Origin of the sequence: Agrobacterium sp. AGB01, assembly GCF_014851585.1 — a bacterium.
In the GTDB taxonomy this organism is placed as follows: Bacteria; Pseudomonadota; Alphaproteobacteria; order Rhizobiales; family Rhizobiaceae; genus Agrobacterium.
Genome location: NZ_JACVAB010000003.1, coordinates 460,856 through 518,526, shown reverse-complemented (window position 1 = coordinate 518,526; position 57,671 = coordinate 460,856). Strand labels below are relative to the sequence as shown.

The following is a 57,671-nucleotide window of genomic DNA, read 5'->3' as shown; positions in this document are numbered from 1 at the left end:
GATCCGGCCTCCATTGAACGCTACGTTGAGGCATTCGCGGTGCGCCGGAAAACCGGCGAACTTGCACGTCGCGATCACGAATAAAATCTGCCAGCTGCACAAACACTGCCCAAAACAAGTTTCGTACTTTGCAGCAATTGCATAAATAACACCCTATTCTTGTGCGGCCTAAAAAATGGGCTTTTGATTTTCCGTTCAAAATAATCGTTTGAATACAGAGCTTTGTTGTCCGATTCTCGAACTGGCACACTGATTGCTTTGTATTTTGCGCAGCGGTCAATGGAGATCGCGGCAAGCTGGGTGCGGGATATGCACCCACAGAAGACACGGACGTCGCAAGGTTTTGCTGCCCGGGACATTGGATCCTGATGGCGCAATATCCGAGCGGCGTTTTTTTATTTCCGGATTTTTTTCGCAAGAAACAAACCACCGTTCTGGTGGTCACCAAAAGGGGAACATGCGAATGAAAAATATACTCACGGGGTCTGTTAGTCGCCGCGGTCTTTTGAAAACCACAGCAACCGCTGCCCTGATTACGGCGATCCGGTCAGCATTTCCATCCGGTGCCTTTGCTGCCGCTGCCACTCCGGAAGTGACAGGAGCAAAGCTTGGTTATATCGCCCTGACGGATGCCGCTCCTTTGGTGGTGGCAGCGGAAAAAGGTCTGTTTGCCAAACATGGCATGCCGGATGTTGAGGTTATCAAGCAGGCGTCCTGGGGTGCGACACGCGATAATCTGGTGCTGGGTGGTGCCTCTAACGGCATTGATGGCGCGCATATTCTGACGCCAATGCCTTATCTCATGCATACCGGTAAGGTAACGCAAAACAATGTGCCGGTGCCGATGGCAATTCTTGCTCGCCTCAACCTTGATAGTCAGGGCATTTCGGTCGCCAAGGAATATGCCGAGACAGGCGTTCAGCTTGATGCGTCGAAATTGAAGGCAGCGTTTGAAAAAAAGAAAGCTGAAGGCAAGGAAATCAAGGCCGCCATGACGTTCCCTGGTGGAACACACGATCTGTGGATCCGCTATTGGCTGGCTGCGGGGGGGATCGATCCCGACAAGGACGTGTCCACCATTGTCGTTCCTCCTCCGCAGATGGTCGCCAATATGAAGGTTGGCAACATGGATGTTTTCTGTGTTGGTGAACCGTGGAATGAGCAACTCGTCAATCAGGGTATCGGCTTCACAGCCTGTACCACCGGCGAGCTGTGGATGGGACATCCCGAAAAGGCGCTCGGCATGCGTGCCGATTGGGTCGAGAAAAATCCAAATGCTGCAAAGGCCCTGCTCATGGCCGTGATGGAGGCGCAGCAGTGGTGCGACAGCATGGACAACAAGGATGAGATGTCCACGATCCTTGGCAAGCGTCAATGGTTTAACGTGCCCCCGAAAGATGTTTTGGGCCGCCTAAAAGGCGACATCAACTACGGCAATGAACGTATCGTTCACGGCAGTGATCTCTATATGAAGTTCTGGAAAGACGGTGCGTCTTATCCATACAAGAGCCACGACACGTGGTTCATTGCTGAAAATGCCCGCTGGGGCAAGTTTGCACCAGACACTGATATCAAGGCGCTGGTCGATCAGGTCAACCGCGAGGACCTGTGGCGGGAAGCAGCGCAAGCGCTTGGCGTCGCTGCTGCCGATATTCCTGCCTCACCTTCGCGTGGCAAGGAAACATTCTTCGACGGCAAGGTCTTCGATCCGGAAAACCCATCATCCTATCTCGAAAGTCTCAGCATCAAAGTTGCCTCCTGAGGAGGAGAGCGGGGATATGTCATGCTTGAGCGTCGCACCCTTTCGTTCCCCTCTTGGGTGCGGTCCGAACGGCGGGCATATCCCCACGGCATACAATTGATTTTAAAGGAATAATTCATGTCTGCATTGGCCCGTGAATTGCAACCGCAACCGGAAAAGCCGAAGATTTCCAAGGCGACGGTCGTGACACTGAAGACGAAGCCCGCTTCGCGTTTTCGGTTTGACCAAATTGGTGTAGCTGCTGCACGCAATACGCTGCCTCCTCTGGTGGTCTTGGTGATGATGCTGGGGATCTGGCAGTTTCTCTGTTCTGCCCCCGGTGCGACCTTGCCGCCTCCCAGCCAGGTTTTTCAGGAAAGCTATGACCTGATTGCCTATCCGTTCTTCAACTACGGTTCGCAGGATATTGGCCTCGGCTGGCGTGTGCTGGTGTCGCTGGAACGCGTCGCCTTCGGATTTGGTCTTGCTGCGATTGTCGGCGTCGTGGTTGGCGCTGTGATCGGACAGTCCATATGGGCCATGCGGGGCCTCGACCCAATCTTTCAGGTGCTGCGGACAGTACCGCCGCTTGCTTGGCTTCCGCTTTCGCTTGCTGCGTTTCAAGACAGTAATCCATCGGCAATTTTTGTGATTTTCATCACGTCGATCTGGCCGGTCATCATCAATACGGCCGTGGGTGTGCGTAACATTCCGCAGGACTATCGCAACGTCGCCAAGGTGTTGCGGCTCAATCAGCTCGAATTCTTCTTCAAGATTATGTTGCCGTCCGCCGCGCCATACATTTTCACCGGGCTTCGCATTGGTGTTGGCCTGTCCTGGCTGGCTATTGTTGCAGCCGAGATGCTGACGGGTGGTGTCGGTATTGGCTTCTTCATCTGGGATGCGTGGAATTCATCCCGGCTGCCCGACATCATCGTCGCGTTGGCATATATCGGTGTGGTTGGCTTTGTCCTCGACAAGCTGGTGGCCGCACTTGGAAAATTCATCACCCGTGGCGCCGCGGCAAATTGAGGAGCCCATCATGAATGCTTATCTCAAGCTTGATCATATCGACAAATATTTCGACAAGGGTGGTTCTCGGGCCGAGGTATTGAAAGGCATCAATCTCACCATCGACAAAGGCGAGTTTGTGTCGGTCATCGGCCATTCCGGATGCGGAAAATCAACGATGCTGAACCTGATTGCCGGCCTGACGAAGGTGTCGTCCGGCGCTGTTCTGCTTGAAAACCGTGAGGTGAATGAACCGGGCCCGGAACGTGCCGTCGTATTCCAGAACCACAGCCTGCTACCCTGGCTTTCGGTCTACGAGAACGTCAATCTAGCTGTCGAGAAAGTATTCAGCTCCACCAAGAGCAAATCCGAGAGGCATGACTGGGTCATGCGCAATCTTGATCTGGTTCAGATGGGGCACGCCCGGGACAAGAAACCCTCGGAAATTTCCGGTGGCATGAAACAGCGTGTCGGCATTGCCCGAGCACTTTCTATGGAGCCAAAAATTCTGCTGCTGGATGAGCCGTTTGGCGCGCTGGATGCGCTGACGCGTGCGCATCTCCAGGATGCGGTGATGGAAATCCATGCCCGCCTCGGGAACACTATGGTGATGATTACCCATGATGTCGACGAAGCGGTCCTGCTGTCCGATCGCATAGTCATGATGACCAACGGACCAGCCGCCCATATCGGTGAAGTGCTTGACGTGCCGCTGTCTCGACCACGCAACCGGATCGAGCTTGCGGCCGACAAAACCTACCTCAAATGCCGCGAAGCCGTTTTGAAGTTCCTTTACGAACGTCACCGTTTTGTTGAAGCAGCGGAGTGAAACCATGACGCAAAAACTTGTCATTATCGGCAACGGCATGGCTCCGGGCCGCATGCTAGAAAATCTGTTTGAGACGGCTCCAGGCCTTTATGATGTTACGATTTTTAATGCCGAGCCGAGAGTTAACTACGACCGTATCATGCTGTCACCGGTGCTTTCCGGCGAGAAGGATTATGAAGATATCATCATTCATTCGGATGAATGGTATGCGGCAAATAATGTGACATTACACAAGGGAGCCAAGGTCTCCGAAATTGATCGTGATCGCAAGACGGTAACCAGCGAAAACGGGATTACAGTTTCCTATGACAAGCTGGTGATTGCGACGGGTTCTTCTCCCTTCATCATTCCAGTGCCGGGCCATCAATTGCCGGGTGTTCTGGCTTACCGCGACCTGGATGATGTCAAAAAGATGCTGGACATTGCGGCGCGAGGCGGCCGAGCAATTGTCATCGGGGCAGGTCTGCTGGGACTTGAGGCGGCCTATGGGCTGAAGCGCCAGGGAATGGACGTTACCGTCATTCACCTGATGCCGACCATCATGGAGCGCCAGCTTGATCCCGCCTCTGCCTATCTTCTGGAAAACGCTCTCACGGATCGCGGTATCGACATCATCACCAAAGCCAACACCAAGCGTATTCTCGGTGAGGACAAGGTGGAGGGTATTGAACTCGAAGATGGCCGCATCATAGCAGGTGAGATGGTGGTTATGGCGGTCGGCATTCGTCCGTCCGCCGGCCTTGCAAAAGATGCCGGCCTTGCCGTCAACCGCGGTATCGTGGTCGACGATGGTATGATGACCTCTGATGCTTCGATCTATGCGTTGGGTGAATGTGCCGAACATCGTGGCATGTGCTACGGCCTTGTCGCTCCGCTCTATGAAAGTGCAAAGGTTTTGGCAGACAGGCTGATTGGCGGCCAAGCGGAATATCATGGCTCCGTTACCAATACTAAGCTGAAGGTCACAGGCATCAATCTGTTTTCTGCAGGTGATTTTGCCGAGGGTGACGACCGTGAAGAGATCGTGCTGCGTGATGCCACGGCCGGCGTCTACAAACGCCTGATCCTTAAAGAAAACCGTATTATCGGTGCTGTGCTTTACGGTGAAACCTCGGATGGCTCGTGGTTCTTCGACCTGTTGAAGAAAGGCACGAATGTCTCCGAAATGCGGGATACACTGATTTTCGGGCAAGCCTATCAGGGTGGTTCTCCGCTCGATCCGATGGCGGCAGTGGCAGCCTTGTCAGCTGATGCGGAAATATGCGGCTGTAACGGCGTCTGCAAGGGACAGATCGTCAGTGCCATTACATCCAAGGGTCTGACGAGCCTTGACGACGTTCGTGCCCACACCAAGGCCTCTGCCTCCTGTGGCAACTGTACGGGTCTGGTTGAGCAGTTGATGACCCTGACGCTTGGCGACAGTTACAATCCGGCAGCCGTTCAACCGATGTGCAAATGTACGGATCTTGGCCATGATGATGTTCGCCGACTGATCAAAGCCAAGGGTCTGAAGTCAATTCCTGCTGTCATGCAGGAGCTGGAATGGAAGACATCATGCGGTTGCGCGAAATGTCGCCCGGCGCTGAACTATTACCTCGTCTGTGACTGGCCAGATGAATATGCCGACGATTACCAGTCCCGTTTCATCAACGAGCGCGTTCACGCAAATATTCAAAAGGATGGCACCTATTCAGTTGTGCCGCGAATGTGGGGCGGTGTGACCAATGCCAATGAATTGCGTGCAATCGCCGACGTTGTCGACAAGTTCGAAATTCCGCTTGTGAAAGTTACAGGCGGCCAGCGTATCGACCTGTTGGGGATTGAGAAAGAGGATTTGCCAGCGGTATGGGCTGATCTTGGCAAGGCCGGATTCATTTCCGGCCAGGCCTACGCCAAGGGTCTGCGGACGGTGAAAACCTGCGTTGGCCAGCAGTGGTGCCGCTTTGGAACACAGGATTCGACCGGATTTGGAGTTCGCATCGAAAAGTTCATGTGGGGTTCCTGGACACCTGCGAAATTGAAGCTGGCAGTGTCAGGTTGTCCACGTAACTGTGCTGAGGCGACCTGCAAGGATATCGGCGTCATCTGCGTGGATTCCGGTTTCGAAATCCATTTCGCCGGTGCCGCCGGTCTGGATATCAAGGGAACCGAGGTTCTTGGTCTTGTAAAGACCGAGGACGAGGCACTGGAGCACATTGTGGCTCTGACCCAGATGTACCGTGAGCAGGCGCGGTATCTTGAGCGCATCTACAAATGGGCCAAGCGTATCGGTTACGACGAGGTTCGCCGCCAGATCATGGAGGATGGAGAAAAGCGACGCGCTTATTACAACCGCTTTGTCTTTAGCCAGAAGTTTGCGCAGGTTGACCCATGGTCCGAACGTGTGTCTGGCGAACATAAACACGAGTTCAATCCGATGGCGACCATCGGTTTTAATCAGGCCGCGGAGTAAAACCATGAGCAACTGGGTCGAAATTGGTCATGTCTCGGATATTCCACTGCGAGGTGCGCGCTGCGTGAAAACACCTATGGGGAAGATTGCCGTTTTCCGCACAGCGGACGATCAGATTTTTGCGATTGAAGATCATTGCCCGCACAAGGGCGGCCCGCTTTCACAGGGCATCGTCCACGGCGCGTCCGTTACATGTCCACTGCACAACTGGGTGATCTCGCTTGAGACGGGTAAGGCCTTGGGAGCGGATGAGGGGGGGGTGAGAACCATTCCCGTTCGCAATGTAAATGGCATGCTGGCCATTACGCTTGAAGCGCTGATGATCGCGGCAGAGTAAGCGCAGTCTAGTCGCGGTCCTGGATCCGAAAACGCCTGCGCCATTTTCTCCTGGCGCAGGCGCAAACACAACAGCCACATTTTCAATGCCAACGCGACCTGCAACAGATCGGCCGCTGCGATGGAAGGGATCAGCCATGGATGTCGTGCAAACCGCGCGAAATGAAACCGTCCGCATGGAGGCGCTGGCCAAATTGCCGGTATTTTGGGATTTGGCTGGCAAGGCCGTTGTCTTGTGTGGCGGCTCAGATGCTGCGGCGTGGAAGGCGGAACTCCTGCTGGCCTGCGGTGCGCAATTGCATCTGTATTGTCCGCAACAGGCGCTTGGTGAATCGATGCTTTCGCTTATGGGGCGGGCTTTGCCAAACCCTGCCGCAGTCATCACTCATCACGATACAGATTGGCACGAAGGCTGCTTTCAGGCCGCAGTTTTGGCGATTGCAGATTGTGATGACGAACAGGATGCCAAAGTATTTTTTGAGGCAGCCACACGTGCAGGTGTTCCTGCCAATGTTATCGACAAGCCGCAGTTTTGCCAGTTTCAGTTTGGTTCGATCGTCAATCGATCACCTGTTGTGGTTGCGATTTCCACTGATGGTGCAGCGCCTATCCTGGCGCAGGCTATCCGCCGACGCATTGAGACCCTGCTACCGCTGTCGCTTCAGAAGTGGGCCGACATGGCTCAACATATTCGTGAGCATGTGAACGGCTCACTTGCGCCCGGAAATGCCCGGCGGAACTTCTGGGAGCGGTTTGTTGATCGCGCATTTACCGAGAGCGCCGACAACCAGATGCAGGACAAGTTATTGTCGGATATTGGCGGCGCCGGAAAGCTCGCTGCTGGCAGATATGGCAAGGTCACGCTGGTTGGTGCCGGGCCGGGGGATTCGGAGCTGTTAACGCTCAAGGCGGTTCGTGCGTTGCAGGCGGCAGATATTATTCTGTTTGATGACCTAGTGTCTGATGAGGTGCTTGAACTTGCCCGACGTGAGGCCAAACGCATGCTGGTTGGTAAGCGTGGTGGCCGCACAAGCTGCAAGCAGGAAGACATCAACGCCATGATGATCAATTTCGCCAAGGCAGGCAAAAGGGTTGTGCGGCTGAAATCGGGTGATCCGATGATTTTCGGCCGGGCAGGGGAAGAAATTGCAGCCCTTAAAGCCGAGAATATTCCGGTAGAAATCGTGCCGGGCATCACTGCGGCGAGCGCTATGGCGTCCCGCCTTGGCGTTTCTTTGACGCATCGAGATCATGCACAATCCGTGCGCTTTGTGACCGGACATTCCCGCAAAGGAAATTTGCCGGAAAATCTCGACTGGAACGCATTGGCAAGCCCGACCGTGACGACGGTTTTTTACATGGGCGGTCGTACAGCACCAGAAATCAAAGCACGCCTCATCGAACATGGCATGAGCGATTGCACACCCATTGTTATCATGAGTGCTATTACCCGAGCTGGAGAGCGGCGCTGGTGCGGACGTTTGCGCGATCTCGATGCCGGAATTATTGAAATTGGTGTAGATGAGCCGGTTTTGATTGGCATCGGCAACGCATTTGCACCGGCGCTCTGCCGAGTTATCGATGTAACAACTGCCGATGTTTTTGCTTCAACGGCTATGCTTTAATACCATCTATCTTTTTAGCCTGTCGGCTTTTCTGGGGGCGGGCTGTGTCGAGGGTGCTCCATAATCAGGCGCTGCTTCATCCCTAGGCCACGGCTGCATCGCAGCCATTTAGCCATGTACACATTGGGCTATGCGACTGTGCGCTGTTCCAGATGAATACCCGCGTGACGAGGATATTCAATGCTAACCAACACTCGTCCGCTGCCGCCGAGTTGTGTCGTAAAAAATATAGTTTAATCCGCAATTTCCAATCAGCTTTCGAAGGTGCTCAGCTTATTTAAAAGGTCTTGGGATATCTCGAATTGACGCGCGGTCCCCCTGCCCATGGAATTGGTACCCATGGTTTCATTCAGCATGCCCCGCTTGACGAGCAGATCAACAGTCTCCTTTGCACCGCTTCGGGTTAATCCTGAAATATCTACGATATTTGTGAGGGTTAACCTCTGGTGAGCCTGGCTCATAGTGTAAAGGATCGTCATCATTCCGATCTCCTTTAGCCGTGCTTGTGGCGTTTCGTCCTCAAGCGGATGTTCGAAAATCTCCTTCAGGATTAGTCCGGAGAAGGCAAGGTTGTGCAATTGTGTCTTGATCGCTCTTGTCATGCTATTTAACTGTGTTATATACGATAGTAAAATTGCATTGCGTACTTGTTGGCCATTGCTGCCGCAGCGCGCTGTCGTTGTACCGGAGGGGCAAGTCCATGAAAAACCTTCTGCTGAATAGTCTGCTGTCTGTCTCCTTCATGCTGCTATCCTATCTGATTTCCGGCAGCAATGCGCGTGCAGATAATTGGGGATGCGAGGTCATCTTGTGCCTTTCCAATCCCGGCGGGCCAACCCAGTATGCCGAATGCCGGCCTCCAATTCAAAAACTCTGGCGCGCGCTTGCCAAAGGCCATTCGTTCCCAGCGTGCAGCGGCGTCGGATTTCGCAGCTCCCGGCCGGGCTACGAACCATACTATTGCAATGGGGGCTATCGCCTATCAGGTAGTTACGGTCCACGTGGTCGAGAGACGACCTGCGTTTCAAGCGAGCTCCAACGGATAGACCGGTCACTTTGCTCCTTCGGACATGACCATTCAGCTGGAGATTCCGGCTCTGTCTTGTCTGCGCGGTGGCAGCGCCAGGAAGGTCGGCTTGAGTGCATGGGCTACCTTATCATGCGCCCCAATCTGCGATCACAACCGCACTATGTCGACGTCACCATCGACGGCGCCGGCAAGCAGCGCGTCTGGTATTGAGCGATGAGCGAAGCTTTCGTCGATATCGCGCAGAGCTGCGCGCCGGAAGTCCGGGTGGAAACACTAGCCGCCGTCGTGAGCCTTGAGAGCAGGTTCCTTCCCTTCAATATTCGTATCAGTAGAGGTATGCCGCTCCCTGCGCAGCCCGCCAGCAAGGCTGAAGCAATCGAGGTTGCAACCGCCTTGATAGCGGATCGCCAGGAGATCCAGATCGGACTTGGTGGTATCGGGGTTGCGGAGCTTCGCAAGCTGAACCTCTCCGTCTCTGATGCCTTTGACCCATGCGTGAATCTTAAGGCGACCGCTACGCTTCTCGACGGCTACTATCGCCTCGCTTTGCGTTTCGGATCGAGCTCCGCGCGGGCCGAAACGGTGATGCTCCAGTCCTTCTATGGGCGATATGAACCTCCCGGTAGAGACACGGTCCGGTATGACGATCAGGTGCGCGACGAGGTGATGCGCCTCTCTCCAAAGCTCACCTCGCTCGCGATTGGCGGATCGTCCAGGTCAATGACCCGCGATGACACCACCAAAGAGCGCTCAGAAAACCAGCTGACGCAGCCAGTCCCCAATCAAGTCACACAGACGGAGGAAACCGCATCATGGAACGTGTTCCGTTCCAGGCGGCACTCTTCTGTCGTCGTTTTCCACAATGATCAATCGGAGCAGAGTGAATGATCTCCAGAACCAGCCTTCGACCCTATGCAGCCTCCGCGCTGATGGCAATCGCGATTACTGCATGCCTTGTTGAGCCGGCCTTTGCCCAGTCTGCCGGTATCGAAACCGTGTTGCAGAACATCGTTACCATGCTCACCGGCAATATTGCCCGCCTGCTGGCGATCATCGCCGTGATCGTCATCTGCATTGCCTGGATGTTCGGCTATATGGATCTTAGAAAAGCCGGATACTGGATTATCGGCATCGGTGGCATTTTCGGGGCCACCGAACTCGTCAACACCATCGTCGGCAGTTGAAAAGCATGGTGAGCGTTCCTGCAGTCGAAGAAGACACGCTGTTCCTGGCCTGCACCCGACCGGCCATGGTCGCCGGTGTGACCATGGAAGCGATGGGCATCAACATCATGTTGACCACCATCCTCTACATCACCGCCGGATCGATCGCTTATGCCCTGGTCGGCATCGTCTTCCATCTCGTCTTCCGTGCGCTCGTCAAGCATGACCACAATATGTTCCGCATTCTGCTTGCCTGGATCGAAACCCGCGGACGCGCGCGCAATGCTGCTTATTGGGGCGGGGCGACACTCTCGCCGTTGATGCTTGTCCGGTGCTATGACGAAAGGGATCTCAGCCTTGCGTAATCTCGCAAAATTACGGTCCCGGGAACTTGGGCCGGAGACCTTCATTCCCTATGTCCGCCACGTCGACGAGGCCACTGTGGTGCTCGATTCCCGCGCGCTGATGACCGTGCTCATGCTTGAAGGTGTTTCATTCGAGACTGCCGATAGTCTGGATATAAACGGTCTGCACCGCAGCCTCAACACACTCTATCGTAATATCGCCGACGAGCGGTTGGCGCTCTGGACGCATGTCATCCGTCGGCGTGACAACGACTATCCAGGCGGGCGCTTCACCAATCGTTTTTCCGAGTGCCTCAATGCCAGATACCGTGAGCGGATGGTTCGCGAGGACCTGTTCCGCAACGATCTCTATCTCACCCTGGTCTGGTCTCCGAGTCGTGATCCCGTAGACAAAGCCGCGCACCTTCTTTCTCGCTTGCGTAGGGCGCGGCGACACGCGATTGAGCTGGACGAAGCGGCGCTAAAACACCTGCACGACAAGGTGGTCGATGTGGTCGCCGGGCTGAAGCGCTTCGCGCCTCGTATACTGTCCCTCCAAGAGCGCGACGGGATCCTGTTTTCCGAGCCAAGCGCGTTTCTCCATCAGCTTGTTGGTGGGCGCCGCGAACCTGTGCCTCTGACAGAAGGGCGCATCTCATCAGCAATCTATTCGGACCGGGTGATTTTCGGTCGTGAGACAGTCGAAATCCGGCATGAGGCAGAAGCACGTTATGCCGGCATGTTCGGCTTGAAGGAGTATCCGGCGATCACGCGCAGTGGTATGCTTGACGGCATCCTGTCCGCGCCGTTCGAGCTTGTCTTGACACAGTCCTTTGCGTTCACGTCGAAGGCCGACTCCCGCGCGATCATGGGCCGCAAGCAGAATCAATTCTCCATGATCGAAGACGATTGTTCGAAACCTATTGATTGCTTGGCAAGGTTTCCCATCGCTTCGAAACCGGGATCAACGTTGTCGATGAGATCACCACCATTGGTGACGGACATGATCTGCATGAGATATGCCGCCATGATGTTCTGGAACGTGGGGAGGATGACCTTCCCTTTCAGTTCATCGCGAAATAAGGCCGACCAAGAGGAAGGCGCGAATGCAAGTTTGTCTTTGCGCCACAGAAGAGAGAGATACTGAACTTCGTGGACCGCCCCGCAAGCGCCCGCGATCCTGCTGATCTCCGGACTGAGTTTTGCAATGTTTGGAACACTTTCCAGTGAGAATTTTTCGAGAAGGCCGTCCCTGCATCCGTCGAGCGACTGTGAAGCGGTCATAACGACGACATCGAAACCTGGCCGACCGCGTGTGGCCTTGATTTTAGCGTAGTCTTGCGACGCGGATCCCACCGCATCGTAAATAACCTTTGTATTGAACTCTTTTTCGAAGGGTTCGATGATCCGACTGCGGATGATATCCTCGTATGGTCCGCCATAGCTGTTGACGATCAGTTGCTCTGCAACAGCAGCACTCGCCACGCTGGTTGCTGTTATAAATGTAACAAACAAAAATCCACGTTTCATCGTTCGCCCTCTTGATTCTGCTGATTGTTCAGGATTTCTGGGAGATATTGCCGCTATTTTATTGGTGATTTCCAATATTAATTTCCGATTATTGATCGGATTTCGCGAACAATTGAATGTCGAAGGTTTTGGGAGCAGAGCAAGCAATTAAGGTCGCAGCGAATAGTCTCGTCTACTTGAGAATAGTCACCTTCAGACATCGACCGATCAATTTTCAAGATCGGGGGCGTAAGGAGAGAAAAGACAGGGGAGGCCTTGCGAAGTTCGCAAAAAAGACCGAACCAGAATTGGTATTGGTCATCGATACCATCGCGACGCGCTTCTATGGCGCACCACGCTGCTGCTGTCGCGGCATGAAGTCCATAGAGATCACGCATCACCTCAAGGGCGATAGCAGTAGGTATTCCGTCGTACACCTCAACGGGCGCGCACGGCAAAGGTGGAATTGCAGAAGATTTTTCCGACATGACGACTCTCCAGTGAGAGTCCGGCCGAGCTAATAAGTGAATTGAGGCCGGACACTGCCTTGGCGACCCTCGCCGTCCGGATGCACATCACCTGTCAAGTCTTGGTAGTATAGAGCAATTCGTGAACAGGATGAAGCTCAATATCTATTTGGACAAGACAAAGTGATCATTCGCAAGCGAATGACATGAAATTTCAGGTTTGGCCGGAAAGTTTTTGAAGGCGTGCACGACTTCGATCGATCGTTACCCAAAGGCTCTTGCAATTGAAATCCAGAAGCACGGTCGATGTTGACCGGGTGGGGTTGTTTGCGAACAGAAATAGAAAGCGCAACGATTACGGAGTGCTTAGGCGCTCGTCTCAGAAAGACCTTCTGCTGGGACGATCTTGCTCCGGCGGTCCTCGGATTTTGGATCATGACATCTTCGGTGACACATTTGAGATGCCACAAATTCGCGATCGTTGTCTCCTCCCACAACGCTTGCGCCAGAGATATTGAATATCGAATGTAGCAAAGTATGCTATGTTAACGTGCCACCGCAAGTTTGAGTGTTCATTGGAAACGTTGCCTTCACGATCAGCCGAAGCTTGTCGGGATTGCCGCTCGTAACCGCACAGGGCGTTCTCAAAACCGCTTCACTCGACCCGCGAACTGCAGTCTTCCCTAGACCGAGAAATCCACAACCATTTCCCTCTGGACGACTGATGACGGCTACACCTTTCGATGCCCTAATAGCAGCTTTCCCACTCGCTGAAGTGTTTGTTGGTACAATGGGGTATGGGTAGCGGACTTAAGAGTTACTATTCTCACGTTGTCTGATCATTACCAAGTCAACAATATCGGCGCTTGGACGATAACCTGACACCATGGTGCCCATCAGCTTACGAACTTCAACGAGATCGTTGGCATCCATCGCGGATTTCAGCTTTTCCAGCATGGATTGCAGTTGGGGCCAGGGGAAGAATTCCTCATGGGCCGTCATGATACGAGGGTGTGTCGTTTCAGCAGGATTATCGCCGATCAGCAGCTCCTCGTAAAGCTTTTCTCCCGGTCTTTGTCCGGTCATGACGAACTCGATATCGCCATCCGGATTTGTCTCATCCTTGATGGTCATGCCTGATAGCTCGACCATGCGTCGAGCAAGATCGATGATCTTTACCGGTTCGCCCATATCAAGGACGAAAACATCGCCGCCAGTCGCCATCGCACCTGCCTGAATGACCAGCTGAGATGCCTCAGGAATTGTCATGAAGTAGCGGGTCATTTCCGAATCGGTAAGCGTGATCGGGCCACCATTGGCAATTTGCTGTCGGAACAATGGAACGACCGAACCCGAGGAACCAAGCACATTACCAAATCGTACCATAGAGAATGTTATGTCAGAGTTTTTGACGGCGAGAGCCTGCAGAACCAGCTCTGCAACCCGCTTTGATGCGCCCATTATGTTGGTTGGGCGAACGGCTTTGTCCGTGCTGACCAATACGAATGATTTGACGCCTTTTTCTATCGCAACGCGGGCGGTCTCAAGCGTGCCGAGAACATTGTTGGAAATACCCTCTACCGGGTTTTGTTCGACGATTGGCACATGCTTGTATGCCGCAGCATGATAAATTGTGTGGGGTTTGAAGCTTTCCATAATGTCGGCCATGCGCTTGGCATCACGCACTGAGCCCAGAAGAGGGACAACGATATCTTCCTTGGAGGGATCGTTACGCACCAGTTCGGCGTGAATGGAATAGAGTGTGAACTCGTTCTGTTCGAACAAAATCAGTCGCTCGGGGCCGATCTGCAGGATCTGACGACACAGTTCGCTGCCGATCGAGCCGCCAGCGCCTGTCACCATGACGACCTTGTCTTTGATGTTGCGTTTGAGCAGTTCTTCGGACGGCTTGACTGGTGGGCGGCCGAGAAGGTCGTCAACAGCCAATTCCTGGAAATCCGCCATATGCACGCGGCCCTGTGCAATCTCGCTGACATTCGGCACCAGCCTAACCGCAACACCAACCCCCCGGAGGCTTTCTATAATCGCCATTCGGCGTTCAGCGCTGATATTTGGTACCGCGAGAAGAACGGTTTTGACATTCAATAAGGTCGCTGCATCTTTGAGTTCGTGCGGTGCATAAACACGCACACCGTTGATCAGTGCGCCATGAAGGTGCTTGTCATCATCAAGGTAACCACGCACCGAGAGTTGCCCTCCGTTCAGTAGTGCGCTCGCAAGCTGGCGCCCGACAGTGCCCGCACCGTAAATCAGCACACAGCGTTGAGCGTTTTTGCTGAGTTCACGCCGGTAGGGAGCGCCGAGTATCTGGCGTGTAACCAATCTCGATATGCTGATGGCCAACAGCAGCAGGAGAGGCTGCATGATGCCCACGGTTCTTGGTATGCCCGGCACGCTGATAAAGGTGAACACCAGCATGAACAGCACGCCATAGAGCGCGATGGCCCGGATGATGGCCAGGAATGCGGCCCAGCCAATGTAACGAAAAATAGCTCTGTACAAGCCGTTCACGACAAAGAGCGGTAGAGCAATGGCGAGAGAAACCGGGATCGTCAGAAGCTGGACGCCCGACAGGAAATCCCATGTATCCAGCCGCAGAGAAAAGGCCAGCCATAGCGTAATCACACACAGAGCGCTGTCGACGCACAGGGCGGTAAAGCGCTTTAGCCAGCGCGGGAGGCTCAAAACGACCGAAATAATGTTTCTAAATGCCATTCGCTGATGCCTGGTGCCAATACCGCAGATGTATTCCCGTCACGGAGCGATCGCAGCCAAAGGAGGTTGGTTGTCATGAAACTTTATCAAGCATGGATATCTTTTTATAATGCGACATCTCTCATGTCTTGAAATCTGGTGATAAGGTCAAAGAGGCGCGACTGCAACGTTTTACCGCTGTTTTGCGTGGGCGGAAATCGCCTACTCCTCTTTTGGTCAAACTTTAAGAGATTTGCCCGAAAAACCCAAAAGTTCAACAAAATGCTCGATGACAGAACTTTCGGAAAATCCACCTGCACGGAAGTGACTGACGGCTGCTTTTGAATGTGCTGCCAATATCGACGGGTTTTTGGCATACACATCAGTTGCGGACGCGATGTCGTCGGCCATTACAGAAAGCGCTCCGGGTTTAATAAGTACGCCTGTCTCACCATCTAGGACTATCTCGTTACAGCCAGGAACATCAGTCGCTATTGATGCTATACCGCAGGCCGCTGCTTCAATTAAAATACGGGGTATCCCCTCGCCGTACAAAGTAGGAAGGCAAACGACATCAACGGTTCGAAGAAGTGACGGCATATCATTTTGCTCACCCAAAAACGTGATTGCTGGATTGCGTGCCAGTTCTTCTGCAGAATAGCCATCGGGATCATCTGCTTCGATCATCCCGGCCACGACATATTGGATTGAACTACCATGGACGTTTTTTTGCGCCGCCATGAGGAATGCCTCAAGTCCCTTTGATTTCAACAGTCGGGAGGCAAATAAAATTCGTAGTGGCGCGGCTGGTTCGGTTTTTTCCTTTGGGTAGAATAGGGCGGGATTGACGCCGGCGCCCTTGATGACAGACGCATTGGTTTGACTAACAAGTTTTTTTTCAACAAAAACAGAAAAATCGTGTTGAGTTTCAAACGTGAAATGAACGTCTTTTTGCGATGAGATAAATCGGAGGGCCAATCCTATCAGTTTTCGAGCAAAATTTACCATGAACCCAGACATGGAACTCGATGGAGACATGAGCCGCCCTAGACCTGGTATGGTGATCAGAATTTTCTTCGGGCCTCGGCCTAAGGCTCGCGAAATTAGCGCGGCAATGCTGGCATAGATTGCGGGTTTTAAAGTTATCAGATGAACTGCTTCAGGTTTCGTCCGAAGAAATATTTTCAACGACCTGACAGTCAGAGCAGCATCTAAGAACGGATTGAATGAAAAACGTTCAATCGGCGTGTGCTCAAAATCAAGGTCCGGTTGATCCGAGGCGCGTGCAAATCGACCTCCTGTTACAATCGTAACCCGATGGCCTTCCTTTTTAATTTTGAGTGGCACTTCCGCCCTATGCCGGAGGAAGTAATCAAGGTCGTTACAAATTACCACCAAGCCAGACATCTTTTTTATCTCAGTTGAAGTGCAAGAATTTAGGGCGAAGACAGCGCGACACATTCCAAAAAGTAGAGTTTCCTCAAACTAATTTGACTTGGAGTTTAGTTTGCATTGCCATTGTCCGACTTATGATGTCAATGCGCGACATCCGGATTGCACCAACGACGCATTTATCAGGTGAAATTGTATGAAGGCACAGATACCACTGACGTTTGTAATTCCGTCATATGGGCGTCAGCAAAAACTTGAGCGCGCTATAAATAGCGTCTTGGAGCAAGATGTTTGGCCAGTAGAGATACTGGTTGTCGACGATGCTTCGCCGGAACCGCTTGTGCTGCCGGAAGATACTACCTCAACAGGTATAGTACGGATCGTCCGGCTAGATAAGAATGGTGGGGCGGGAAACGCACGCAATGTCGGCCTGGAGATTGCCAAAACCGAGTGGGTGAGTTTCCTGGATAGCGATGACTGGCTGCTCCCAGGCACGATGGAAGCGCGGTGGGCCTATCTTGATGACTCAGAGAAACATTGCCCAGTGCCAGGCCGAACCATTTATGGCTGTGGCTGGTTGGACGTTTTACCGAGTGGAGTTTTATGGCAGGAGAGGGTTCCTCTACCTGCTTCCACACCGGAGGAGTTTTTCCGTGGTTGTTGGTTCGCGCCGGGGTCCTGCATCATACTAAATCGCGCTGAAATCATGAATTCAGCTGGTGGTTCCGATGTCCGTCTACGGCGTTTGGAGGACTATGAATGGTTCGTACGTATTGCGTTGGCTAACTTCGAGCTCAAAATACAAGACATGATTGGTGTCGCTGTAGAGAGAGGCAATAATACGAACCTCGATGTTGTCACGAATGCCTCCGCTTACATCAGCCAGAAAATTGCATCGCTAACCACCGACAAATCCTTGCGCAAGACCGCTGATGCCTACCTGTTTTACGAACGCGCGGCATCTGCATGGCGTGAACGTCGCTTGGCAAGTTTTTTGATGTTGATAACAGCGTCGCTTTTGTCCCGGCCGAGGCTCAAGCTTTCTCCGTTACCCGGATGGCGTGTGAGGCGGTTGCGGTAGTTGTAGGGTGGTTTTACAGGTCTCGAGCGGCGGTATCGTAGAATTTTGACAGTTGTCGATAGGTAGTGCTTCGTGTAAGTGGTGGTCAATTCTGCGACGGTTTTTTACATGATCGCGAAGTTCGTATCACTAAAATATGGATTTTATCTTTGCAAAAACGCGCACTTATCACTGGTGTAACTGGACAAGATGGCGCTTACCTGGCCGAGCTACTTCTTTCCAAGGGCTATGCTGTCTGGGGTGTAAAACGGCGGTCGTCGTCCTTTAATACTGGTCGAATTGACCACCTGTTTAAAGACACACACGAAGAGGCTACGAATTTCCGTCTTGTTTACGGAGATATGACGGACTCGACGAATATCATCCGAATTATTCAAGAAATTCAGCCTGATGAGATTTATAATCTCGCGGCTCAGAGCCATGTTCAAGTGAGTTTTGAGACTCCCGAATATACTGCAAACGCCGATGCTACCGGAGCGCTGCGTATTCTTGAGGCTATTCGCCTGTTGAAGCTCGAAGGCAAGACGCGGTTCTACCAGGCGTCGACATCAGAGCTTTATGGCAAGGTACAGGAAATACCACAGAAAGAAACGACACCATTTTATCCTCGCAGCCCTTATGCGGTCGCCAAGTTGTATGCTTATTGGATTACGGTGAACTATCGTGAAGCCTATGGCATGCACGCCTCTAACGGAATTCTATTCAATCACGAAAGCCCGCTTCGCGGTGAGACGTTCGTTACTCGCAAAATTACACGAGCCGTTGCTGCTATCGAGCTTGGACAGCAGAAAGCACTCTATCTCGGTAATTTGGATGCGAAGCGAGATTGGGGACATGCGCGTGACTACGTCGAGGGCATGTGGCGAATTCTGCAGATGGATCAATCCGACGATTATGTGTTGGCGACTGGTGAAACCCATGCTGTCCGCGAATTTGTGGAGCTTGCCTTTGCTGAAGTTGGTCGCGAAATCGCGTGGAGCGGTACCGGAGTAGACGAAGTTGGTGTCGATGCGAAAACCGGCGCTGAGTTGGTGAAGATTGATCCTCGGTATTTCCGCCCAACAGAAGTTGATCTGCTGCTTGGCGATCCTTCTAAGGCGTTTGACAAGTTGGGTTGGCGCCATACGACACCTTTCCGCGACTTGGTAAAGGAAATGGTTGCAAGCGATCTGGAAGAAGCGCGCTGTCTTGACCGAAGTCATGCGGCGAAGGTCTGACCATGGCGCGAGTTCTTGTTACCGGCGGCTCAGGCATGGTTGGTCGCAATCTGCTAGAGCTTCTTAAGGCGAGCCATCACGAGGTCCTTGCGCCGAGTAGTTCAGAACTTGATCTAATGGCTCACGGTGCAACGTTTGCCTGGTTGAAAAAACATCGTCCGGACGTGATCATTCATAGTGCTGGTCACGTCGGAGGGATCCAGGCAAACATCCGCGAGCCAGTAGCTTTCTTGGCTCGAAATCTGTCCATGGGGCAGAATTTGTTACTTGGAGCTCGCGAGGCTGGTGTTGATACTGTCCTTAATTTGGGCAGTTCTTGTATGTATCCTAAGAATAGTCCAAACGCTCTGCGTGAGGAAGATGTTCTGACGGGAGCCTTGGAGCCGACCAATGAAGGCTACGCTCTTGCTAAGTGTGTTGCTGCACGGATGTGCAGTTACATGCGAAGTGAAGATCCATCATTGCAATACAAGACACTGATTCCGTGCAATCTTTACGGAAAATACGATAAGTTTGATCCCAAAGTATCTCACTTGGTTCCAGCTATCATTCGTAAGCTGCACGTCGCTCGCCTCACGGGACAACGTCATGTCGAGATTTGGGGGGACGGCAGTGCGAGGCGAGAGTTTATGTACGCCGGCGATTTGGCGGACGCGATCGTGTTCTTCCTCGAGCGAGCCTCGGAATTGCCTGGCGATATGAACGTCGGCTTGGGGTCTGATCTGTCTGTATTGGAGTACTACCAGGCTGCGGCTGATGTAATTGGATTTGATGGAAGTTTCGTCTTCGATACCACAAAGCCGGTTGGTATGATGCGGAAGTTGTTGGATGTTTCTCGCCAGAAGAATTTGGGTTGGTCTGCCCCAACTTCGTTGCGGGAGGGTATCCAGAAAGCCTATGAATATTTTTTGACATTGGATGATGCAAATGACTTATCCGCTGGCTAATTCGAGCTGGGACGAAGAAGAACACGAAGCAATTCGTAGCGTAACCGAATCGGGCATGTTCTCGATGGGGCCGCGCGTGGCTGAGTTTGAACAGGCGTTTGCTGAGTACTGTGGCAGCAAATATTGCGTCATGGTGAACTCGGGTTCATCAGCTAATTTGATTATGGTTGGCGCACTCAGATATCGCAGCGATTCTCCACTGCTGCCCGGGGACGAGGTTATCGTGCCTGCTGTGTCTTGGAGCACGACATATTATCCACTTTACCAGTATGGACTAAAGCTCCGGTTTGTGGACATCGATATCAATACCCTTAACTATGATCTGGCCAAATTGGAGCGCGCCATAACGCCTAGCACCAAGGCGATTATGGTGGTCAATCTGCTTGGTAATCCCAATGACTTCTCCAAGATCAGGCAGATCATTGGTGACCGGCAAATTGATATTATCGAGGACAATTGTGAATCGATGGGCGCAACTTTCGAGGGGCGGCAAGCCGGGTCACACGGTATCATGGGTACTTTTAGCGCCTTCTTTAGTCATCACATCTCGACCATGGAAGGTGGGATGGTGATTACTGATGATGAGGAGCTTTATCACATATTGCTTGCGCTCAGAGCGCATGGCTGGACGAGAAATCTGCCAAAAGTTAACAAGATAACAACGCCTAAAAGTGATGACGCCTTCACGGAATCGTTCAGGTTCATATTGCCTGGATATAATGTAAGGCCATTGGAGATGAGTGGCGCAATTGGCTTGGCTCAGCTGCGCAAACTTCCAACGCTTGTCAGTGAACGTAGACGCAATGCCGAGACGTTCAAGGCAATCTTGGCTGACTATCCATTTTTGCGCACTCAACGCGAGATTGGTGAAAGCAGCTGGTTTGGTTTTTCGATGATTGTCAGTGCAAATGCTCCTTTTTCCCGTGAGCAGCTGGTTGCGTCATTCAATAATCACAAAATTGATGTCCGACCAATTGTCGCTGGAAATTTCGCGAAGAACGAAGTTCTGAAATGGTTTGATTATTCAATCAGCGGCAATCTTCCAAATGCGGAGATTATCGATGGCGCGGGCCTTTTCATTGGTAATCACCACTATCCGCTTGATGAAGAATTCGGGTTACTGCGTTTGGCAATTGAAGAAGCAATTGCTGTCGGAAGCGGCACGTAACTAAGATTCGAAAAACGGAATTAGACGAATGACAGATATGCTCTCGAAACACGGCGCTGCGCGTGTTGTAATTCGTCCGCGAGCAGATCGAACAATGTGGGACGGTCTAAGGGATATCTGGTTAAATCGAGATATCGCTTGGACGCTCGCTTTGCGAGAAATTCAGATTCGATATAAACAATCTGTGATCGGTATTGCTTGGGCTGTCTTGCAGCCGCTGATAACGACGATTATTTTCTCGGTTATATTTGGTTTCCTGGCAAAGATCCCTGCCGACGGCATTCCTTACCCAGTCTTCGTCCTTTCCGGCCTTCTATTTTGGCAATATTTCAGCAAGGTCGTTGTTGAGGCGTCCGGAGCGCTTGTCAAAAACGAAGGTATCATTACGAAGGTCTTTTTCCCTCGTATTATTCTTCCTTTGGTCCCAACAATATCGGCGGGGGTGGACCTGTGCATCTCCCTTGTTATTTTGTTGGCGCTGATGCTGATTTACGGGGTGGTGCCTACGCCTTACGTGGTGCTTCTGCCGCTTCTGTTAATTTTCGGTGGATTGCTTGGATATGCGATAGGGTTGATGCTCTCGCCTCTGAACGCGATCTATCGTGATATCGGTATTGCCCTACCATTCTTTGTGCAGATTGGTATGTATGTGACACCCGTGATCTACCCTGTCAGTTTTGTTCCGGAAAAATATCAGTGGGTGTTTATTCTCAACCCAGTTGCCACGCTTTTGGATACAGCTCGGGCAGTGCTTCTCGGTACTCCGTTTCCGTCCCTCGCTGCTCTTGGAATTGTGGTGCTTTGGGCAGGGATTATCTTCAACTTCGGCTTTCGCATTTTTCGTAAGCTGGAACCGACGATCGTCGATAGGATCTAAATCATGTCTCCGATCATCAGTGTGAACGGTATTGGAAAGCGTTATCAGCTAAACGGCTCCGGGCCCGGCCACGATACTTTGCGGGATTTGCTGGCATCTGTTTTTAAAGGCAAGAAAATAGACGCAGACCAAAGTGGCCAGCCTTCTCAACCACGTGAGTTCTGGGCGCTGAACGACGTCAGTTTCGATGTGAATGAAGGTGAGGTTGTTGGTATCATTGGCCGCAACGGCGCCGGGAAGAGTACTCTCTTAAAAGTCCTTTCCCAAATTACAACACCGACATCTGGCGAAGCAATTCTGAACGGACGCGTTGGTTCATTGTTGGAGGTTGGAACAGGCTTTCATCCTGAACTTACCGGGCGCGAAAATGTTTTCTTCAACGGAACGATACTCGGGCTGAGGAAGCACGAGATCAAGGCGCGCTTCGATGAGATCGTAGCTTTTTCCGGCGTGGAAGGATTTATCGATACGCCAATAAAACGCTACTCCAGCGGCATGAAAATGCGCCTTGCTTTCTCTGTGGCTGCTCATCTGGAGCCAGAGATCATGATCATTGATGAAGTACTGGCTGTTGGTGACGTTGATTTCCAGAACAAGTGCCTCGGTAAAATGCGTGATGTTGCCAGCGCTGGTCGTACGGTGCTGTTTGTGTCGCACAACATGAATGCAGTCATGCAGCTCTGCTCGCGTATAATCTGGATGGAGCGCGGACGGTTAAAGGCGGATAGCACAGACGTGCAAGAGACGTGCGCGCGGTATCTGATGGGTGAAGACGGGAAACTGCAGGGATTTCACAGCGCTGATGTACACGGTCCACTCGACTGTGACTTTTTCTCATTGAAAACGTTCCGTCTCACCGACATGGCAGGCGAGACACTTGATCACCCAATTCCAGGTAATCGAGAATTCGGTGTGGAAATTGACCTCGATATCCATCGTCTCAGTCCCTTATTGAATTTTGGATGTGTTGTCATCGACGAGCACGGCCAGCACGTATTTTGGTCTGTGACGACCGACAAGGATGCTGAGAACTGGCCCGAGTTGAAAATCGGACACAACACTATCCGCACGACGATACCCGCTCATTTCTTGAACGAAGGGCGTTACCGAGTGGATTTTTTTGCCTCTCTCCACGGGCAGGGTTGGTTTTCAGAGCCAGGTAATACGCCAGTGAGTGTTTTCCTCCAGGTGTCCGGCGGATTGAGCCCATCGCCTTATTGGCGGGCCCGTCGACCCGGTATCGTCGCTCCGGTTTTGGATTGGGTCGCTGATTGAGTGCATACAGGATGTTAAGGATAGTTTGATGATCAAAGCGGCATTTGTTACTCAGCATTCAAATTGGCCGTGGAGGCGTCAACTTCCGTCTGGAAGCACCTCGTTTGCGGAGGTGCAGTTTTTTGCGAACATACACGATGCAGACGTGGTGTTCGTGTATGACGCGCTTCCAGAGCGCAGTCTGGATTTACGTAAGCCAGTTCCGACGGTTTTCGTCGTCTCTGAGCCATCTAACGTTAAGCGATACAACCAAAAGTTTTTGGCTCAATTTGATGCAGTTATCACTGCGGATAGAGAGACTCCACACGCTAAGCGGATACTTACCCAAGCCGGCCTTCCTTGGCATGTTGGAACTATGTCTGCCGGAGGTGAACTTCTCGCATTTCCAATGCAGTTTGAGGAATTCGAGACTCATTCCCCGCAGAAATCGAAGCTTGTGTCTGTCGTGTCGTCAAATAAGACATTCACTGCAGAGCACCGTGCAAGGCTGGAATTCGTCACGAAATTGAAAGAGGCGTTAGGTGACGAGATTGACGTATTTGGACGCGGTATCGCGGATTTTTCAGATAAACGTGATGTCCTTGATGCATATAGGTATCATATCGCTCTCGAGAACTGTGCAATTGATGACTATTGGACGGAAAAACTTGCCGATCCTTTTCTGACGTCAACTTTCCCTATCTACCACGGTTGTCCTAATGTGGCGGACTATTTCCCTGCCGGTGCATTCCGGACAATCGATATTTATGATCCGGAAAATGCAGTCGCCATCATCAAAGAAGTCATACATTCGAATATTGCAGAACAAAATCGTGAACATCTAAGCGAAGCGCGCAGGCGTGTGCTGTATGAACATAACGTTTTTGCGTTACTGGCCAAGGTTGCCAAAGATCTAATTGCCACCAATAGTGTGGGTGACAAAAAGTCCATACGGACACTTTATGCAGAGAATGAGTTTTTGCCTCTTCCGATAAGATTAAGCGCGCGAGCACGCTCGTACGTGGAACATCGCCCAGCCGTGCTGAGTATTCTTCGATCATTTAAATACAAGGCGTCTTTTGCCAAGAAGAGGGGCGTGCATTATTGGAAATACGTCACAAACGAATTCTACAGGTCTCATCAGCAATGGATTGCAAATAATCCATCCGAGGATCTCAGGTTCAGGTACGACCTTCCGCAGGGCGCAAATATCTTGGATGTTGGCGGTTATGCGGGAGACTTCGTTGCCAGGTTTCGATCGATTTGTGACGCAGATGTTACAGTTTTTGAGCCGATACCCACGTTTGCTGAAACGATAAGGAACCGTTTTGCTGGTGATGGAAAGGTGCGTTTGTACGAAGCCGGGCTTTCTGACCAGGACGAGACAGTGCGGTTTGATTTGGATGCTGATGCGTCCGGCGCTTTCGGTGCATCCGATGGAAAGAAAGTCGAAGTCAGTTTGTTAGATGCAGAACGTGTTCTGAGCGAGCGTGGTGTATCTGAGTGGCATTTGGCAAAGCTCAACATCGAAGGTGGAGAATTCGCCCTACTTAACCGGCTGATTGATACCAATCGTATCACCACAATAAAACACCTTCAGGTTCAATTTCACTTGCACGTTCCTGATGCTCGCAGGAAATATAAGAACTTGGCAAAACGCTTGCAACGTACTCATCGGCTTGAGTGGCGCTACCCGTTTGTTTGGGAGTCATGGGTAAGGCGTGATGATTTGAGTAAATAAAATGAAAAGCATCGAAATCGACGTTGTTGTACCTGTTTTTAACGGTGAGCAGTATCTTGCGGATGCACTACGTTCGATTCAAAAGCAGACGTTGCCCGCTTCACGCATAATTGTGGCAGATGACGGATCATCGGATAGAACCGCCGATGTTGCAAAGTCGTTTTTGGAATCGGATTCGCGTATAAGTTACTTAAAGTTGCCTCACAAAGGGGTTTCTGCAGCGAGAAATGCAGGAGTATTGGCTTCCAAGGCACCTTTTATAGCTTTTCTCGACGCTGATGACATCTGGTTGCCTACAAAACTCGAATGTCAGGCTGAGGTGTTTGGGCGCGCTGGATCAGATGTTGGATTTGTACACTCGTCATATTTTTGTATAAACGCTGACGGTGAACTGGCGACCAATCAATATGTTGTGCCGCCCAAAAAAAGAGGCGATATTTTTCTACCTTTGTTGATTGAAAGCTATGTGTTGTCCGGCTCTGCGTCGAGTGTATTAGTGCGGAGGGACGTATTGGATTCTGCTGGTCACTTTGATGAGCAATTGTTTCATGGTGAAGACTGGGACCTTTGGATACGCTTAGCCAAAATCAGCAAGGTGGATTTTACGCCACAAGCTGTTGTCGGAATACGCATCCATAATGAAAGTGCACAACGCCGTGTTCAAAGTGGGCGAGCTTTGAAATTTTTTCAGCAGCAAATGCGGGTATATTCGAAATGGGAGGCAGCCGTCAGAGCTGACAACCGTTTTGAGAGAAGTCTGCGGCGTGCAGCTATAGACGCTATCCTTCCGTCGATAAAAAAACCGTCAATTGTTCACGAGTTTTATCGAAGCTTCGCGACGAATGAGAATGCGTTGGTTCGCTCAATTTTCCCCAATCAACTCCATTTTTGGGCGGAGATTTGCTTTGGCATAATAAAAATTCTGGTGAAACGAATAAAAGGCAGATTTGCGTGAGCGATAGGTCAAGTGTGAATGGAGCCGTAGTAATTCGTCTTTTGGGCGGACTGGGCAACCAGATGTTCCAGTATGCTGCAGCTCTTGGGCTGTCGGAGCAATTGAACCGAAAATTGTTTTTGGATGTGTCCACTTTTGAAGCTTACAAGACTTGGCCCTATCAGCTTGATGTACTGCAAGTGCCGCAAGATATATATTCCGGCCCGCCTGTGGCAGGGCCGGTTTCCTCCTCGCTTGTGTCTCGTATAGCACGTAGACTAAATGGAGATCGGGCTTTTCGTGACGGTGTTTATCGAGAGCCAAATTTTCATTACAATCCTATAAGTGCGGATCTCTCGAGTGATGAGATATTGCTTGATGGGTATTTTCAGAGCCCGCAATATTTCCTGGGTGCGGAGGATTTGCTCCGCGCACGGTTTCAACCGAAATCTCCGTTTACGGCGACGTCAGCTGGGTGGGCAGAAAAAATTTCTGCTTCTAACTGCAGTGTTTCTTTGCATGTTCGTCGTGGAGATTATCTCAGCGCCACAGCCTCTTCAGTGCATGCTGCATTAGGTCTTGGTTATTATCATCGGGCTATCGCACTTATGCAGGATTTGGTTGGGACCGACACCGAATTTTTCCTGTTTTCTGATGACCCTGATTATGCGGCTGAAAATTTCGCAAAATCACCGCGTTTCAACGTGGTTCGGTCAGATCCGTCTGCACCTTGGGAAGACATGTTTCTCATGGCGAACTGCAAACATAATATAATTGCAAACAGTTCATACTCCTGGTGGGCCGCTTGGCTTAATAACAGTCCAGAGCGAAGAGTTATCTCTCCCGCTCAATGGTTCACCTCAGAAAAGCTTGCAGGCTGCAATGTTCTTGACTTGTATCCCGCTGACTGGATTCTCCTGAAATGAGTGATCAGCCATTAATCAGTGTCATTTTACCTGTTTATAACGCTGAAAAGTACGTGCGCGAAGCTGTTGAAAGCTTGCTGGCGCAGACATTTTCCAATTTTGAGCTGATCGTCATCAATGATGGCTCAACAGATGGAAGCGGTGCCGTTTTACGTGAATTGGCTGCTCGCGATACGCGTATTGTGCTCGTTGACCGATCAAATGGCGGGCTTGTTTCTGCTCTTAATGAAGGAATAAACCTCGCTCGTGCTGATCTTATTGCACGTATGGACGCCGATGATATCGCTATGCCAGAGCGCTTTTCAGAGCAATACCGCCGCATGTCCGAAGCGCCGCATCTTGGAGCCGTTGGCAGCTTCATTCTTCTTATTGACGCTGATGGAGAGATTGTTCGTCAAGGCGATTATCCCGTATCTGAAGGCGATGTGGAAAACTTTCTAGAAGCCGGATGCCCATTCGCCCATCCAACTGTCATGATGAGAAAAGAGGCTGCGGTTGCCGCTGGCGGGTATCGCAGAGCATTTTCTCATGCAGAAGATTATGATCTTTGGTTGCGCATTCATGAACTTGGTTATGCGCTCAGTAACATTCCAAAGCCTCTGTTAAAATACCGAGTTCATGACACAAATGTCTCGCTTGTTCATCGTGAGCAACAAGAGCTGGCGACCGTGATAGCCAAACTGTGTCATCGAATGCGCGTAGCAAAATTACCTGATCCCTCTCAAGATATTGAATCGATAGGTCCCGGACTTATTGAGATGATACCTATTGAAATGCGGAGGGACCTTGAAGCTTCTCTCTTTGTTATTCGCTATGCGCGTATCTCTCTGGGCCAGGTTGTCGAGCTAAAAAATGCCTGGCAAGACTATCGGCAGTTAGACGTGAAAACTCGTGCCGAGCCACTTATGGCTGATTTTCTTCTCAGGTTATTTAATGGTGCAGTGCGCAGGTTTTTGATCGTCTTAGCGTGTCATGCGCTGTTTTCTGCAGTACGAGTCGATCCAATGAGAACGTTTCAAATGCTGCTGCGAAAGGCAAAGCTTAGGTTTTGATGATCTATACTTGACTATCGCAAGCGGGTCATCACGTTGTTTATCTCGCAATAATTAAAGGCCGGCAAAGCTTCAAGCTTTGTCGGCCTCTTTGTAAAACCGGATTTTCTGGTTCTAGACCCGATATTCAGAACTATACCTGCGGCATGCATAGTGACGATGGCAATGTGCCGGTCATGAATATGCGCAACAAACTGATTTAAATGTTACGTTACATGATGCCTTTCCACCTGCGGTACATCTGACGTAGGGCCTGAAATGCACTTGTTGGCAGAATTCGTTTAAGCAATTTTGCGGTCTCGGCAGGCATTATCTGAAGCAGATATGAGATCTCGCGTTTCAGACGCTTTCGCTTCGTCGTGAAACGATCTCTGAAAGAAATCTTATAGCGTGCCTCCAATATCAGACGACAGTCTTCGATGTCTTTTTCAGCCCATCTGTGCCGTTTGAAAAACATAACAGTATCAAGGGCCATGAATTTAACCCCTTTGTAAACAAAGTGGTGGGCTGGATTTGCGACAAGTTCGTCTACCGGTATTGGGAATTTTAGATATTCTTCGTTGTGCCACGATATTCGGCTATCGTCCGCGAGCTTAGTCGTACGTACTTCTGGAGTGATGTAGTCCAAATCTCGACAGTCCCTGATGCCGAACGCGGCCATGACGGCACTCGAATCTATGCAATAATTTCCTGGCGATTTATCGCTGGTTATCCTTGATCTAAAATCATCAAGAAGTTCGCGGAAACGTGGCGGCTGAACAGTCGGTCTCAAATTCAAATATTGAATGCCATTTGGATTTAATAGGCAGTCAGCGATCCAGCGTGTTTCTTGATGTGTATCATTGGCATGGATGAAGTGTATCGCAGGAAAAATCTCTCTTGCATGTTCTTTGACTGTGCGTGAGGTTTGTCCTGCATTAGCCTTGAAGAAAACAGCGGTAATTGATCCACCTTGAGGAAATCGTAAATTTACAAAGTCTTCAAGCAACTCTGTTTTCCACCAAGGCTCATGGCCGTAAAGCAGTTCGATCACATTCTTTCTACCTTGATCACTTAAAGCCACATCTTTTGTGTATATGATCTTAGCAAATTCACCGATCCGATGAACCGCGGCGTCTTGAAGATTAAGTTGCGATGGAAACAGAATTGCTGTGAATGTTTCTTCGTCTAATGAAATGAATTCATTGACAAGTTGCTCGACAATATTGGGAGAAATTCCAATTCGCAAAAGGGCATCGGCTGAATGTACCTGTTTTTGTCCTTTTAATTGTACAGCTTCGACAGTTCCGTCGTGATAGAGTGCGACAGACAGACGATGGGCACCATCGATAACCGCTCCGTCAACATGAGGGAGCAGCCCCTTGTTGAAGTTCCATCCCTCCACAGCCACGCTATCAGATAATTTAGAGAATGATCTCAAGTAATCGCTAAACGAGCTCTTCGTTTTATCGCCGTCAATAAAATCGGCATTACATGTTTCAAGGTAGTGCCGGTAAATACTGGTGCCCCAACCTACGCCCCAACCTAAATTTCGCTGCTTGACAAAAATATAGCGGGCAAGAACATCAAGGCGATCGGGAGACAACAATGTACGGGCTGGAACGGATACAATTTTCTCGTCAGCACTGAGGTCATAATAATTCCAGACGTTTGCCTCGATGCCTTCGATAATTTTGTCTGCCGTCATTGTGTGTTGCCCCATGCAATTGTTACTGGGGTAATTGTGTACGCTATGTGACAAGCTTTGTAAAAAAAGCTTGATTAACGATTATACGTGAGCGTTCGTATTCTTGTGGAAATCTGAAATTTTGGGAGGGGCGCGTTTTATAGGCCGCCATACTACCGCGCAGCGCAACTTGGCGAGCTATTTGTGGATCACAATCAAATTACGGCCTCGTAAGCTTACGCAAGCTCTCGCCTACCGAAAAGGGAGGTGCCCATCCTAGGAACTTTCTCGTCATTGACATGTCGATCTCAAGGTTTTCTGTCAACCTTGCAATCATGTCCTTGCGACCGACAAGTGCTCCAAGCCCTCGTAACATGAACGGGGGGAGTGGTATGCTTTTATGCGTGCGGCCAAGCTCTGTGGTCAATCTGGTTAAAAGTTCATGGGTTGAAAGATCTTCGCCATCGCTCACCAGAAATACCGAATTTGATGCGTTCGGGTGATCCAGAACCGTTATGAGAAAATCACAAAGATTATCGACGGAGATGAAGGAACGTTTGTTGTCTACCTTGGAAAAAATCGATGGTCCGCCTTTACGTGCCCATTTGATCAAGGTTTGAAAATTACCTTTAACACCGGGGCCGTAGACGAGTGGGGGGCGAACGATTGTAATCCCCATTCCCGTTTTCGCGCCTAGTTCAATGAGTGCTTCCTCGGCTTCTGCTTTTGATACGCCATATGGATCAAGTGGGCTTCGCGGGTCAGTTGCGCGAAATGGTTTTCCGGCCGGTGTGCACTCACCATTCACCTTGATGGAGCTCACGAATACAAAACGTTGAACGCCGGCTTCTGCGGCCTGTTTAGCCAAATTAATCGTCGATAAAACGTTTGCTTCACGAAATCGCTTGATTGGATCGACGTCGGTCTCTCTCATCACGTGAACGCGGGCGGCTAAATGTACGATAGTCTCGACATCCTCGAGATAAGGATGCCAGCTCATGTCGGAACTGTAAGAGGGGATCGTTACCAAGTTAGGCGCACTTCCTCTCGTAAGTCCCCTAAACGGCATGTTACGTCGCGCCATCTCGGTAACTAGGTGGGAACCCACAAATCCAGACGCTCCAGTGACCAATGTCGTCTTCAACAAAAATACTCCATCAATCAATTCAAGTGTGCTGACTACCTTTCTCAAAGAAAGGCAAAATTCTAAGTGGCGACGACTTGGCGTCAAAAACTGAAGTTCTAGTGCTTAACGCCTCTGGCTCCGATAACGCTCACGGCGGTCATAATCAAAATGCGCATGTCGAGAAGGAAGCTATGTCGTGCCAGGTAGTGGGCATCCAAGGCGACTTTTTCTGGAATCGCCAATTCATCTCGACCGTTGATTTGTGCCCAGCCCGTCAGCCCTGGCGGAAGTGAATGGACATTGCACAAGGTCCGCGCTTCAATCAGGTCGTATTGATTATAAAGAGCGGGCCGCGGCCCCACGAAACTCATCTCGCCATTCAGTATGCACCAGAGCTGGGGTAGTTCGTCGAGACTGGTCTTGCGCAAGAAGCTGCCAATTGGCGTTAAATGCTTCGCTGGGTCATTTAAGAGATGTGTTGCGACGACTGGGGTATCCACAGCCATCGTTCGAAACTTTGGCATATCGAACAATTGATTGCCTCTACCAACGCGTTTCGACCAGTAAAGAGCCGGACCCTTCGAGGTAAGCCTCACGGCAATGCCGACCATGATCATGGGCACGGCGAGAATTATCGCTGCTAATATCACGAGAACTAGATCGGTTATGCGTTTCGCCGTCATTTTCAGAGCTCTGAGTTATAATATTGTTATCTCATAGAGTGGAGATAGGCGATGTATTTCGAAACGGCCAGCCTAGCAACCTCGATATCTTAATGGCCGGAAGAGTACCCAAAAACCGTTACAGTCTCCAATCGGTTGTTTCCTTGGCGAATATGGATTTCACGTCCAGCAATGCGCCATTTTCCTTTGCAAGGTTGCGCAATGCGTCTGTGCCCATTTCCTTGAATTGGCTGTGGCCAACAGCGACGATAACAGCACTGTAATCGTCAGTTTCTGGTAATGCTGTCAGGCATTTCAGGCCGTACTCACGGTCGGCGTCCTCAACATTTATGCAAGGGTCGTAAATATCGACCTCAAGATTATATTCTTTGAGGGAGTGAATGATGTCGACAACTTTGGTGTTGCGTAGATCCGGGCAATCTTCCTTGAATGTCAGCCCGAGCACGAGTACCCGCGCATTGTTAAGCGGTAAATCACGTTGCAAAATAAGCTTTACCGTCTTTTCTGCAACAAATGCGCCTATGCTGTCATTGATGCGGCGCCCGGCTAGGATGACAGCTGGATGATAACCGATCTGTTGAGCCTTGTGTGTGAGGTAGTAGGGGTCAACACCAATGCAGTGGCCGCCAACGAGACCGGGTCTGAACGGTAAGAAGTTCCATTTCGTACCGGCGGCTTCAAGCACGTCCATCGTGTCAATTTCCAGCCTCTGAAAGATCAGGCTCAATTCATTCATCAAAGCGATGTTGACGTCTCGCTGGGTGTTTTCAATCACTTTGGCGGCTTCGGCAACACGAATGGAACTGGCCTTGTGGGTGCCAGCCAGAATGATCTGTTTATACAGGCTATCAACAAGGTCAGCGGTTTCGGGCGTGCTGCCACTCGTGACCTTTACGATGTTCTCCAAACGGTGGACCTTATCCCCTGGATTGATACGTTCCGGGCTGTAACCGCAGAAAAAATCTCGGTTGTAGACCAAGCCAGACTCCGCTTCCAGGATAGGTACACAGACTTCTTCCGTCGCGCCCGGATAGACCGTGGATTCGAAAATGACGACATCGTTTTTTTTCAGCACTCGTCCCACTGTTTCGCTTGCCTTAACAAGCGGTGTCATGTCCGGGCGATTTGCCTCATCCACGGGTGTCGGAACTGTTACGATAAAGATGGAGGCGGTTAATAACTGCGCCGGATCCGCCGTGAACGATATTTTGGTGCTGGCTTTCAACTCATCTGGCGTCAGTTCTTGAGTACGGTCGTGTCCCGACGAAAGTTCCGTTATTCGCGTTGGGTTGATATCGAAGCCGATTGTTTCTCTAACGCGACCGAATGCTGCTGCGAGAGGAAGTCCGACATAGCCAAGGCCAATAACGGCTACAGTTCGATTTTCCAACGTCATTATCTCACCTTTCAGAATGATATGAGCAGCTTCTTCGTAACGCTTGAAGGTACGTGCGATTAGCAAAGTGCACGTGGTTTTTCTATGGTGGATTGTCGTTTTAAACTGCACTATCTGAATGTTGATCGTCTTTAAGCGTAAAACGAATTGACGATTTATCGATTGTGTTGGAAACGCTTGGTGTTCCGTTGCCGAGGCGACGAGTCACACATTACTGAACTAAACTGCGAGTTGGAGCGTCTGTCGTGAAAATACTGCTTACTGGTGCGGCGGGATTTATCGGGATGCACACGAGCATTCGTTTGCTTGAGCGTGGCGATACGGTCATTGGCGTGGACAACTTGAACGACTACTACGACGTCGCTTTAAAAGAAGCGCGTTTGGCACGGTTGAAAGAGTATCCGAATTTCATCTTTTCCAAGCTGAGTGTCGAAGACAAGGATGGTGTTGCCCGCATCTTCAAACAACACCGTCCGCAGCGCGTCATTCATCTGGCCGCACAGGCCGGTGTTCGGTATTCTTTAGAAAATCCGCACGCTTATATCGATTCCAACATTCAGGGTTTCCTGAATATTCTTGAGGGTTGTCGGCATAACGGTGTTGAAAGTCTGGCCTATGCAAGTTCGTCCTCGGTGTATGGTGGAAACACCGCTTTGCCGTTCAGCGAACATCACAATATCGACCACCCGATAAGTCTTTACGCTGCCACAAAAAAGGCAAATGAACTCATGGCTCACACATACAGCCATCTGTTCAATCTACCGACGACAGGTTTGCGCTTTTTCACGGTCTATGGTCCGTGGGGACGCCCGGATATGGCGCTGTTTCTGTTCATTAAAGCAATATTGGACGGTAAGCCGATCAATGTCTTCAACCACGGGCAAATGGTCCGTGATTTCACTTATGTCGATGATATTGTCGAAGGTGTTGTGCGGATAAATGATCGACCTGCCGAGGCCGACCCTAATTTTGATCCGGCCAATCCTGATCCCTCGACCAGCAACGTGCCGTATCGTGTATTCAATATAGGCAACAATCAGCCAACCCATCTCATGGACTACATCGGCGCGCTGGAGGATGCCCTGGGCATGAAGGCTGAGAAAAACTATCTGCCGATGCAGATGGGTGATGTGCCGGCAACCGCGGCTGATACCGATGAACTTGAACGTTGGGTCGGTTTTAATCCAGACACGCCGGTCAAGGTTGGGGTCGCGCGATTTGTCGAGTGGTATAAGTCTTACTACTCCACAAAGTCTTGATACCTTTTCTCGTCTTTCTCAAGTCTCCTGGCATGGCCCGTCTTTTGATCGTCGAATAATCACGACACCTCTATTCGTGCCGTTGAATTTGTGCGCAATGTTCGAAACCTGATGATCTGCAGGCTATGTCGAGGAAGAGTTTAGATGGCAGCCCGAAAAAAGGTTTTGCGTGGAGGGGAAAATGAGAGTGATCAGGGCGCTGGGCAGCTGAACAGCGCAAAACTCACAGACCGTCATCTCGAGGTGTTGGAAGCAGCAGGCGCACTCTTTGCCGAGCGTGGGTTTGCGGCGACGTCGATCCGTGACATAGGTGAAAAAGTCGGGCTGCTGGGCGGTTCGCTCTACCATTACATCAAGTCCAAGGAAGCCCTGTTTGTCAAAGTCCACGATATGGCGTTGCAAATGGGGGAAGATAGTATTCGCGCGGCTATCGAAGGCGTTGAGGATCCTTGGAAGCGGCTGGAAGTCGCATGCATCACCATGCTGGATATCCAGCTTGACCCGAATTCGTTGACCTTGCCTCTGATGAATGATTTTCAGTCAGTGCCACCTGCGGTGCGTGAAAAACTGATCCTGAAGCGTGATGCCTTTGAGGCGCTGTTTACAGAACTTGTCAACGCGCTGCCGCTTGATCCCGCACTTGATCGCAGCGTTTATCGCCTTTTGCTGTTGACGCTGCTGAATAAGGTGGCTGGCTGGTATCGGGCAGGGCGTCTTTCACCGGAAGACATTGCTCGTCAAATCGTGGCGATATTCCATCATCCTGCGCAGTGACATCAAGCGCTTAGATCTGCACAGGAAATTCGCTTCACAGACGAGATAAGACAGGGTGTAGAGACCTTGCTGTCACAGGTCCATTGCAATTCTAGTGATATGTGACGCAGTTCATTAACCTTCAAATTGTTCTGTTTTAGAACAGGCGTCCGAATTTACCTGTCATTTCCATATTCCACCTAGCTTGCCTTCAAACAGGGCGGTTGGGAAAAGAATAGTGAACGCACAACGTAAACTCACAACCAATATAATTGATCATCGAGCGGACCTGTCGTCAGGCTTGTCGGTTGCGCATGCTCGCATCGAAAAGACCTTTCTGGATGGCGGCTCAGTGCTGGTTTCCGTCATGGAAATTTTGAGTGATCTGATTGCAATTCTCGACCGCATGGCCGGTACGATGGATGGCGGTACTGCTGATGCGGCGATCGCCGGCATGCGCAAGACGATTGAAGACCTTGCCCGTCTGCCTGATACCGAGCAGCAACGGCAGGTGGCGTTTGAAGCCATGGCTGAATTCTGCAAGTCGACGGACAATCATCTCGATGATATCAGAGAGACAATCCGCTATCTCAAGACATTTGCCATCACGGTGAAGATTACCGGTGCAGGCATTGCCGAATTTTCATCGTTTGCTGACGAAATCCGCGAGCGCATTCAGTTTGGTGCTGATGAAGTTGGCAAGTTTGGTGCCTATCTTGAAACCATGCGCCAGCAGCTTGGCAAGGCGCGGAATTTCTCGGCAACGATCCTGAAGGATTTTCAGGCAACTATCCCGGAAATCATTGAAGGCTTGAAGCGCAATTCAGCGCTGGTGGGCGAACAGCATCGCGAAATGAAGCAGATGGCTGCTCAGGTTAAATCCATCGCGCAGGGCGTTCAGAGCAAGATTGCCTCGGCACTTTCATCTTTGCAGATCGGCGACATCACACGCCAGCGCATCGAGCATGTTCAGTCGACCATGCAGATGCTGGATGAATACCTGAATTCTGATGAGGCCAGGGAGCTCTCTCAGGATGAAGCCGATACGTTGAAAGAAGCTGTTGCGATTCTCGTGAATGCACAGCTGGAGGAAACCACGACAGATCTGCAGCGGGACTGCCGCAAGATTTTCGCAGGTATTTCCAGCTTCGCCGATGACGCTGCACGTATTCTTTCGCTGCGTGATAACCTCGTCGAGAACACACGCCAGGCCGGTGGCGGTGCCTTGCAGCTTATGGAGCGTGATATCTCCAAGGCTTGTCAGCTGGCAGAACGCGTGCAGGGTAGCAGTACGGATGCCGACGCTGTTGTGAGCACGGTTACACAAACTGCTGACGACCTGCTCCGAGGCATGGGGGTACTGCGTTCCATCAAGACAGAAATTCACTACATGGCTTTGAACTCCAATCTTCGTTGCTCCAAACTGGGTGATGAAGGACGTTCTGTGAATGTGGTGAGCGCTGAATTACGGGTATTCGCTGAGAAGCTGGAAAGTCCTGCAGATGCGATCGTGTCCGACCTGCAGCAGATCGAAACGGCAATCGGCAAACTTGGTCTCCATGAAGCCAATGCTTCCAATGACCTCAGCCAGCCTCTGCGTGACGCACTTGCTGCCGTCACCGGTGCCAAAACTGAAATGGAAGCTGGCATGGAGGATCTGGCGCGCGAAGGTCAGGCCGTGTTCAGCCGTATCAGCTCGGCGGTCGTGAAACTCGATTTTGAAAACGAGCTTGGCAATGTCCTGGATGAGTGCTGCGGACTGTCCGCGAGCGTCCTGAACGGTGGTTCGATTGATGTCGCGTCAATCGGTGAAAAAATCCAGCCCTTCTCGAACCGGATTTACAAACTTTACACCATGGCGCAAGAACGTGACATTCACGCCCAGTATTTCCCGGTTGATCTCGGTCCCGCAAAAGAAACGGTTACATCGTCATCTATAGACGACGACGATCTGTTCGCTGACGCTTTGTTTTAAGCCGGTGATGCTGCCTGAACTTGTTCAGGCAGCGCGCATCATGTCCGACTTGCGCTTGGCTGTTGAGGCCGGAAGCAGACGCAGAATTTCGTCTGCAAAACATGCGGCGTTGTGAATGGCCTTGTCCAGGTTGCTCACCTGCGCCGGGTTCATCATGTGCAGATAACCGTTAAATTCGAACATGTCGCGGAATGCAGAGCGTTCAATGATCGGTGTATCCAGAACATGTACATTACGCGAGGCCAACAGTTGACGTGCAGCCTGCAAGGCGCGTGTGGTGACCAGTGAATTGACGCGCGTCAGCACAACAGAGTGCGGAATGCTGATATTGGCCTTCTCATAGAGATAACGCAACAGTTCCAGCACCTGGGCACCACCTTGCGCGTCCATCGTGCTTCCCTGCACGGGGATCATGACGTGATCTGACAGACCGATTGCTGTGGCCAGCAAAGGTGATTGTGCGCCTGGCAGGTCGATGATGACGTGATCGAAGGCCTTGCGGCTGTCCAGCACATGCTGCTGCAAGTTGGATGCGGTGACATAGGTGATGACTGTAAAGCTGACCCGGTAATCAGCGGCATCGCGCCACCGTGAGATCCAGCGCTGTGGATCGGTATCAATCACACATACGCGCAGGCCCCGACGGGCAAGTTCAGTCGCCAGCAACAGGACTGCGGTTGTTTTGCCCGCGCCGCCCTTGGTGTTTGCAAACGTGATGACTGACATGGCCGCAGATCCGAAATTTTGACAGAGACGTTCATGCCTCACAGGACGCACCGGGTCGCATGGTGGTTCGTCCATCATTCGCCAACATGGTTAATGAACAGTAAAACAGCCGCCGGAAATCTGATTATCGCCGGCGATCTTCAGCCAATATCTCTGCGGCTATGCGGTCGAGTGGCAGGATCTTTTCGACACCGCCATGGGCGATTGCTTCTTTCGGCATGCCGAAAACGACGGAACTTGCTTCATCCTGAGATACGGTGAAAGCACCAGCCTGATGCATTTCCAGCATGCCACGTGCGCCGTCGTCACCCATGCCGGTCATGATGACACCCATGGCATTGGCGCCGGCGGCGCGCGCTGCCGAACGGAAAAGCACGTCAACAGACGGGCGGTGACGTGATACCAGGGGACCGGTGCGGACGGACACATGATAACGGGCGCCCTGGCGCTCCAGCAACATGTGTTTGTCACCCGGTGCAATCAACACATGACCACGCAACACAGGGTCACCGTCGGCCGCTTCTTTGATTTCCATCTCGCACAGGCTGTTGAGACGTTTGGCAAAAGCTGCGGTGAATTTTTCCGGCATATGCTGGACAATGACGATGCCAGGTGCATTGGCAGGAAGTTTCTCCAGCATTTCGCGCAGTGCTTCTGTGCCACCGGTCGAGGCACCCACGCAGACGACCATTTCCGTGGTGCGAGCCATCGCCTTGCCCGAGGGAGGAGGCAGGACTGCATCAGCCGTCAGCTTGGCAGTTGGCCCGCTGAGTTCCGACTGGCGGGCGGACGTAATCTTACGACGTCCTAGCCTTGCCTGTGCAGCACTCTTCACGACTTCGCATATCCTCATGGCAGACTCTGCAAGATGGTCCGCTGCGCCAATTTTGGGCTTGAGGATAACATCGACGGCGCCGGCTTCGAGAGCCTGGAGCAGCGTTTCCGAGCCGGATTCCGTCAATGAGGAACACATCACCACTGGGATCGGATGTTGTGACATCAATTTGCGAAGAAAGGTGATCCCGTCCATACGCGGCATCTCGACGTCAAGTGTGATGACGTCGGGGATCTCTTCTTGTATTCGCTTGGCGGCGATGAAGGGATCGGCGGCTGCGCCGATCACTTCGATCTGCGGATCGGACTGCAGGACCGCTGTGAGCGTCTGTCGGACACTCGCAGAATCGTCAACGATGAGGACGCGGATCTTCTTGGACATAACGCTAGTTAGTTCTTCTTGAACACGGTGTTGGCAACTTGTCGTATCGGAAGATCGATCCCCGTGACGGTTTCAGAATGACCGATAAACAAATATCCACCTGAGACAAGGTTTTCACAAAGGCGCGACAACACGTGCACCTGCGTTTTCTTGTCAAAATAAATGAGGACATTCCGGCAGAAAATCATCTGAACAGGCTCGCCGATCTGGTACTTAGCATCCATCAGATTAAGACGGGCAAACCCTACTTTTGACCTCAGTGCGGGAGAGATGCGGACGTCATTCCTGTGTTTGTCTACCGGTTGCATGACGTATTTTTTTGCCAGTGGAGCAGGAACAGGCTCTAGCAGATCACGTGCGTATACACCGCTATGCGCTTTTTTCAGGACATCCGTTGAAAGGTCCGTTGCCAGGATACTGTAGTCCTGGATCACATTTCTCTCGACAGCTTCTGCCAGTACCATGGCCATAGTGTAGGGTTCGGCACCTGTTGAACATGCCGAACTCCAGGTGCGAATACGACGATGACCATCTCTCGCAAGTGTCGGAAGAGCGACCTGTTCCATATACTCGAAATGGTTCGGTTCACGGAAAAAGTCTGTCTTGTTGGTCGTAACGACATCGATCAGGTGAATGGACTCTGCATCCATGCCACCTTCTCGAAACAGATAGTTACAGTAGGCGCTGAATGTCCCACAGCCTGTCGCCCGCAATCTCTTGCGAAGGCGACCTTCCAGCATTGATCGTTTTGTATCGGGCATCTTGATGCCGCAATAATCATAGATGTAAGCCGCGAGTTGACGAAAGTCTCGTTGGCTAAGGCTGTCATCAAAGGTGTTTCTTGCAGTCGCATTCAAGACAAAAGCTCCTTTATGCGGCTTGGCCAGAGCGGCTGGATGGGCGCGAAAGCACGCCAGCGGCATCGGAGAAAAGGCGTGCGAGGTCTATGATGACCACGAAGTCACTTTCACGCCTCACCACCCCGGCTATGTAGTCCGAACTCCAGTTTACCCCAATGTCAGGCGCTGTTTCGATCTGGTCACCCCTGAAAGGAGTGACCTCAAACACCTTGTCGGCCACCAAGCCGAGCGCAAGTACGCGCTCGGTCATTGGAATATCGAGAACTAACATCCTGGTGTGGGGTGTCTTGACCGTCCCGCTCATGCCTAAGCGAAGTCTGAGGTCAATGACCGGAACGCCTTGTCCACGCACATCGCGCAAGCCAAGAAGATAATCCGGTCCGTGTGGGATCTTGAATGCATCCTCATGATCGAGGATTTCACGAACCACCTCAACAGGTACCGCAAAGACTTCGTCACCCAGGCTGAATGTAACAAACTGACCTTCGGAGGATACATTGGTCATAGATCAGGCACTTTCTCTAAAATCTGCATCGCCTGCGTCGGGTCCGCCCATGGACATGTCGAGAGCGAAGCCTTTTGCCCGAGCTTGCTGAGATGCGACCGAGTTCGCTGTTGCGGATCTCGATGCTGGTGCCTTGGCGACAGGTCGTGCAGCAATTACAGGCTTTGCGGCGGGTTTGCGAACCGCAGCGGCTTGCGGAACTACGGTACGATCAACGCGGAAGAAGGCGATGCTGCTCTGCAGCTCTTCTGCCTGCGCGGCAAGCTCTTCGGATGTTGCAGACATTTCTTCGGAGGCACCGGAGTTCTGCTGCGTGACCTTGTCCAGCTGCTGAATCGCTTCGTTGATCTGGCTCGCACCGATATCCTGTTCGCGGCAAGCGGCCGAAATTTCGGAAACAAGTTCAGCTGTCTTGCGAATGTCAGGTACGAGACGGTTGAGCATTTCGCCCGCTTCCGTCGCGACCTGAACGGTCTCACCGGAGAGTGAACTGATTTCCGATGCAGCTGCCTGGCTGCGTTCGGCGAGCTTGCGGACTTCGGAAGCGACGACCGCAAAACCCTTGCCATGTTCACCCGCACGGGCTGCTTCTACAGCGGCATTGAGAGCGAGAAGGTCTGTCTGACGTGCGATCTCCTGAACGATCGAGATTTTTTCGGCGATGGTACGCATTGCGCTGACCGCACGACCCACAGCCTCGCCGCTTGCTTCGGCATCCTTAGAGGACTGGCGAGCAATCTTCTCTGTCTGCGCTGCGTTGTCGGCGTTTTGTTTGATATTGGCAGCCATCTCTTCCATTGACGCAGAGGCTTCTTCGGCGGATGATGCCTGTTCGGTTGCACCCTGAGAAAGCTGCTCAGAGCTTGCAGACAATTCCTGACTGCCGGAAGAGACATTGTCTGAGGCAGACAGTGCGTCTGCAACAACGCCGCGAAGACGCTCAACCATACGTTCCAGTGCCAATCCGAGCGTGTCCTTGTCGGACAGCGGTGTTGGCGTCACAGTCAGATCACCGTCGGCAATCTGGTCGGCGATAGAAGCGGTGTTGCGCAGGTTGCCCGTCATCACATTGATGCGGTTAACGAGATCCTTGATTTCATCATTCGTCTTGATGTCGACATCCTGATTGAGATCGCCAAGCGCAACAGCTTCAGCGACAACCATGATTTTTTTCAAGCCGCGGTTGATGCCAAGAGCAATCCACAACGCTGCACTAATCGCGAGCACAAGTGCAATGACTGTCAGTCCTATGATATAGTCGCGAGTGGCCGTGTACTGCTCATTTGTGTCCTGGTCTGCCTGGACCATTGAGGCCTTGTTCGCCTCGACACGGGCTGTGATCAAAGCCTCGATTTCATCCACGATAAGCCGTCCCTGGCCAGTGGCAAGACGGACTGCCTCTGTCGCGTTGTTGACGCGTGCAAATTCCCGGATCTGATCGTCAATCGCGAAGAGGCGAGCACTCGCAGCACGAACTTCTCTCCAACCACGCTTGCCGTCTTCGGTTGTGGATGCCTGCTCGAGTTCATTGACCTGTTCATCAAAGCGCTGACGGTTTGTGGAGCTAGCTTCGATGTATTTTGCAACATCCGCACTATTGGTTGCCGTCGCCATGTTCATCTGAGAGCGGGTGATCCGAAGCTGAATGTTGCTTAGGTTCTGGGCGCTTTCGAGACGATGCGCCGGACCTGCGATGATGTCCGTCACGGCCTGATTCAGATTTGCCAGGCTATAAATGCCGTAGCCCGCGGTGATGGCGAGCAGTGTAATAACAAGACCGAAGGCCATTGCCAGTTTCAGTTTGATAGTCAGACGCATGTATGTCCCCGATGACGGTAATGTGCGAAGTTGGCTCTTCATACTTCACGGAAGAAAAGCTTTGAGAATGCAGTGGGGCGAGACATCCACCTGTCTGCAGGTCCGTGCGACCCTTTGGGCCACCGCATACACGCGGTGGTGTGATGCCGGATTAACCGGCATCAGATTGTCTTGTTTCAGGCGCTTTCCTTGAAGTCAGCGTCGTGTGCATCCGGTCCACCCATCGACATGTCAAGGGCGAAACCCTTTGCTCTGGCCTGCTGAGCCTTGACCGAACCGCTCGGAGCCGGTTTGAAGGAAGAAGGCTTCGCCACCTGACGTGCAGTTGATTGTGGCTTTCCAACGGCCTTGCGCACTGGTGCGGACTGCGAGGTGGCGGCGCGGTCAACCTTGAAGAAGGCGATGCTGCTCTGCAGTTCTTCTGCCTGCGCGGCAAGTTCTTCTGACGTGGCCGACATTTCTTCGGATGCGCCGGAATTCTGCTGCGTTACCTTGTCGAGCTGCTGGATCGCTTCATTGATCTGCGATGCACCGATGTCCTGCTCGCGGCACGCGGCCGAGATTTCAGCAACCAGTTCGGCGGTTTTGCGGATATCCGGAACCAGACGGTTCAGCATTTCGCCTGCCTCTGTGGCTACCTGCACAGTTTCGCCGGACAGGGAGCTGATCTCGGATGCCGCTGCCTGGCTGCGTTCAGCCAGCTTGCGCACTTCAGAAGCAACAACCGCAAAGCCTTTGCCATGCTCACCTGCGCGGGCAGCCTCAACCGCAGCATTAAGCGCGAGCAGGTCGGTCTGACGGGCGATTTCCTGAACGATGGAAATCTTTTCGGCGATCGTGCGCATCGCGCTGACGGCGCGGGCAACAGCCTCACCGCTGACTTCGGCGTCCTTGGAAGACTGACGTGCAATCTTTTCAGTCTGTGCGGCGTTGTCAGCATTCTGCTTGATGTTGGCTGCCATTTCTTCCATCGAGGCGGATGCCTCTTCGGCTGACGAGGCCTGCTCGGTTGCACCCTGCGAGAGTTGCTCGGAACTTGCAGACAGTTCCTGACTGCCGGACGATACGTTGTCTGATGCGGAGAGTGCATCGCCCACAACGCCGCGCAGTCTTTCAATCATACCATTCAGGTAGCTGAGCATTTCGCCGATTTCATCTTTGCTCGAAATAGCGGCGAACTCAGTCAGATCTCCTTCAGCGACGCTCTGTACGGCACGCACCGCATTGCGCAAGCCCTTATTGATCGAAAGTGCAATCCAGAATGCAGCGATAACAGCGATGACCAACGCAAATGCAGCGACGGAAATCATGATTGTTCTGGTGTCGATGTAGGTTGCATTGGCAGCCGTTTCAGCTTCGTCCAGGCGGGTCTCTTCCAATGAAACAACTTCGCTGAGCAGCGCGTCGATTTCGTTTGTGACTTTGCGTGCTTCGTTTGTAGAGACCTGCAGTGCTGCGGGAGTGTTGCCCTGTAGCATCAACGAGCGAATGCGGTCGTCCTGACGGCGGAATTCTGCCGTGAAGTCAGCCAGTTTCGCCCAGATGGCCTTACCCTGTTCGGTTGCGCGGGCGTTCACTTGGTTGAAATTTTCATCGAAGGCACGGCGCGCATTGTCCGAGAGCGTAATGTAGTTCTGCATCTCTGCTGCACCTGGTGCCAGGAGCAAGTTCTTTTGCTGCCGTAGCTGCTGAAGCTGCTCGTTGCTCAGATTTTGGGCCAGCTTGAGGCGTAGAGCAGGTCCCTGCAGAACACTTCCCAGCGTATTGTTGAGGTTACCAAGGCTCAGAATTCCGTAGCTCGCGGTCGCAACGAGCATGACGATGATGAAGCCGAAGGCTAGTCCAAGTTTCAACTTGATCGAAGCACGCATGTTAGTTCTCCATTTCTGGCTCAGTTTAACCGTGCGAGGGTCCAGCCGCCGATTGTGAATTGTGATTTGAGAAAATTGCCGCCAGGTTCGGCAGGATAACAAACTGGTTTTCCCGCTTGATCAGGCAATCGATGTAATCTGCGCGCCAACGCATTCCGACGCTGGGTGGGGCTTCACTGGCGCTTTTTGAAAAGGTGGTGACCTCAAAAACTCTGTCGGTACGAATTCCGATAAGCGTGCGTTCATCACCAAGTGGCAACTCAATCACCACAATCCGACTGTCGATCGTCTTTTCTCCAGCCTCCATTCCAAAGGCCAGTCGGATGTCCGCCAGCGGAATGACTTTGCCGCGAAAATTGATGACACTCCCAACGAAAGGCAAGCTTCCTGGAACCGAGGTTTCGGGCAGAAGATCAAGGATTTCCTGGACCTTGACTGCTTCAATCGCGAAGGTTTCTCCGGCGAGACTGAAGGTAAGAACCTCTACGTCGTCGTCCTTGCTCCAAATGGTACCGGCATTGATTGTAATGTGCTGGTTCATCCTGCTGCGCGCAACTGCGCCTCCTGGTGTTGTCCCGCTGCCACGAGATGGCCGACGTCGAGGATCAGAGCGACGCTGCCGTCGCCGAGAATTGTCGCCCCTGAGAAGGTGGATACGTCATGATGCAGTTTCGACATCGCCTTGATGACGGTCTGGTGATCCCCGATAATCTGGTCAACGACCAAGCCCACACGTTCCGAGCCCGTCGAAACGACGACGACTTTCTGGAATTGGTCCGGAGGTGTTCCTGTTCTGAAGAGGTCACGCAACCGGATGAATGGCACGAGACTTTCGCGCAGCGAGATGAACGACCGACCGCGAGAACGCAGGTCTTCTTCGGGAGAAAGCTCAAGGCATTCTTCAACAGCGGACAATGGAATGACGTAGCAGCCCGTGCCGACCCGTACGAGCAGACCATCGATGATGGCAAGGGTGAGCGGGATTGCCAGAGATATCTCGGATCCTACGCCAGTGGTGCTGGTGACGTTGATCGTGCCGCGAAGCGCTTCGACGCTGCGCTTGACCACATCCATTCCGACACCTCGGCCCGACAGGTTGGTGACCTGGGCGGCTGTCGAAAAACCGGGTTGGAAGATCAGTTGCAGGAGTTCCTGATCTGCAAGAACCGCGTTCGCTGCGATAATCCCTGAAGACTCAGCCTTGGCGCGTACACGGTCGCGGTTAATACCCCGACCATCATCACGAATGCTGATCGTGACATCGCCACCGGATTGGCGTGCTACCAGAGTAATCGTACCAATTGCAGGCTTGCCTGCAGCAATTCGTTCTTCCGGTGTTTCCAATCCATGGTCACAGGAATTGCGCACAAGGTGGACCAGTGGATCTGCCAGGCGCTCAATGACCCCCTTGTCGACCTCGGTGCTTTCGCCTTCGGTGACCAGTTCGATGTGTTTGCCGGTTTCGCGGGCAAGGTCATGGATCAAACGGCGGAACCGGCCAAAAAGCTGGGCAATCGGCACCATGCGCAACACCATCATGGTATCGCGCAACTCGCCCGAAAGACGTTCGACATCCTCGGAAACAGAGCGAAGCAGAATGTCGGCGCTACCACCGGCCAATTGGGACAGGCGCGACTGGGCAATAACCAATTCACCGACGCGGTCCATCAGTTCATCCAGCCGCTCTGCCGGAACGCGGACATTCTCGTTGGCCTTGGCGTTCTTGGCGTCGTTTTGTACCGGGGCTGCTGCTGGCGCGACTTTCGCTGGTGTCTGAAGGACTTCTTCTACAACAGGGGTCTCTTCGACTTCTGCAGTGTCTTCAACCTGGCGAATGTTGATTTCCATGTCATCCATAACGAAAATGAAAACATCTTCGATGGCGGACTTTGGTTGCTCCGTCGTAAGCGTTACCGACCAACCGACATGCAGATCGCTCGGATTGAGAACATCGAGCGATGGGACCTTTGAAAGGTCCGCGACGATTTCGCATTCACCCAGTTCATCCAGCTCATCCAACAGACCAAGCGGATTGGTTCCGTTTGCCATGGCGTTGATTGGAAGGCGGAAGCTGACGTTCCATGTCGTCGCTTTCGGCTTTGGTGCCGGTTGTACCGCTTTGGCTGCGGCTGGTACATGGGTTACCGATCCGCGGTTACCCTCGCCAACGGCGTCATGCAGTTTGGCCAGCAATTTGTCGCCGATATCACCGGGAACACCGAGCGGGTTCTCTACGAGGGCGCGCATGTGGTCCTGCGCTGCCAGAACAGCTGCGATGAGTTCGCTGGTGGCGGGTACTTCGCCCTTGCGCACCCGGTCAAATGCCGTTTCACAATGATGGGTAAAGGCGGCAAGCGCCTCAAACCCGAACATTGCGCCGGACCCTTTCAGGGTATGCAGGCCGCGAAACACGGCGTCGATCTGATCTTGATCGGAAAGGTCGTGAAGCAGATCAAGCAGACCGCTTTCGATCTGCTCGAACAGCTCAGCCGCTTCCGTCCTGAAAACCTGAATCGGGTCAAGCGTGGTCATTTTCCGAGTACCTTTTTGGCAATCTTGACGAGGTTTTCAGCGTCGAAGGGTTTAGTCAGCCAGCCAGTTGCGCCAGCAGCTTTGGCCCGCGCCTTCATGTCGGCATCGGACTCAGTGGTGAGGAAGATGATCGGAATACCGGTATGTGCCGGCGACTGGCGCAATGCCTCGATCATTTCCAGACCGTTCATGTTGGGCATGTTCAAATCTGTGATGATCAGGTCGAACGTCGCACCCTTTGCCTTGGCAAGGCCGTCCTGGCCATCAACCGCTTCGGTGACCTGATAACCGGCGTTGGTCAACGCGATCTTTGTGGTCATGCGGATGCTGGCAGAGTCGTCGACTGTAAGAATATGGGCGCTCATTAGATGTCCTTTCCATGCAGCCAAAACTGACGTGACTCTTTGTCCATACGTGACAGGAAGCCGCTTCTGCGGAGTGTCTGCTGGAGGTTTTCACTGGCAGGGTGTTTCAGGCTGACTGTTTTTCCGTGTTTTTTGGCGTAGAGGCGGGAGGCCTCGATCAGTTGAATGAAGCTGAGGTCAGTGTCAGCGTCGTCTGCAATGTCCAGAAGCAGGGCGTCTTCTTTCTCGAGCTGCTTTAAAAGCAGTTCGTGGGTGCCGGATATCTGCCTGATGGAGAGTGAGGGAGGGAACACCAGCGTTTCAGCGGTTGCATTACTTGACATTGGACGTTTCTCGTACTGGTGCGGGTTTTTCAGAGACGGTTTGGTTCGGGCCAGCCGGTTCGTCGGGTGTTTCCAAGCTGGGAACATCAACGATCGTTTTTGGCAGATCCTGCGCCATGAGGCTGGCGATGCGTGACCATTGGTTTTCAAAGGCCGTCACACAGGCTGGGTCGAAATGGAGGCCGCTTTGCGCGATGATGTGGTCGCGGGCCTCTTCAATGGGCCAAGCGCGTTTGTAAGGCCGTTCTGAACACAGGGCTTCAAAAACATCGGCGATTGCGACGATGCGGGCTTCGATCGGAATGTTTTCGCCGGTAATGCCCTTTGGATAGCCGGTGCCGTCCCATTTTTCATGATGGCCACCGGCAACCGCCTCGGCAATCCTAACCAGATCGGAGGTTCCTTTTTCGAGTATCCGCACGCCAATTTCGACGTGTCTGCGCATCTCTGTAATTTCCTCCGGCGTCAAGCGGCCGGGTTTGAGCAACACGCTATCGGAGATTCCGATTTTGCCAACGTCGTGCAAGGGGGCAGCAAGATAGATCATGCGGCAGTGTTCACTGGAGAGGCCGAGATCCTTTGCGATCAGCTTGCTGATCTGGGCGACACGGGAAATATGATCACCAGTATCGCCATCGCGAAACTCGATTGCGCGTGCCAATCGCCAGATGATTTCTTCTTCACGCTCGGCAAGCTCTTCGGTTGCCTTGTCAACTTCATCGACAAGCCTGCTGGCCTGCTGGGAAAGGTCGCGTTGTGCTCTGCGCAGCGCCAGAAGGTTGCGCACTCGCGCTTTCAGTTCAATCGAGTCAAAAGGTTTGCCAATGAAGTCGGTTACGCCAGTCTCAATGGCCTGAATGCGGATGCTGCGTTCCGTTTCCGATGTCACCATGATGACGGGGATATATTGCAGGACGTTCTGACGTTTGAGTTCAGCCACAAGCTCAATGCCGGTATATTTGGGCATTGTGAAGTCAACGATCAAAAGGTCGATAGGGGATTTCAGGCAGTGTTCCAGTGCCTTTGCGGGATCTTCAAATGCAATAACATGCACACCGGGAATTTCCCGAACTGCTATATCAAGTGCAAAAAGAGCAGACCTGCTGTCGTCTACCAGTACAATATGCACGTTTGGCCCCCGATTGCCGTATTCAACTGAAAAATGCGCGCACGAAAACGGTCCGTGAAAACGGTGAATTTCGCTAAGATTGGACATTTTTTGAAGGTGTTCTGAGTGGCGTCATGCCATCAGTTGAGAAGCACGGAGACGTCGCGAGAGCTTCCTCGAGATATTCCGCTTCGGGTTGCACTATGTGGGCACATAGTTAATGTCTAATTAATGTGAGGGTGCAATTGATTGCCTATTAGTATAGGGCGGTGAATTGAATATACTTGTAAATTGAGACGGTTAGTCATGTTTGAGGCGAGTGCAGCCTCGTTTCATGCTTGTTTTTGCCTTTTTTCTGCCTTTTTTCAGGTTGTATTTTCCCACCCGTTAACCGACCGTAAAGGTTCGCACGTCTCGCCCTTCGCGAAAATGGGAGGTCTCGCGAAGTTTGTCGTGATTTTGTTGTCTTTATTGCGGACGTGTAATCGCCTGGGTTTGCTCCATCAGGAACGCAAGCGTCTCATGCTTTACCCTTGATGAGAGCACCTCTCTCACAGTCCGATGGTAGTTGTTCAGGTAAAGAATTTCGTCGTCTGATAGTTTGGCAACATCGACAGCCGAGAGGTCGATAGGGACCAACGTCAAAGACACAAAGCCGCAGAACTTTGAAGAGACGGCAGTCACTTCGACCTGATTTTCTATACGCAGCCCATATTCTCCGGCCTCATAATATCCAGGTTCGATAGTCATTATGTTTCCGGGTTCGAGGCCGTAGGGATTGGCTATCTTGGCAAAGCGGTGCGGATATTCATGAATGAGAAGATTATGCCCTACACCATGTCCTGTACCGTGATCATAATCGAGGCCGAGATCCCATAGAGGACGGCGGGCAAAGGCGTCCAATTGATGTCCCTGTGTGCCGATCGGCATTTTTGCCATGAGCAGCGACAGAAACCCCTTCAAAACGGCCGTGTAGGTCTGCCGAACGGCATCACTCGCCGTTCCCAGCATTAATGTGCGGGTTATATCTGTTGTGCCGTCTGTATATTGGCCTCCGGAATCAATCAGATACGGTGAGTGGCTGTCGATTGCGGCGTTGGTGTCTTCTGCAGAATTGTAGTGGCACATTGCAGCATTGGAGCCAGACGCTGAAATCGAGCGGAAACTTGCTTCCAGAAAACCTGCACCTTCCGCTCTGAATGCCAGCAATTTTGCTTCGGCCTCAAGCTCGGTCAGCGGATTTGCCGTGCCTTCTCGCTCACGTCCTTCTTTCAGCACCCAGGCGAGGAAATTGGTGACGGCAACACCATCCTCCACATGGCACCGACGGTAACCCTCCAGCTCGACAGCATTTTTGGATGCTTTCAAAATCGTAATCGGACTGGTTTTGCTTACGGTCTTGCCGCCAGCGGCTTTGACCGCGAGACGCACAGCAACAGGAGAGAACTGCGGATCGATCAGAACGGTCTTGCCGGACGCCAGTTCGCCGAGACGATCTATGAATGCGTCGGGCGACGACAGTTGCACGTTATCAAGTTCGAACGTTGATAGATCATTGCCGAGTTTGCGCGGATCAACGAACCACTCCGCTGTTCCATCGGATGATAGCGTCAGGAAGGAGTGCGGCACGGGGTTCATAGGCACGTCTGAACCACGAACGTTCAAAAGCCATGCAATATTGTCTGGCAGTGTCTCCACAACAATGTCTGCACCGCTTTGAGTGATTGATGCGGCAACACGTTGTTTTTTGCTTTTCGAAGTCTCTCCTGCGACGCTCACCGGCATCGCGCGAACAGCGCCCAATGGCTTGAGCGGACGGTCTTTCCAGATCTGGTCGAAAATGTCGTCTGCTACAGGAGTAAGAACGGCGCCCACTTTCACCAGGGCGTTGGACATTCTGTTGTGCAGTTCACCATTGATCAACATCGGATCAAAGCCGATCTGCATGCCCTTTGTCGCATTGCCACGCATCCATCGGTCGATGGGCGCATTGTGCAAGTGATGAACCTCAAACAATGCCTGATCCACCTCGTGGCGCACCTGGATATCGTAGCGTCCATCGACGAAAATCAGGGCTTTGTCTGCCATGATCAGTGCCAGGCCGGCAGAACCGGTGAAGCCAGTGATGAAAGCCAGGCAATCGTCACGCGGTGCCGCCACTTCACTTTGATGGGCATCCGCTCGGGGGACGACGAAGCCATCCAGCCCCTTGGAGGCCAAGACAGCACGAAGCGCGGCAAGCCGCGTTTTGATATCAGCAGAAGAGGTCATGCTAATTTGCTTTCATTCAGGAGAGCGGGCCGCCTTTGTCCCGGACCATATCAAGCAGGCGACGGAACACTCTGGAAGACTGGCGTACACCATCATGCTCATATTCGTTGGTAACCCATGCCTCGACGTTGCCGGTACGTTTTGCGGTATCCAGCGACAGGCCCGCATCGACATACATGTCGTCAAAATAGACCGCGGCGGCCACTGGGACCTCGTTGCTGGCAAGGCGTGTGGTATCGTAGAGCTGGCTATGGCTCTGGCGTTCGGCCAGAGCACGGGCGCCGGCACGGAATGGTTTGAGAGAACGGATTTCGTCAAACATCCATGAGAACATCATCTCACCGGTGAATTGCAAAGGCCGTTTTGTTTCCTCGAAGTCGGCAAACTCTGCGCGAATGCGTTCTGCTGCCCAATTGGTGGCACCTTGTCCTTGTCCGTAGATGCTTTCCTGCAGCACGGCAAAGAGCGGATTTCCATCATAGGATGTCAGGTTCATCACTGATGCCAGAAAATGATCCGACAGACGATCCTCTCCACTGGACGAAAAAGCTTCATCAACCAGCCAGTGAATGTTTTCAAAGCCGGGCGCCATGCCAAAATCGATGCCAACGGTCTGGAAGCGACGCACGGTCAGTAGATCGCCATCCGGCAACCGAACATCATTTCTTGCGATGAAATCGGCAATCTTGCCCACCTTGGCGCGATCTGCAGCGTAGCGCTCGTAATAACGAGCCGTTTTGGCTGCGACACGCGGATAGGTGCAGCGGTAGACGTCATCTGCCGTCGCATCAATGCCAGCCAGACCACCAGTGACGTAGCAGGCAGACAGACCTTCAGGGGCCTTGGATAGATAGGTGAGCGTCAGGAAGCCACCATAACTCTGGCCAAGCGTCTCCCATTTTTTTCCGGCAAACAGGGTTTTGCGAATGTGCTCGCAATCCGCAACGATGCTGTCCGCACGGAAGCAGGCGAGATAATCCGCCGCCTTTGCGCCGTCGTCGCCAAAACGAGACATGGTGGCGCTTTCGATGCGGCTGCTGCGGCCCGTGCCGCGCTGGTCGACCAGTATGACACGGTGGCTTTTCAGCGCTTCAGCAAGCCAGGAGGGACCACCATTTGCCGGACGGGGAGATTTGCCGCCGGGGCCGCCCTGCAGAAATGCAAGCAGCGGCAGTGTAGCGTTGCGCTTGGTCGGGTCACATACCTCGCGTGCAAAGACCTCGATCGTTTCGCCATCCGGTTTGCTCCAGTCGAGCGGAACAGTGACGATGTGATCACGAATGAACATGCCGGGAATGACGTATTCGGAAAGAGCCATTTTATTTTCCGTTCCTATCTTCGAACCCTGGGGTCCAGAACAGCGTAAAGAAGATCGACGACGATATTTGTCACGACGATGAAAAGACCACCCAATAACACCACGCCAATGATGATCGGACGATCCTGGTTGTTGACAGCCTGGACAGCCAGCGCACCGACACCCTGCAGGCCGTAAATCTGCTCGATGACGATGGCGCCGCCCAGAAGCAAGGCGATGTCGGCACCAAGTTGCGTTACCAGCGGCGTCAGGGTGCTGCGCAGACCGTGTTTAAAGAGAACGGTTCGCTCTGAAAGTCCCTTTGACCGGGCCGTGCGGATGTAATCCTCCCCCATGACCTGCAAAAGATGACCACGTGTGAGACGGGCATAGACCGCAGCTGTAACCAGCGCAAGCGTCATCCATGGCAGGAAGAGATGCCATGCCCAGATGATTGGATCTCTCAGGAACGGCTTGTAACCGCCGGCCGGAAACAGGGTGAACCCCGCCTGCTTGGGCAGAAAATAGAACACATAAAGTGACAGCATACCCAGAACGAAAGTCGGAAAACTGAGACCAAGCAGAATAAAACCTTGCCCCATACGGTCGCGAAAACCGCCGGGATGTCGGGCAGACATCACGCCGATCGGAATCCCAATCAGCAACCAGAAAATCACACCGCCGATAACCAATGAGACGGTGGCGGGAATTCTGTTGACGATGAGTTTGGTAACCGGCTGCTGGTTTCGATAGGAAAAGCCGAGATCACCCTGAACTGCTTTGCTGATGAATTTGAAATATTGCTCGGGGATCGGTCGATCCAGCCCGAGATTGGTGCGGATTTGGACCAGTTGCGCTTCAGTTGCCTTTTCTCCGGCGATGACGCGGGCAGGATCTCCGGGCGCAACAAAGAACAGAAAGAACACGAAACCGCTGAGGGTGAACAGGATCAGTGCCGAAAAGCCCAGTCTTTTTAAGAGGTAACGGATCATGGTTTTCCTGCCTTTCCGGCTTTTTTCAAAAACCGGCTCATACGAACGGGACGAGCTTTCGGATCAAGCGCATCACGCAGTCCATCGCCCAGAATGTTGAAGGCAAGTGTCGTGAATAGCAGCGCCATGCCCGGGAACACCACCAGCCACCACGCCACAAGATAAATCGAGTTGGTGGCCGCATCGGCCAGCATGCCGCCCCAACTCGGCGTTGGTGGCACAATGCCCAGTCCAAGGAAGGAAAGAGTTGCTTCAAACACGATGGCGCTCGGGATCATCATCGTGGTGTAGACGATGATGGGTACGCTCAGATTGGGCAGAATATCCCGCAGCATGATGGACACCGGGCCTGCTCCCAATGATCGGCTGGCTTCGACAAATTCACGACGACGAAGCGAATTGACCTCGGCGCGTATGACACGGCCCATCGTCGTCCAGCTGAAGAATACGATAACCCCGACACTGAGGCCCAGACTTGGCCCGAACACCGAAACGAGTGCCAAAGCGCAAAGCAGGAAAGGCACGCTCATGACGAGGTCCATCAGGCGGCTCAGAACCATATCGGTTGCCCCGCCGACATAACCGGCAATCATGCCAATCGTCAGGCCAATGAAGGCGGCAGCCAGCGATGCCAGAACGCCAACCAGCAAGGAGACGCGCGCGCCATAGGCGAGACGGACAATAACGTCACGACCCAGATGGTCTGTGCCCAGCGTAAATTCATCGTTCGGGGCGACCGGCAGGCCCATTTCGCTTAGGCCGGTTGTCCGGTACTGCTCAATAGGAGAGTGCCCTGTCGCATTTTCGATCAACGGTGCGCAAATGGCGATGACGATGAGTGCCAGGATAAAAATCAGCGCAATGACGCTGGCACGATCTCTGGAAAAGCGACGCATTGTCAGCTCTAAAGGGCCGCGCTGAATAACCGTCGTTTCTGGTGTGGTTTGTGTTGTGTCGGTCATGCGGCCTCTCCCGGAATGGAGCGGATCAACTGCCTGTCTTGCGCAACAACCGTGTTCGGGGTGTGGATGGACGCGGCAATCAGCGTTTTTGTGTAGGGATCCTGCGGGTCGGAATAGATGCTTTCTGCATCGGCAAGCTCGACGATCTGCCCTTTGTTCATCACCGCGATGCGGTTGCACACGTGTCGTACGACGGAAAGATCGTGGGAGATGAACAGATAGGTCAGATTCAACTCCTGTTGCAGTTCCCGCATCAGATTCAGCACCTGTGCCTGAATGGAGACATCCAGGGCAGAAACCGGTTCGTCAAAGATGATAAGTTCAGGGTTGAGTGCAAGGGCGCGGGCAATGCCGATACGCTGCCGCTGACCGCCTGAAAACTCGGATGGAAAACGGTTATAATGTTCTGGGTTAAGCCCGACTTTTTCCATTAATGTCTGTACCGCCTGCTTGCGCCGGTTTCCCGCAAATACGCCGTGGATGCGAAAGGGGTCGCCGATGATGGAGCTGACGCGTCGACGTGGATTGAGGGAGCCGAACGGATCCTGAAACACCAGCTGAATGCGCTTTCGCATCTCCCGCCATTCGCGACCGCTTAGTGCCTGGAGAGATTTTCCCTCGACCACAACGCTGCCGTCGGTTGCCGGTATCAGGCCAGCCAGAACACGTGCCAGTGTTGATTTCCCACAGCCAGATTCTCCGACAAGGCCCAGCGTCTCTCCCTTGTAGAGATCGAGATCAATGCCTTTCAGTACCTCCAGCGTATTTCCCGGCCCGAATGGGCCGCCGAGATTATAGCTCAGCTTGACGTTGCGCGCTTCAATGACCTTGGCCGGTACCGTTACCGTGTCGGCTTGTGAGATTACGGCCAAAGTATTCTGCTTTTCTTTCAATGATGCAGGTATTTCGAGCCAACAGAGGCTTTGCGTTTCGTCGTTGAAAATTCGAAGCGGCGGCGGGCTGGCACAGATCTCCTGGGCCTGCGGACAGCGGGCCTTGAACACGCAACCTTTCGGTAGGTGAATAAGGCTTGGTGGCCGGCCGGGGATCGGCACCAGTTCTGCACCCGGTGTGTAATTGGCCGGAGACGAATTCAGCAGACCGGCGGTGTAGGGGTGGGCTGGCTGGGAGAAAAGCGCGTTGCTGGAGGCGAGCTCCATGCGATTGCCCGCATACATGACCATGACATGGTCAGCGATACTGGAAAGCAGGCCGAGATCATGGGTGATCATGATGACGGTGGTGCCGCGCTCGCGACGCATCTCATTGAGTAGTTCGATAATTTGCGCCTGAACGGTAACATCGAGGGCTGTCGTTGGTTCGTCGGCAATGACCAACGGCGGATTGAGCACCAGTGCCATGGCAATCATCACACGTTGGCGCATGCCACCGGAGAACTGGTGAGGATAAGCGTTAAAACGGCTGACGGCATTGGGGATGCCCACCCGCTCAAGCATCGAAATGGCCCGTTTTTTTGCCTCGTCGGCCGAGACGCGCTCATGGGCATGGATCATCTCGGTGATCTGTGAGCCGATGGTGTAATAGGGATGCAGGCTCGACAGTGGATCCTGGAAGATCATGCCAATACGCGCGCCGCGATAGCTGCGCATTTCCTTTTGTGAAAGGGTCAGCAGGTTCTTGCCCTGAAACAGGACTTCGCCGGTAATTTCGGCGTTGGGCAGCAGGCCCATCACGGCTTGCGTCAAGACACTTTTTCCAGAGCCGGATTCGCCTGCAATGCCGAAAAGCTCGCCCTGTCTTACTTCAAAAGAAACATTTCTGGCTGCCTGAACAATGCCGTCTTCCGTCGGGATTTGGATGTTCAGATTGCGGGTTTCCAGAATGGGCATCGATCAATTCCCTGAACTCAACAGTTGCAAAGGCGTGACCCTGCTTCGACGTCAGTTGGTCCAAACCATTGAGACAAACAGCAAGGGAGGCGAATGGTCGCCTCTATATGTTCTGTCGGAACGAAAAAAGGCCACCTGCACTGTGCAGGCGGCCTTTTGTAATTAGCGGTCCAGCCAGACGTTGGTCCAGTCACCCTGTGCACCAATGGCATAAGGCTGGAAATTCTGAACAGCCTCACCATGGTAGAGAACGACCTGCTCGGAAATGAACGGAACGATTGGTGCATCCTTCATGACCAGTTCGTCAACTTTGGCCCAAAGCTTGGCAGCTTCGTCCGGTGTTGTGGCGTTGATGGCCTGCTGGGCGAAAGAGTTCGCCTCCTCGTTGTTATAGTCGGTGTAGTTATAGGTCTGGTGCGTGCCATTATAGGTGAACTGCGGCTGGAAGACCGAGCGTGCAGCACCACCAACCCAGTCAGGAGACCAGCCAACTGGCGCAATATCCCAGTTGCCTTCCTTGGTGTTGAGCGGGTTGGTCATGAACTTGGAATAATAGTCGGCAGGCGCAACCGGCGTCAGTTCAATCTCGATACCGGCTTTCTTCATGCTGGCCTGGATTGTCTGGGCGATAGCAGGCTCCGCATTCTGGTTGCGGTAAGGCATTTTCAGCGTGATGCCATCAGGAAAACCGGCCTCAGCAAGCAGAGCCTTTGCTTTCTCAGGATCGCCCTTTGAGCCTTCCGACGGGTAGAGGTCGAAGTCGTGATAACCGAGGACGCCAGGGCCAAAAATACCATGCTGCGGCTTGGCAACGGTCGGGCCACCGCGCTGCTGAACAGTTGCGGCCTTGTCGATGGCGTATTGAAGCGCCTGACGGACTCGCAGGTCTTTCAGAGCGCCTTTGTTGTTCTCGGAAACGGTGTTGATGAAGATGAAGGCGGTACGACCAACAGACATGGTCATCAGCTTCTCATCGCTGGCAGTCGTCAGCATGTGTAACGTTGCAGGCGGAATAACGATGTCATAGGTCATGTCGCCATCACCGGCCTGCAACTGCTGGATTGCCGCATCGGGCTGAATACCGAAGGTGATTTCCACTTCATCGACGTAGGCTTTGCGAAGCGGGTCGGATTCCGCCTTCCAGGATGGATTGCGCACGAGCTGAAGGCGGCTATCAGGCACATATTCGCCAATGGTATACGGGCCACTGGAGATGAAGTTGGAGCGATAATCCGGACCGTCAGGCATATAGTCGAGAACTTCAACCGGTGCCGGAGCAGCTGTCGGCAGGGAAAGCATGTAGACGAAGTCACCGGCCTTTTCGGTCAGGTTGATGACGACGGTTTTATCATCAGGGCTTTCGATGCCAGAGATGTCATTGCCTTCAATATAGGCCTTCATTGCTTCGGCAGTTGGTTCAACCTTGGCGAAACCATCGCAGAATTCGCGCATGCCCTTGATCAGGTCGACGTAATAAGTCAGCGCAGCCGAACCCAGCGATGGGTTGCACATGCGCTTCATGCCGCGCTCGAAGTCCTGCGAGGTGATTGCGCGTTCGCCTGATGGTGTGTTCCAGGTCACGCCATCGCGCAGGGTGAAGGTATAGGTCAGGCCGTCATTGGTCGGCTGGGGAACTTCTGTCGCAAGGTCGCCTTTCGGCTCAAGGCGGGCGTTCTCATCGGTCGACGCTTCGTAACTGATCAACTGGCGGCTCACTGCGCGCAGGAAATTGTTGGTGGTCACCAAGGCGCCGGAGGTTGGGTCAAAATGGTCGACATCAGCTGTTCCGAGAATTCGTAGCACACCGCCGGTCTGTGGGTCGGCTGCCAGTGTCAGCGTTGAGCAGGATGCGGCAAGCATAAAAGCAGCGAGACCCAATGCGTGTTTTTTTGTCCGAAAACTCATGTGTCCAATCCCTCTTTGAAGTTCCCTGATTGTTACGGCGTCTTAGATGAGGCCGCTGACGTCGCATTCTGGACAATCTCAACAGACTGTCAACTTATTTGTCGACAGATTGCCTACAAAAGAATTTGGGGCAATTTTTCCAGTGCCTTATCAGCAGGATTGGCGAGTAATCAGGCTGCAATGTAGCTTGCGCGTGCCACCCACTGTCGTCTCTCCCTTTGAAAGCGCCAGCACGGCGAGCCCGGCCTGTCTGCCCAATTCCTTCAATTCCATGTCGATCGTGGTCAGTGCTGGCCGGGTCTGTTCAGCGACGATTTCCCAGTTGTCGAAGCCGACAACAGAGACGTCTTTCGGGATCTGGATGTTGCGATCGCGGAGTGCATCAATCACTCCGCGGGCGA

General features: G+C 52.4%; 50 protein-coding genes and 2 pseudogenes (2 of these 52 running past the window's edge). 25 read left to right on the top strand and 27 right to left on the bottom strand.

Annotated elements, in window-relative coordinates; all coding sequences use genetic code 11:
* The 7 genes from IB237_RS14165 to cysG form a co-directional block, all read left to right on the top strand.
* Positions 1–84, top strand: the 3' end of a protein-coding gene (locus tag IB237_RS14165; protein WP_192489296.1) for a CmpA/NrtA family ABC transporter substrate-binding protein. It extends 1,212 nt beyond the left edge of the window; the window shows 84 of its 1,296 coding nt (coding positions 1,213–1,296); its start codon lies beyond the left edge, outside the window; its stop codon occupies positions 82–84.
* A 379-nt stretch (positions 85–463) separates the two neighbouring features.
* On the top strand, positions 464–1,762 hold the full coding sequence (locus IB237_RS14160; protein WP_192489295.1) for a CmpA/NrtA family ABC transporter substrate-binding protein: 1,299 nt from the start codon (positions 464–466) through the stop codon (positions 1,760–1,762).
* 117 nt (positions 1,763–1,879) lie between these two features.
* Complete coding sequence (gene ntrB, locus IB237_RS14155; RefSeq protein ID WP_192489294.1) at positions 1,880–2,773, top strand: nitrate ABC transporter permease; 894 nt, start codon at positions 1,880–1,882, stop codon at positions 2,771–2,773.
* Positions 2,774–2,783: 10 nt separating this feature from the next.
* Complete coding sequence (locus IB237_RS14150) at positions 2,784–3,581, top strand: ABC transporter ATP-binding protein (RefSeq protein ID WP_192489293.1); 798 nt, start codon at positions 2,784–2,786, stop codon at positions 3,579–3,581.
* Between the two features lie 4 nt (positions 3,582–3,585).
* Positions 3,586–6,033 carry a nitrite reductase large subunit NirB gene (gene nirB, locus IB237_RS14145; RefSeq protein ID WP_192489292.1) on the top strand — a complete coding sequence of 816 codons (2,448 nt, stop codon included), beginning with the start codon at positions 3,586–3,588 and terminating at the stop codon, positions 6,031–6,033.
* Between the two features lie 4 nt (positions 6,034–6,037).
* Positions 6,038–6,370: a nitrite reductase small subunit NirD gene (gene nirD / locus IB237_RS14140; RefSeq protein WP_192489291.1), complete on the top strand. Its 333-nt coding sequence runs from the start codon at positions 6,038–6,040 to the stop codon at positions 6,368–6,370.
* Between the two features lie 136 nt (positions 6,371–6,506).
* The gene (cysG, locus tag IB237_RS14135; protein ID WP_192489290.1) at positions 6,507–7,994 is read left to right on the top strand and encodes a siroheme synthase CysG; all 1,488 of its coding nucleotides are present in this window, start codon (positions 6,507–6,509) and stop codon (positions 7,992–7,994) included.
* 251 nt (positions 7,995–8,245) lie between these two features.
* Here the strand turns inward: cysG and IB237_RS14130 are convergent, their stop codons facing one another.
* On the bottom strand, positions 8,246–8,596 hold the full coding sequence (locus IB237_RS14130; protein WP_192489289.1) for a MarR family transcriptional regulator: 351 nt from the start codon (positions 8,594–8,596) through the stop codon (positions 8,246–8,248).
* A 98-nt stretch (positions 8,597–8,694) separates the two neighbouring features.
* Here IB237_RS14130 and IB237_RS14125 point away from each other — a divergent pair, with 98 nt between their 5' ends.
* From IB237_RS14125 to IB237_RS14105, 5 genes and pseudogenes are all read left to right on the top strand, one after another.
* Positions 8,695–9,234: a hypothetical protein gene (locus tag IB237_RS14125; protein ID WP_192489288.1), complete on the top strand. Its 540-nt coding sequence runs from the start codon at positions 8,695–8,697 to the stop codon at positions 9,232–9,234.
* A gap of 3 nt (positions 9,235–9,237) precedes the next feature.
* Entirely contained in the window at positions 9,238–9,912 is a 675-nt protein-coding gene (locus IB237_RS14120; RefSeq protein ID WP_192489287.1) for a transglycosylase SLT domain-containing protein, read from the top strand.
* Positions 9,909–10,208: a TrbC/VirB2 family protein gene (locus IB237_RS14115; RefSeq protein ID WP_192489286.1), complete on the top strand. Its 300-nt coding sequence runs from the start codon at positions 9,909–9,911 to the stop codon at positions 10,206–10,208. Before IB237_RS14120 ends, IB237_RS14115 begins: the two co-directional genes overlap by 4 nt.
* A 5-nt stretch (positions 10,209–10,213) precedes the next feature.
* Complete coding sequence (locus IB237_RS14110) at positions 10,214–10,552, top strand: type IV secretion system protein VirB3 (RefSeq protein WP_192489285.1); 339 nt, start codon at positions 10,214–10,216, stop codon at positions 10,550–10,552.
* Positions 10,524–11,459, top strand: a pseudogene (locus IB237_RS14105) (transporter); the annotation flags it as partial. The gene IB237_RS14110 and the pseudogene IB237_RS14105, both read left to right, overlap by 29 nt.
* Here IB237_RS14105 and IB237_RS14100 read toward each other — a convergent pair.
* From IB237_RS14100 to IB237_RS14085, 4 genes and pseudogenes are all read right to left on the bottom strand, one after another.
* A pseudogene (locus IB237_RS14100) lies at positions 11,420–12,061 on the bottom strand (ABC transporter substrate-binding protein); the annotation flags it as partial. The pseudogenes IB237_RS14105 and IB237_RS14100 overlap by 40 nt on opposite strands.
* Before the next feature lie 77 nt (positions 12,062–12,138).
* Positions 12,139–12,528, bottom strand: coding sequence for a hypothetical protein (locus IB237_RS14095; protein ID WP_192489284.1), 390 nt, complete (start codon positions 12,526–12,528; stop codon positions 12,139–12,141).
* A 789-nt stretch (positions 12,529–13,317) separates the two neighbouring features.
* A complete protein-coding gene (locus IB237_RS14090; protein WP_192489283.1) occupies positions 13,318–15,243 on the bottom strand; it encodes a nucleoside-diphosphate sugar epimerase/dehydratase in 1,926 nt (641 codons plus the stop codon).
* Positions 15,244–15,459: 216 nt separating this feature from the next.
* The gene (locus IB237_RS14085) at positions 15,460–16,629 is read right to left on the bottom strand and encodes a glycosyltransferase (protein WP_192489282.1); all 1,170 of its coding nucleotides are present in this window, start codon (positions 16,627–16,629) and stop codon (positions 15,460–15,462) included.
* Between the two features lie 181 nt (positions 16,630–16,810).
* On the opposite strand from IB237_RS14085, the gene IB237_RS14080 reads away from it, so the two are divergent.
* The 10 genes from IB237_RS14080 (at position 16,811) to IB237_RS14035 (ending at position 27,811) form a co-directional block, all read left to right on the top strand.
* Positions 16,811–17,695 carry a glycosyltransferase family 2 protein gene (locus tag IB237_RS14080; RefSeq protein ID WP_192489281.1) on the top strand — a complete coding sequence of 295 codons (885 nt, stop codon included), beginning with the start codon at positions 16,811–16,813 and terminating at the stop codon, positions 17,693–17,695.
* A gap of 149 nt (positions 17,696–17,844) precedes the next feature.
* Positions 17,845–18,912, top strand: a complete 1,068-nt coding sequence (gene gmd, locus IB237_RS14075) for a GDP-mannose 4,6-dehydratase (protein WP_210323963.1) — start codon at positions 17,845–17,847, stop codon at positions 18,910–18,912.
* A 2-nt stretch (positions 18,913–18,914) separates the two neighbouring features.
* A complete protein-coding gene (locus IB237_RS14070) occupies positions 18,915–19,859 on the top strand; it encodes a GDP-L-fucose synthase (RefSeq protein WP_192489280.1) in 945 nt (314 codons plus the stop codon).
* Positions 19,840–21,027, top strand: a complete 1,188-nt coding sequence (locus tag IB237_RS14065) for a DegT/DnrJ/EryC1/StrS aminotransferase family protein (RefSeq protein WP_192489279.1) — start codon at positions 19,840–19,842, stop codon at positions 21,025–21,027. The genes IB237_RS14070 and IB237_RS14065 overlap by 20 nt, the downstream gene beginning before the upstream one ends.
* 28 nt (positions 21,028–21,055) lie before the next feature.
* Positions 21,056–21,904: an ABC transporter permease gene (locus tag IB237_RS14060; RefSeq protein WP_192489278.1), complete on the top strand. Its 849-nt coding sequence runs from the start codon at positions 21,056–21,058 to the stop codon at positions 21,902–21,904.
* 3 nt (positions 21,905–21,907) lie between these two features.
* Complete coding sequence (locus IB237_RS14055) at positions 21,908–23,179, top strand: polysaccharide ABC transporter ATP-binding protein (RefSeq protein ID WP_192489277.1); 1,272 nt, start codon at positions 21,908–21,910, stop codon at positions 23,177–23,179.
* A gap of 28 nt (positions 23,180–23,207) precedes the next feature.
* Positions 23,208–24,899: an FkbM family methyltransferase gene (locus IB237_RS14050; RefSeq protein WP_192489276.1), complete on the top strand. Its 1,692-nt coding sequence runs from the start codon at positions 23,208–23,210 to the stop codon at positions 24,897–24,899.
* A gap of 1 nt (position 24,900) precedes the next feature.
* Positions 24,901–25,854: a glycosyltransferase gene (locus tag IB237_RS14045; protein WP_192489275.1), complete on the top strand. Its 954-nt coding sequence runs from the start codon at positions 24,901–24,903 to the stop codon at positions 25,852–25,854.
* Entirely contained in the window at positions 25,851–26,759 is a 909-nt protein-coding gene (locus IB237_RS14040) for an alpha-1,2-fucosyltransferase (protein ID WP_192489274.1), read from the top strand. Before IB237_RS14045 ends, IB237_RS14040 begins: the two co-directional genes overlap by 4 nt.
* Positions 26,756–27,811 carry a glycosyltransferase gene (locus IB237_RS14035; protein WP_192489273.1) on the top strand — a complete coding sequence of 352 codons (1,056 nt, stop codon included), beginning with the start codon at positions 26,756–26,758 and terminating at the stop codon, positions 27,809–27,811. Before IB237_RS14040 ends, IB237_RS14035 begins: the two co-directional genes overlap by 4 nt.
* 211 nt (positions 27,812–28,022) lie before the next feature.
* Here IB237_RS14035 and IB237_RS14030 read toward each other — a convergent pair whose 3' ends face one another.
* The 4 genes from IB237_RS14030 to IB237_RS14015 form a co-directional block, all read right to left on the bottom strand.
* Positions 28,023–29,498, bottom strand: coding sequence for a hypothetical protein (locus IB237_RS14030; protein ID WP_192489272.1), 1,476 nt, complete (start codon positions 29,496–29,498; stop codon positions 28,023–28,025).
* 199 nt (positions 29,499–29,697) lie between these two features.
* Positions 29,698–30,609 carry an NAD-dependent epimerase/dehydratase family protein gene (locus IB237_RS14025; RefSeq protein WP_210323962.1) on the bottom strand — a complete coding sequence of 304 codons (912 nt, stop codon included), beginning with the start codon at positions 30,607–30,609 and terminating at the stop codon, positions 29,698–29,700.
* A gap of 110 nt (positions 30,610–30,719) precedes the next feature.
* The gene (locus IB237_RS14020; RefSeq protein WP_192489270.1) at positions 30,720–31,286 is read right to left on the bottom strand and encodes a sugar transferase; all 567 of its coding nucleotides are present in this window, start codon (positions 31,284–31,286) and stop codon (positions 30,720–30,722) included.
* 118 nt (positions 31,287–31,404) lie between these two features.
* Positions 31,405–32,793 (bottom strand): nucleotide sugar dehydrogenase, encoded by a 1,389-nt coding sequence (locus tag IB237_RS14015; protein ID WP_371815321.1) that lies wholly within the window; start codon positions 32,791–32,793, stop codon positions 31,405–31,407.
* 134 nt (positions 32,794–32,927) lie between these two features.
* Here IB237_RS14015 and IB237_RS14010 point away from each other — a divergent pair, with 134 nt between their 5' ends.
* From IB237_RS14010 to IB237_RS14000, 3 genes are all read left to right on the top strand, one after another.
* Entirely contained in the window at positions 32,928–33,941 is a 1,014-nt protein-coding gene (locus IB237_RS14010; protein WP_192489269.1) for an NAD-dependent epimerase, read from the top strand.
* Positions 33,942–34,085: 144 nt separating this feature from the next.
* Positions 34,086–34,715 carry a TetR/AcrR family transcriptional regulator gene (locus tag IB237_RS14005; RefSeq protein ID WP_192489268.1) on the top strand — a complete coding sequence of 210 codons (630 nt, stop codon included), beginning with the start codon at positions 34,086–34,088 and terminating at the stop codon, positions 34,713–34,715.
* Between the two features lie 217 nt (positions 34,716–34,932).
* On the top strand, positions 34,933–36,669 hold the full coding sequence (locus IB237_RS14000; protein ID WP_192489267.1) for a methyl-accepting chemotaxis protein: 1,737 nt from the start codon (positions 34,933–34,935) through the stop codon (positions 36,667–36,669).
* A gap of 24 nt (positions 36,670–36,693) precedes the next feature.
* On the opposite strand, the gene IB237_RS13995 is transcribed toward IB237_RS14000, so the two are convergent.
* From IB237_RS13995 to IB237_RS13910, 18 genes are all read right to left on the bottom strand, one after another.
* Entirely contained in the window at positions 36,694–37,395 is a 702-nt protein-coding gene (locus tag IB237_RS13995; protein WP_192489266.1) for a ParA family protein, read from the bottom strand.
* Between the two features lie 124 nt (positions 37,396–37,519).
* Positions 37,520–38,611 (bottom strand): chemotaxis response regulator protein-glutamate methylesterase, encoded by a 1,092-nt coding sequence (locus tag IB237_RS13990; RefSeq protein ID WP_192489265.1) that lies wholly within the window; start codon positions 38,609–38,611, stop codon positions 37,520–37,522.
* An 8-nt stretch (positions 38,612–38,619) separates the two neighbouring features.
* On the bottom strand, positions 38,620–39,468 hold the full coding sequence (locus tag IB237_RS13985) for a protein-glutamate O-methyltransferase CheR (RefSeq protein WP_246787912.1): 849 nt from the start codon (positions 39,466–39,468) through the stop codon (positions 38,620–38,622).
* 13 nt (positions 39,469–39,481) lie between these two features.
* The gene (locus IB237_RS13980) at positions 39,482–39,976 is read right to left on the bottom strand and encodes a chemotaxis protein CheW (protein ID WP_192489263.1); all 495 of its coding nucleotides are present in this window, start codon (positions 39,974–39,976) and stop codon (positions 39,482–39,484) included.
* A gap of 3 nt (positions 39,977–39,979) precedes the next feature.
* Positions 39,980–41,794 (bottom strand): methyl-accepting chemotaxis protein, encoded by a 1,815-nt coding sequence (locus IB237_RS13975; RefSeq protein ID WP_192489262.1) that lies wholly within the window; start codon positions 41,792–41,794, stop codon positions 39,980–39,982.
* A gap of 176 nt (positions 41,795–41,970) precedes the next feature.
* Positions 41,971–43,665, bottom strand: a complete 1,695-nt coding sequence (locus IB237_RS13970) for a methyl-accepting chemotaxis protein (protein ID WP_192489261.1) — start codon at positions 43,663–43,665, stop codon at positions 41,971–41,973.
* 25 nt (positions 43,666–43,690) lie between these two features.
* Entirely contained in the window at positions 43,691–44,206 is a 516-nt protein-coding gene (locus tag IB237_RS13965) for a chemotaxis protein CheW (protein ID WP_192489260.1), read from the bottom strand.
* Entirely contained in the window at positions 44,203–46,197 is a 1,995-nt protein-coding gene (locus IB237_RS13960; RefSeq protein ID WP_192489259.1) for a chemotaxis protein CheA, read from the bottom strand. The genes IB237_RS13965 and IB237_RS13960 overlap by 4 nt, the downstream gene beginning before the upstream one ends.
* Positions 46,194–46,562 carry a response regulator gene (locus IB237_RS13955; protein WP_192489258.1) on the bottom strand — a complete coding sequence of 123 codons (369 nt, stop codon included), beginning with the start codon at positions 46,560–46,562 and terminating at the stop codon, positions 46,194–46,196. The genes IB237_RS13960 and IB237_RS13955 overlap by 4 nt, the downstream gene beginning before the upstream one ends.
* Complete coding sequence (locus IB237_RS13950; protein WP_192489257.1) at positions 46,562–46,885, bottom strand: hypothetical protein; 324 nt, start codon at positions 46,883–46,885, stop codon at positions 46,562–46,564. The genes IB237_RS13955 and IB237_RS13950 overlap by 1 nt, the downstream gene beginning before the upstream one ends.
* The gene (locus tag IB237_RS13945; RefSeq protein ID WP_192489256.1) at positions 46,875–48,014 is read right to left on the bottom strand and encodes an HD domain-containing phosphohydrolase; all 1,140 of its coding nucleotides are present in this window, start codon (positions 48,012–48,014) and stop codon (positions 46,875–46,877) included. The genes IB237_RS13950 and IB237_RS13945 overlap by 11 nt, the downstream gene beginning before the upstream one ends.
* 447 nt (positions 48,015–48,461) lie before the next feature.
* Positions 48,462–50,264: an aminopeptidase P family protein gene (locus IB237_RS13940; protein WP_192489255.1), complete on the bottom strand. Its 1,803-nt coding sequence runs from the start codon at positions 50,262–50,264 to the stop codon at positions 48,462–48,464.
* A gap of 16 nt (positions 50,265–50,280) precedes the next feature.
* Entirely contained in the window at positions 50,281–51,582 is a 1,302-nt protein-coding gene (locus IB237_RS13935; RefSeq protein WP_192489254.1) for an alpha/beta fold hydrolase, read from the bottom strand.
* Positions 51,583–51,596: 14 nt separating this feature from the next.
* On the bottom strand, positions 51,597–52,553 hold the full coding sequence (locus IB237_RS13930; protein WP_192489253.1) for an ABC transporter permease: 957 nt from the start codon (positions 52,551–52,553) through the stop codon (positions 51,597–51,599).
* Positions 52,550–53,515 (bottom strand): ABC transporter permease, encoded by a 966-nt coding sequence (locus IB237_RS13925; RefSeq protein ID WP_192489252.1) that lies wholly within the window; start codon positions 53,513–53,515, stop codon positions 52,550–52,552. Before IB237_RS13925 ends, IB237_RS13930 begins: the two co-directional genes overlap by 4 nt.
* Positions 53,512–55,365, bottom strand: coding sequence for an ABC transporter ATP-binding protein (locus IB237_RS13920; RefSeq protein ID WP_192489251.1), 1,854 nt, complete (start codon positions 55,363–55,365; stop codon positions 53,512–53,514). Before IB237_RS13920 ends, IB237_RS13925 begins: the two co-directional genes overlap by 4 nt.
* Before the next feature lie 162 nt (positions 55,366–55,527).
* Positions 55,528–57,270, bottom strand: coding sequence for an ABC transporter substrate-binding protein (locus IB237_RS13915; RefSeq protein WP_246787910.1), 1,743 nt, complete (start codon positions 57,268–57,270; stop codon positions 55,528–55,530).
* Positions 57,271–57,420: 150 nt separating this feature from the next.
* Positions 57,421–57,671 carry the 3' end of a LacI family DNA-binding transcriptional regulator gene (locus IB237_RS13910; protein WP_246787908.1) on the bottom strand. Its footprint extends 745 nt past the window's final position, so only the last 251 of its 996 coding nucleotides appear in the window; its start codon lies beyond the right edge, outside the window; it ends in the stop codon at positions 57,421–57,423.

Excerpts from the sequence above, each read along its gene's own strand:
- IB237_RS14060 (WP_192489278.1), top strand. The coding sequence starts at position 21,056 with ATGACAGATATGCTCTCGAAACACGGCGCTGCGCGTGTTGTAATTCGT.
- IB237_RS13975 (WP_192489262.1), bottom strand. The coding sequence starts at position 41,794 with ATGCGTCTGACTATCAAACTGAAACTGGCAATGGCCTTCGGTCTTGTT.
- IB237_RS14035 (WP_192489273.1), top strand. The coding sequence starts at position 26,756 with ATGAGTGATCAGCCATTAATCAGTGTCATTTTACCTGTTTATAACGCT.
- IB237_RS14055 (WP_192489277.1), top strand. The coding sequence starts at position 21,908 with ATGTCTCCGATCATCAGTGTGAACGGTATTGGAAAGCGTTATCAGCTA.
- cysG (WP_192489290.1), top strand. The coding sequence starts at position 6,507 with ATGGATGTCGTGCAAACCGCGCGAAATGAAACCGTCCGCATGGAGGCG.
- IB237_RS14085 (WP_192489282.1), bottom strand. The coding sequence starts at position 16,629 with ATGTCTGGCTTGGTGGTAATTTGTAACGACCTTGATTACTTCCTCCGG.
- IB237_RS14125 (WP_192489288.1), top strand. The coding sequence starts at position 8,695 with ATGAAAAACCTTCTGCTGAATAGTCTGCTGTCTGTCTCCTTCATGCTG.
- IB237_RS14020 (WP_192489270.1), bottom strand. The coding sequence starts at position 31,286 with ATGACGGCGAAACGCATAACCGATCTAGTTCTCGTGATATTAGCAGCG.
- IB237_RS13955 (WP_192489258.1), bottom strand. The coding sequence starts at position 46,562 with ATGAGCGCCCATATTCTTACAGTCGACGACTCTGCCAGCATCCGCATG.
- IB237_RS13980 (WP_192489263.1), bottom strand. The coding sequence starts at position 39,976 with ATGACCAATGTATCCTCCGAAGGTCAGTTTGTTACATTCAGCCTGGGT.
- IB237_RS14115 (WP_192489286.1), top strand. The coding sequence starts at position 9,909 with ATGATCTCCAGAACCAGCCTTCGACCCTATGCAGCCTCCGCGCTGATG.
- IB237_RS13935 (WP_192489254.1), bottom strand. The coding sequence starts at position 51,582 with ATGGCTCTTTCCGAATACGTCATTCCCGGCATGTTCATTCGTGATCAC.
- IB237_RS14045 (WP_192489275.1), top strand. The coding sequence starts at position 24,901 with ATGAAAAGCATCGAAATCGACGTTGTTGTACCTGTTTTTAACGGTGAG.
- IB237_RS13915 (WP_246787910.1), bottom strand. The coding sequence starts at position 57,270 with ATGAGTTTTCGGACAAAAAAACACGCATTGGGTCTCGCTGCTTTTATG.
- IB237_RS13965 (WP_192489260.1), bottom strand. The coding sequence starts at position 44,206 with ATGAACCAGCACATTACAATCAATGCCGGTACCATTTGGAGCAAGGAC.
- IB237_RS14090 (WP_192489283.1), bottom strand. The coding sequence starts at position 15,243 with ATGGCATTTAGAAACATTATTTCGGTCGTTTTGAGCCTCCCGCGCTGG.
- IB237_RS14030 (WP_192489272.1), bottom strand. The coding sequence starts at position 29,498 with ATGACGGCAGACAAAATTATCGAAGGCATCGAGGCAAACGTCTGGAAT.
- IB237_RS14150 (WP_192489293.1), top strand. The coding sequence starts at position 2,784 with ATGAATGCTTATCTCAAGCTTGATCATATCGACAAATATTTCGACAAG.
- IB237_RS14065 (WP_192489279.1), top strand. The coding sequence starts at position 19,840 with ATGACTTATCCGCTGGCTAATTCGAGCTGGGACGAAGAAGAACACGAA.
- IB237_RS14070 (WP_192489280.1), top strand. The coding sequence starts at position 18,915 with ATGGCGCGAGTTCTTGTTACCGGCGGCTCAGGCATGGTTGGTCGCAAT.
- IB237_RS14160 (WP_192489295.1), top strand. The coding sequence starts at position 464 with ATGAAAAATATACTCACGGGGTCTGTTAGTCGCCGCGGTCTTTTGAAA.
- IB237_RS14080 (WP_192489281.1), top strand. The coding sequence starts at position 16,811 with ATGAAGGCACAGATACCACTGACGTTTGTAATTCCGTCATATGGGCGT.
- IB237_RS14120 (WP_192489287.1), top strand. The coding sequence starts at position 9,238 with ATGAGCGAAGCTTTCGTCGATATCGCGCAGAGCTGCGCGCCGGAAGTC.
- IB237_RS14050 (WP_192489276.1), top strand. The coding sequence starts at position 23,208 with ATGATCAAAGCGGCATTTGTTACTCAGCATTCAAATTGGCCGTGGAGG.
- IB237_RS14130 (WP_192489289.1), bottom strand. The coding sequence starts at position 8,596 with ATGACAAGAGCGATCAAGACACAATTGCACAACCTTGCCTTCTCCGGA.
- IB237_RS14005 (WP_192489268.1), top strand. The coding sequence starts at position 34,086 with ATGGCAGCCCGAAAAAAGGTTTTGCGTGGAGGGGAAAATGAGAGTGAT.
- IB237_RS13970 (WP_192489261.1), bottom strand. The coding sequence starts at position 43,665 with ATGCGTGCTTCGATCAAGTTGAAACTTGGACTAGCCTTCGGCTTCATC.
- IB237_RS13950 (WP_192489257.1), bottom strand. The coding sequence starts at position 46,885 with ATGTCAAGTAATGCAACCGCTGAAACGCTGGTGTTCCCTCCCTCACTC.
- IB237_RS13925 (WP_192489252.1), bottom strand. The coding sequence starts at position 53,515 with ATGACCGACACAACACAAACCACACCAGAAACGACGGTTATTCAGCGC.
- IB237_RS14095 (WP_192489284.1), bottom strand. The coding sequence starts at position 12,528 with ATGTCGGAAAAATCTTCTGCAATTCCACCTTTGCCGTGCGCGCCCGTT.
- IB237_RS13995 (WP_192489266.1), bottom strand. The coding sequence starts at position 37,395 with ATGTCAGTCATCACGTTTGCAAACACCAAGGGCGGCGCGGGCAAAACA.
- ntrB (WP_192489294.1), top strand. The coding sequence starts at position 1,880 with ATGTCTGCATTGGCCCGTGAATTGCAACCGCAACCGGAAAAGCCGAAG.
- IB237_RS13940 (WP_192489255.1), bottom strand. The coding sequence starts at position 50,264 with ATGACCTCTTCTGCTGATATCAAAACGCGGCTTGCCGCGCTTCGTGCT.
- nirD (WP_192489291.1), top strand. The coding sequence starts at position 6,038 with ATGAGCAACTGGGTCGAAATTGGTCATGTCTCGGATATTCCACTGCGA.
- IB237_RS13920 (WP_192489251.1), bottom strand. The coding sequence starts at position 55,365 with ATGCCCATTCTGGAAACCCGCAATCTGAACATCCAAATCCCGACGGAA.
- IB237_RS13960 (WP_192489259.1), bottom strand. The coding sequence starts at position 46,197 with ATGACCACGCTTGACCCGATTCAGGTTTTCAGGACGGAAGCGGCTGAG.
- IB237_RS13930 (WP_192489253.1), bottom strand. The coding sequence starts at position 52,553 with ATGATCCGTTACCTCTTAAAAAGACTGGGCTTTTCGGCACTGATCCTG.
- nirB (WP_192489292.1), top strand. The coding sequence starts at position 3,586 with ATGACGCAAAAACTTGTCATTATCGGCAACGGCATGGCTCCGGGCCGC.
- IB237_RS14110 (WP_192489285.1), top strand. The coding sequence starts at position 10,214 with ATGGTGAGCGTTCCTGCAGTCGAAGAAGACACGCTGTTCCTGGCCTGC.
- IB237_RS13990 (WP_192489265.1), bottom strand. The coding sequence starts at position 38,611 with ATGTCCAAGAAGATCCGCGTCCTCATCGTTGACGATTCTGCGAGTGTC.